The sequence below is a fragment of the Rhodanobacter sp. KK11 genome, assembly GCF_033345435.1.
Lineage (GTDB): Bacteria > Pseudomonadota > Gammaproteobacteria > Xanthomonadales > Rhodanobacteraceae > Rhodanobacter.
In genome coordinates, this window is sequence record NZ_JAWPMI010000003.1 from 450,909 (window position 1) to 508,038 (window position 57,130).

Annotated in this window: 49 protein-coding genes and 1 riboswitch (2 of these 50 only partly in view); of the genes, 13 read left to right on the forward strand and 36 right to left on the reverse strand. The window is 67.6% G+C overall.

The window, feature by feature from the left end; all coding sequences use genetic code 11:
* The 4 genes in view from R5H19_RS10020 to lexA are tightly spaced (at most 9 nt apart) and all read right to left on the reverse strand, a layout consistent with a single transcriptional unit that may run on beyond the window.
* Positions 1-1,106 carry the beginning of an error-prone DNA polymerase gene (locus R5H19_RS10020; protein WP_318158845.1) on the reverse strand. 2,146 nt of this gene lie to the left of the window's left edge, so 1,106 of the gene's 3,252 nt are visible here — the first part of the coding sequence; it begins with the start codon at positions 1,104-1,106; its stop codon lies off the left edge, out of view.
* The gene (locus R5H19_RS10025) at positions 1,103-2,521 is read right to left on the reverse strand and encodes a DNA polymerase Y family protein (protein WP_318158846.1); all 1,419 of its coding nucleotides are present in this window, start codon (positions 2,519-2,521) and stop codon (positions 1,103-1,105) included. Before R5H19_RS10025 ends, R5H19_RS10020 begins: the two co-directional genes overlap by 4 nt.
* A gap of 9 nt (positions 2,522-2,530) precedes the next feature.
* Positions 2,531-3,157 carry a translesion DNA synthesis-associated protein ImuA gene (gene imuA / locus R5H19_RS10030; RefSeq protein WP_318158847.1) on the reverse strand — a complete coding sequence of 209 codons (627 nt, stop codon included), beginning with the start codon at positions 3,155-3,157 and terminating at the stop codon, positions 2,531-2,533.
* Between the two features lie 2 nt (positions 3,158-3,159).
* Entirely contained in the window at positions 3,160-3,762 is a 603-nt protein-coding gene (gene lexA / locus R5H19_RS10035) for a transcriptional repressor LexA (protein WP_318158954.1), read from the reverse strand.
* 142 nt (positions 3,763-3,904) lie between these two features.
* Between lexA and R5H19_RS10040 the strand changes: the two genes are divergently transcribed.
* Complete coding sequence (locus tag R5H19_RS10040) at positions 3,905-4,108, forward strand: hypothetical protein (RefSeq protein WP_318158849.1); 204 nt, start codon at positions 3,905-3,907, stop codon at positions 4,106-4,108.
* Positions 4,109-4,283: 175 nt separating this feature from the next.
* On the opposite strand, the gene R5H19_RS10045 is transcribed toward R5H19_RS10040, so the two are convergent.
* Positions 4,284-4,691, reverse strand: coding sequence for a VOC family protein (locus tag R5H19_RS10045; protein WP_318158850.1), 408 nt, complete (start codon positions 4,689-4,691; stop codon positions 4,284-4,286).
* Positions 4,692-4,909: 218 nt separating this feature from the next.
* A riboswitch (glycine riboswitch) is annotated at positions 4,910-5,010 on the forward strand.
* 39 nt (positions 5,011-5,049) lie between these two features.
* Here R5H19_RS10045 and gcvP point away from each other — a divergent pair.
* On the forward strand, positions 5,050-7,917 hold the full coding sequence (gcvP, locus tag R5H19_RS10050) for an aminomethyl-transferring glycine dehydrogenase (protein ID WP_318158851.1): 2,868 nt from the start codon (positions 5,050-5,052) through the stop codon (positions 7,915-7,917).
* A 73-nt stretch (positions 7,918-7,990) separates the two neighbouring features.
* Here gcvP and R5H19_RS10055 read toward each other — a convergent pair whose 3' ends face one another.
* The 3 genes from R5H19_RS10055 to R5H19_RS10065 form a co-directional block, all read right to left on the reverse strand.
* Complete coding sequence (locus R5H19_RS10055; protein WP_318158852.1) at positions 7,991-8,380, reverse strand: hypothetical protein; 390 nt, start codon at positions 8,378-8,380, stop codon at positions 7,991-7,993.
* A gap of 48 nt (positions 8,381-8,428) precedes the next feature.
* Complete coding sequence (locus R5H19_RS10060; RefSeq protein WP_318158853.1) at positions 8,429-9,367, reverse strand: sensor domain-containing diguanylate cyclase; 939 nt, start codon at positions 9,365-9,367, stop codon at positions 8,429-8,431.
* A 176-nt stretch (positions 9,368-9,543) separates the two neighbouring features.
* Complete coding sequence (locus R5H19_RS10065) at positions 9,544-12,201, reverse strand: M1 family metallopeptidase (RefSeq protein ID WP_318158854.1); 2,658 nt, start codon at positions 12,199-12,201, stop codon at positions 9,544-9,546.
* A gap of 257 nt (positions 12,202-12,458) precedes the next feature.
* Between R5H19_RS10065 and R5H19_RS10070 the strand changes: the two genes are divergently transcribed.
* Positions 12,459-14,543, forward strand: a complete 2,085-nt coding sequence (locus tag R5H19_RS10070) for a catalase (protein ID WP_318158855.1) — start codon at positions 12,459-12,461, stop codon at positions 14,541-14,543.
* Positions 14,544-14,724: 181 nt separating this feature from the next.
* Here R5H19_RS10070 and R5H19_RS10075 read toward each other — a convergent pair whose 3' ends face one another.
* Complete coding sequence (locus tag R5H19_RS10075) at positions 14,725-15,057, reverse strand: hypothetical protein (protein WP_318158856.1); 333 nt, start codon at positions 15,055-15,057, stop codon at positions 14,725-14,727.
* 333 nt (positions 15,058-15,390) lie between these two features.
* Between R5H19_RS10075 and R5H19_RS10080 the strand changes: the two genes are divergently transcribed.
* Complete coding sequence (locus tag R5H19_RS10080) at positions 15,391-15,714, forward strand: hypothetical protein (protein WP_318158857.1); 324 nt, start codon at positions 15,391-15,393, stop codon at positions 15,712-15,714.
* Between the two features lie 107 nt (positions 15,715-15,821).
* Here R5H19_RS10080 and R5H19_RS10085 read toward each other — a convergent pair whose 3' ends face one another.
* On the reverse strand, positions 15,822-16,301 hold the full coding sequence (locus R5H19_RS10085) for an Lrp/AsnC family transcriptional regulator (RefSeq protein WP_318158858.1): 480 nt from the start codon (positions 16,299-16,301) through the stop codon (positions 15,822-15,824).
* A 121-nt stretch (positions 16,302-16,422) separates the two neighbouring features.
* On the opposite strand from R5H19_RS10085, the gene R5H19_RS10090 reads away from it, so the two are divergent.
* Genes R5H19_RS10090 through R5H19_RS10100 form a run of 3 tightly spaced genes read left to right on the forward strand, consistent with a single transcriptional unit; the run spans position 16,423 to position 18,282 of the window.
* A complete protein-coding gene (locus tag R5H19_RS10090) occupies positions 16,423-17,376 on the forward strand; it encodes a pyridoxal-phosphate dependent enzyme (RefSeq protein ID WP_318158859.1) in 954 nt (317 codons plus the stop codon).
* A 40-nt stretch (positions 17,377-17,416) separates the two neighbouring features.
* Entirely contained in the window at positions 17,417-18,046 is a 630-nt protein-coding gene (locus R5H19_RS10095; RefSeq protein WP_318158860.1) for a glutathione S-transferase family protein, read from the forward strand.
* A gap of 35 nt (positions 18,047-18,081) precedes the next feature.
* The gene (locus R5H19_RS10100; protein ID WP_318158861.1) at positions 18,082-18,282 is read left to right on the forward strand and encodes a hypothetical protein; all 201 of its coding nucleotides are present in this window, start codon (positions 18,082-18,084) and stop codon (positions 18,280-18,282) included.
* An 88-nt stretch (positions 18,283-18,370) separates the two neighbouring features.
* On the opposite strand, the gene R5H19_RS10105 is transcribed toward R5H19_RS10100, so the two are convergent.
* From R5H19_RS10105 to R5H19_RS10115, 3 genes are all read right to left on the reverse strand, one after another.
* Positions 18,371-18,643, reverse strand: a complete 273-nt coding sequence (locus R5H19_RS10105) for a hypothetical protein (protein WP_318158862.1) — start codon at positions 18,641-18,643, stop codon at positions 18,371-18,373.
* A 145-nt stretch (positions 18,644-18,788) separates the two neighbouring features.
* A complete protein-coding gene (locus tag R5H19_RS10110) occupies positions 18,789-19,544 on the reverse strand; it encodes a zf-HC2 domain-containing protein (protein WP_318158863.1) in 756 nt (251 codons plus the stop codon).
* Positions 19,541-20,032, reverse strand: a complete 492-nt coding sequence (locus R5H19_RS10115) for an RNA polymerase sigma factor (protein WP_318158864.1) — start codon at positions 20,030-20,032, stop codon at positions 19,541-19,543. The genes R5H19_RS10110 and R5H19_RS10115 overlap by 4 nt, the downstream gene beginning before the upstream one ends.
* Positions 20,033-20,153: 121 nt before the next feature.
* Between R5H19_RS10115 and R5H19_RS10120 the strand changes: the two genes are divergently transcribed.
* Both R5H19_RS10120 and R5H19_RS10125 read left to right on the forward strand, forming a co-directional pair.
* On the forward strand, positions 20,154-21,401 hold the full coding sequence (locus R5H19_RS10120) for a S8 family serine peptidase (protein WP_318158865.1): 1,248 nt from the start codon (positions 20,154-20,156) through the stop codon (positions 21,399-21,401).
* 106 nt (positions 21,402-21,507) lie between these two features.
* Positions 21,508-22,554, forward strand: a complete 1,047-nt coding sequence (locus tag R5H19_RS10125; protein WP_318158866.1) for a hypothetical protein — start codon at positions 21,508-21,510, stop codon at positions 22,552-22,554.
* Between the two features lie 71 nt (positions 22,555-22,625).
* On the opposite strand, the gene R5H19_RS10130 is transcribed toward R5H19_RS10125, so the two are convergent.
* From R5H19_RS10130 to R5H19_RS10180, 11 genes are all read right to left on the reverse strand, one after another.
* Positions 22,626-25,736, reverse strand: a complete 3,111-nt coding sequence (locus tag R5H19_RS10130) for a DEAD/DEAH box helicase family protein (RefSeq protein ID WP_318158867.1) — start codon at positions 25,734-25,736, stop codon at positions 22,626-22,628.
* Positions 25,733-26,119, reverse strand: coding sequence for a DNA-binding protein (locus R5H19_RS10135; protein WP_318158868.1), 387 nt, complete (start codon positions 26,117-26,119; stop codon positions 25,733-25,735). Before R5H19_RS10135 ends, R5H19_RS10130 begins: the two co-directional genes overlap by 4 nt.
* Complete coding sequence (locus R5H19_RS10140) at positions 26,088-26,738, reverse strand: nucleotidyltransferase domain-containing protein (protein WP_318158869.1); 651 nt, start codon at positions 26,736-26,738, stop codon at positions 26,088-26,090. The genes R5H19_RS10135 and R5H19_RS10140 overlap by 32 nt, the downstream gene beginning before the upstream one ends.
* Before the next feature lie 106 nt (positions 26,739-26,844).
* Positions 26,845-27,774, reverse strand: coding sequence for an endonuclease NucS domain-containing protein (locus R5H19_RS10145; RefSeq protein WP_318158870.1), 930 nt, complete (start codon positions 27,772-27,774; stop codon positions 26,845-26,847).
* A gap of 21 nt (positions 27,775-27,795) precedes the next feature.
* Positions 27,796-29,139 carry a restriction endonuclease subunit S gene (locus R5H19_RS10150; RefSeq protein ID WP_318158871.1) on the reverse strand — a complete coding sequence of 448 codons (1,344 nt, stop codon included), beginning with the start codon at positions 29,137-29,139 and terminating at the stop codon, positions 27,796-27,798.
* Entirely contained in the window at positions 29,136-30,974 is a 1,839-nt protein-coding gene (locus tag R5H19_RS10155) for a class I SAM-dependent DNA methyltransferase (RefSeq protein WP_318158872.1), read from the reverse strand. The genes R5H19_RS10150 and R5H19_RS10155 overlap by 4 nt, the downstream gene beginning before the upstream one ends.
* Positions 30,975-31,044: 70 nt before the next feature.
* On the reverse strand, positions 31,045-32,319 hold the full coding sequence (locus R5H19_RS10160) for a type II toxin-antitoxin system HipA family toxin (RefSeq protein ID WP_318158873.1): 1,275 nt from the start codon (positions 32,317-32,319) through the stop codon (positions 31,045-31,047).
* Positions 32,316-32,564, reverse strand: coding sequence for a helix-turn-helix transcriptional regulator (locus tag R5H19_RS10165; RefSeq protein ID WP_318158874.1), 249 nt, complete (start codon positions 32,562-32,564; stop codon positions 32,316-32,318). The genes R5H19_RS10160 and R5H19_RS10165 overlap by 4 nt, the downstream gene beginning before the upstream one ends.
* 221 nt (positions 32,565-32,785) lie before the next feature.
* Positions 32,786-33,412: an HD domain-containing protein gene (locus R5H19_RS10170; RefSeq protein WP_318158875.1), complete on the reverse strand. Its 627-nt coding sequence runs from the start codon at positions 33,410-33,412 to the stop codon at positions 32,786-32,788.
* Between the two features lie 128 nt (positions 33,413-33,540).
* Positions 33,541-34,614 (reverse strand): alanine racemase, encoded by a 1,074-nt coding sequence (gene alr, locus R5H19_RS10175; protein ID WP_318158876.1) that lies wholly within the window; start codon positions 34,612-34,614, stop codon positions 33,541-33,543.
* On the reverse strand, positions 34,614-35,894 hold the full coding sequence (locus R5H19_RS10180) for a D-amino acid dehydrogenase (RefSeq protein ID WP_318158877.1): 1,281 nt from the start codon (positions 35,892-35,894) through the stop codon (positions 34,614-34,616). The genes alr and R5H19_RS10180 overlap by 1 nt, the downstream gene beginning before the upstream one ends.
* A 146-nt stretch (positions 35,895-36,040) precedes the next feature.
* On the opposite strand from R5H19_RS10180, the gene R5H19_RS10185 reads away from it, so the two are divergent.
* Positions 36,041-36,538 carry a winged helix-turn-helix transcriptional regulator gene (locus tag R5H19_RS10185; RefSeq protein WP_318158878.1) on the forward strand — a complete coding sequence of 166 codons (498 nt, stop codon included), beginning with the start codon at positions 36,041-36,043 and terminating at the stop codon, positions 36,536-36,538.
* 115 nt (positions 36,539-36,653) lie between these two features.
* Here the strand turns inward: R5H19_RS10185 and R5H19_RS10190 are convergent, their stop codons facing one another.
* The 9 genes from R5H19_RS10190 to R5H19_RS10230 all read right to left on the reverse strand — a co-directional run bounded on the left by R5H19_RS10190 (position 36,654) and on the right by R5H19_RS10230 (position 47,698).
* Entirely contained in the window at positions 36,654-37,946 is a 1,293-nt protein-coding gene (locus R5H19_RS10190) for an adenylosuccinate synthase (protein ID WP_318158879.1), read from the reverse strand.
* A 63-nt stretch (positions 37,947-38,009) separates the two neighbouring features.
* Entirely contained in the window at positions 38,010-38,192 is a 183-nt protein-coding gene (locus R5H19_RS10195) for a DUF2065 domain-containing protein (RefSeq protein WP_318158880.1), read from the reverse strand.
* A 10-nt stretch (positions 38,193-38,202) separates the two neighbouring features.
* Complete coding sequence (gene hflC, locus R5H19_RS10200) at positions 38,203-39,072, reverse strand: protease modulator HflC (protein WP_318158881.1); 870 nt, start codon at positions 39,070-39,072, stop codon at positions 38,203-38,205.
* Positions 39,069-40,139 carry an FtsH protease activity modulator HflK gene (hflK, locus tag R5H19_RS10205; RefSeq protein WP_318158882.1) on the reverse strand — a complete coding sequence of 357 codons (1,071 nt, stop codon included), beginning with the start codon at positions 40,137-40,139 and terminating at the stop codon, positions 39,069-39,071. Before hflK ends, hflC begins: the two co-directional genes overlap by 4 nt.
* Positions 40,140-40,319: 180 nt before the next feature.
* A complete protein-coding gene (gene hflX, locus R5H19_RS10210; protein ID WP_318158883.1) occupies positions 40,320-41,621 on the reverse strand; it encodes a ribosome rescue GTPase HflX in 1,302 nt (433 codons plus the stop codon).
* 57 nt (positions 41,622-41,678) lie between these two features.
* Positions 41,679-41,966, reverse strand: coding sequence for an RNA chaperone Hfq (hfq, locus tag R5H19_RS10215; RefSeq protein ID WP_318158884.1), 288 nt, complete (start codon positions 41,964-41,966; stop codon positions 41,679-41,681).
* 159 nt (positions 41,967-42,125) lie between these two features.
* Complete coding sequence (miaA, locus tag R5H19_RS10220; RefSeq protein WP_318158885.1) at positions 42,126-43,067, reverse strand: tRNA (adenosine(37)-N6)-dimethylallyltransferase MiaA; 942 nt, start codon at positions 43,065-43,067, stop codon at positions 42,126-42,128.
* A 199-nt stretch (positions 43,068-43,266) separates the two neighbouring features.
* Positions 43,267-45,429, reverse strand: a complete 2,163-nt coding sequence (locus R5H19_RS10225; protein ID WP_318158886.1) for a S46 family peptidase — start codon at positions 45,427-45,429, stop codon at positions 43,267-43,269.
* A gap of 115 nt (positions 45,430-45,544) precedes the next feature.
* Complete coding sequence (locus tag R5H19_RS10230; RefSeq protein WP_318158887.1) at positions 45,545-47,698, reverse strand: S46 family peptidase; 2,154 nt, start codon at positions 47,696-47,698, stop codon at positions 45,545-45,547.
* Positions 47,699-47,891: 193 nt separating this feature from the next.
* Between R5H19_RS10230 and tdh the strand changes: the two genes are divergently transcribed.
* The 3 genes from tdh to kbl all read left to right on the forward strand — a co-directional run bounded on the left by tdh (position 47,892) and on the right by kbl (position 54,000).
* Positions 47,892-48,914 carry an L-threonine 3-dehydrogenase gene (tdh, locus tag R5H19_RS10235; protein ID WP_318158955.1) on the forward strand — a complete coding sequence of 341 codons (1,023 nt, stop codon included), beginning with the start codon at positions 47,892-47,894 and terminating at the stop codon, positions 48,912-48,914.
* 137 nt (positions 48,915-49,051) lie between these two features.
* A complete protein-coding gene (locus tag R5H19_RS10240; RefSeq protein ID WP_318158888.1) occupies positions 49,052-52,714 on the forward strand; it encodes a DUF748 domain-containing protein in 3,663 nt (1,220 codons plus the stop codon).
* An 86-nt stretch (positions 52,715-52,800) separates the two neighbouring features.
* Positions 52,801-54,000 (forward strand): glycine C-acetyltransferase, encoded by a 1,200-nt coding sequence (kbl, locus tag R5H19_RS10245; RefSeq protein WP_318158889.1) that lies wholly within the window; start codon positions 52,801-52,803, stop codon positions 53,998-54,000.
* A 6-nt stretch (positions 54,001-54,006) separates the two neighbouring features.
* On the opposite strand, the gene R5H19_RS10250 is transcribed toward kbl, so the two are convergent.
* The 3 genes from R5H19_RS10250 to R5H19_RS10260 form a co-directional block, all read right to left on the reverse strand.
* Entirely contained in the window at positions 54,007-54,780 is a 774-nt protein-coding gene (locus R5H19_RS10250; RefSeq protein WP_318158890.1) for a pseudouridine synthase, read from the reverse strand.
* Between the two features lie 127 nt (positions 54,781-54,907).
* Positions 54,908-56,020, reverse strand: coding sequence for an OmpA family protein (locus R5H19_RS10255; RefSeq protein WP_318158891.1), 1,113 nt, complete (start codon positions 56,018-56,020; stop codon positions 54,908-54,910).
* 357 nt (positions 56,021-56,377) lie between these two features.
* Positions 56,378-57,130: the 3' portion of a bifunctional 2-methylcitrate dehydratase/aconitate hydratase gene (locus R5H19_RS10260; protein WP_318158892.1), read on the reverse strand. It continues 699 nt past the right edge of the window; the window shows 753 of its 1,452 coding nt (coding positions 700-1,452); its start codon lies beyond the right edge, outside the window — the gene reads right to left on this strand; it ends in the stop codon at positions 56,378-56,380.

Below are 57,130 nucleotides of genomic sequence, written 5' to 3' on the forward strand. Positions count from 1 at the left end.
AAGCGCACGATGTCCTCCACGGTCAGGAAGAACGCCTCGTACTTGAGTTCCGCGATCAGGGCCAGTTCGCTCTCGATCTGCGCCGCGACCGGAGGCGGCACGCCATTCGGCCAGCGCTCGCACAGGCCCTTCCCGGTCAGCGCGCGCAACCAGCTCGCCGGAGTGTGGCCTGCGGGCACCAGCTCGGCCGGATACGCGTAGCGCACCTCGTCCATGCGGAAGGTACAGCGCCGCGCCAGCCGGACAGCCGCGTCGAGCAGGTCGTGCGGATAGATGTTGCCCAGCGCCCGCCGCGTGCGCAGGTGGTGCTCCCCGTTGCGGAACACGTGCTCGCCGCAGTCCGCCAACGGCGTGTTGTGGCGGATCGCGGTCATCGTGTCCTGCAGCACGCGCCGCCGGCGCACGTCCATGTGCACGTCGCCGGAGGCGACCGGGGCCATGCCCAGCCGCGACGCCAGCGCGAGCAACTGCGCCAGACGCGCGGCATCGTCCTGTTCGCGGTGCAGTTCCACCGCCAGGTAGGCGCGCTCGCCCAGCAGTGTGCGCAACCATTGCCCCTGCGACTCGTCGGGCTCGAGCGCCGGCAGCCACAGCGCAAACAGGCCGCACTCCGCGCTTTCGTCGGGACATGCGGCGATGACGCGCGCGACGTCCTCGCGCGCCAGCCGGTACTCGCCCTTGCGCGCGGCGCGACGCGCCACGGTGATCAGCTCGCACAGCCGCGTGTAGCCGGCCTGCGTCTCGACCAGCAGCACGAACCGGATACCGCAGGTCAGCGCGAACTCGCTGCCGACGATCAGCGGAAGGTCGGTGGCGCGCGAGGCCTCCAGGCCGCGCACGATGCCGGCCAGCGAGCATTCGTCGGTGATCGCCAGCGCCTCGTAGCCGCACTGCACCGCGCGCAGGAACAGTTCCTCCGCGCTCGCCGCGCCACGCAGAAACGAGAAGTCCGACAGGCAGTGCAGTTCCGCGTAGGCCGGCAGATCGTCGTGCACGTCGTCGTTGGCAGCGCGCCGGCCGAGTCGCTGCGCCACCTCCCACGCGCGTGGCGGACGACCGCCCGGTGTATCGGGCGCGACGCCGTGGACCAGCTCGTCGCCACTCATGCGAACCACCCGTGCAGCATCCAGCCGCCCTGCTCGCCCGGCGGCGCGAACGCCCAGGCGCGCTGCCCCCGCGAGGTCTCCAGGATGTAGTAATCGCGCCGCGCCTCGTCGCCGTCCCACCATCCGCTCTCCAGTCGTTCCGGGCCGGAGACGATGCGGAAATGGAAATCGCGCAGCGGGACGGGCCTGGGCAGCAGCCACAGCGGCCGCGGCGGCCGCACCGGCGCCTGGCCGATGCGCACCGCGTCGCCGTCCACGCGCCGCCAGGCCCGCTCCGGCCGCGGGTCGCCGGTCGGCGCGATCCGGTGCACCGCGGTGTCGCCGAGGCGCGCGCGCAGGCGTTCGCGCAACTGCGGCCACGGCAGCGTCTGCTGCGCGCGCACGTCGAACAGGTCGCGCGTCGCCGGCACGAATGGTGGTAGCTCCCGCGCCAGCAAGCGCATCGCCACCACAGGCTGCGGAAGCTGCACGCGCTCCAGCCGGCCGCGGGTCAGCTCGAACAGCATCGCCGGCTCGCGCTCGGCCGCCAGCAAGCCGACCTCGACATCGGTGTACGCGTCCTTGTGCTCCAGCCGCAACACGAAGCGCTGCACGCCGCCGTCGCGGATCGACAGGCAGGTGCACAGGTCGCCGATCATCCGGCGCAGCGGGAACAGCAACGCGGTATGGCCTTCGACTTCACATTCCAGCTCGATGCAGGAATCGAAACGGTCGGGCGGTGCGTAGTACGCCAGCGGATCGTCCATGCAGCCGTACAGCCGGTCGAGGTGCTCGAGCAAGGCCACGCCGAAGCGCCGGCGCAGGCCGTCGACCGGCAAGGCGCGTACGGCGCTCAGGTCGCGCAGCCCCATGCGGTACAACCGCTCGCCGGCGTCGTCGGGCAAGAGCGCGCGACGCACCGGCACGCGGCCCAGCAGGCTCTGCATGGCGCCGGCATCGGCGACCGCCAATCCGTCGCGCAGCCCGGCCAGCACGCGCGCCGCACGCGGCGTCGGCGCCATCGCGATGCGATGCGCGAAGCCCAGGGCGGCGAGCTCCTCGCGCAGCCGTGCCTCGATCCGCGGCCACGGCCCGAGCAGGCCAAAGCTCGCGCGCACCTCCAGCACGAGGCAACCCGGCCACTGCGCGCTGACCAGCGAACTGTGGCGGTACGCCCAGGCGGCTAGGAACCGCTGCCAGCGCGCCTCGGCCGACGGGTCGTAGTCGACCATCACCACCTCGGGCAGGAGCGCATGCGCGGCGGTCAGGCGCATGCCGGCGCGCAGGCCGGCCGCGGCGGCGGCCGGATTGACCGCATGCAGGGTGCGCAACTGCGTCGAGCCGCCGACCAGGGCCAGCGGCGCGGCAGGATCAGGCAAACGGCGGAGGACGGCGTCCAGCGCCAGCTGCGGCAGCAGTATGCAAGCCCACAACATGCGCGCGCCTCACCAGGCACCCGCGGCGAAGACCCGCGCTGGTACCGGACCGCCACGGCATTTGCGCACGCGCCAGGCACCGGCGCCCTGCCCGTCGCGGCCGTACTCCAGGCGCAGTGCCGCCGGCGACGGGTTGTCCGCGTGCGCGCGATCGCGCAACGCGAAGCCGAGGCACGCGCCGCTGTCGGCCGCGACCTGCAGGCGGCGCAGCGCCGAGGCATCGGCCTGCAACGGCCAACCGAGCACGGCCGCGCACGCGCCACTGCGCAGGCATTGTTCGAACGTCCACAGCGCGTCGCGCGGTGCCGCGTCGATCACTTCCAGGTGCATCAGGTCCACGCCGGCGACCTGCCAGGCCGGCGCATATGGCAGGTACGGCGGCGCGACCAGCACGACCGTGGCGCCCGCCTGGGTGAAGCGCGCCAAGGTAGGCAGGAGCAGCGACAACTCACCGATGCCGTCGGCCGGCAGCAGCAGTTCGGTGAGTGCGCGCCGCGGCCAGCCGCGCTGCGGCAGCAGCGCGTCGAGGTCCGCATAGCCGGTGGGTTCGCCGTCCGCGGCGATGGCCGCCGCGCGGCCGGCGTGCCACAGGGTCTGCGTGGCGAGCAGGGATTCGAGCGCGACGACGGCGGCCATGGTCAGTCCCGACGCACGAGGCCGCAGTAGAGCCCTTCGATCGCGAAATCCTGGCCAGGCGAGACCACGATCGGCGCATACGCCGGATTGCGCGGCAGCAGCCGGATGCGGTCGCGCTCGCGCTGCAGCCGCTTGATCGTCATCTCGCCGTCGACCCTGGCGACGACGGTCTGGCCGTTGCGCGCCTCCGGCGTGCGGTGCACGCCGACGAGGTCGCCGTCGAAGATGCCGTCGTCGATCATCGAATCGCCCTGGACCCGGAGCAGGTAGTCCGGGCGCCGCGCAAACAGGCGCCCGTCCAGCCACAGTTCCTGGTCCTGGCCGAGGTCCGGCCCGATCGGGGCGCCGGCCGCGACGCGGCCCAGCACCGGCAACGCCATCAGATCCGGCCGTCCGCCTCCAGGCAGGCGGATGCCGCGCTTCTGGTTCGGTACCAGCTCGATCGCCCCGGCCTCGGCCAACGCCAGCACGTGCTTCTGCGCGGCATTGCGCGAGGCGAACCCGAACGCGTCGGCGATCTCCGCCAAGCTGGGTGGCTGGCCGGCTGCGATCCGCTCCCGGATGAAGGCGAGGATCTGGAGGCGCTTGGCGGGTTCGGGAGGCATGGTGGACATTTGTACACCTACCCGAGGCAAAATACGAGTCCCTCCTGACGATTCGCTCGCCGATCGCGCGACGGCTGAACGGCACGGGGCTCGCGCCGCCGCGCTTCATCACGTGTCCACGCCGGATGGCTACGGTGACCGCATGACGCCCCGCCGCTCCCGTAAACCGCCGCCGCTCGCCAAGCCCGTGGACGCGGTGCCGCAGGGCGGCCTGGCGACGCTGCGGCACGAGGCGGCGCGGACGCAACTTGTGGCCGACCTGGCGCGCGCCGCAACGGGTCTCACGCCGCATCCTGAAGGCACTCATCGTCGAGGACGACGATTCCAGGATGAGCGAGTGGAATGATGCCATCACCGCACACCATGCCGATGCAGGGAACAAGGGGTTCCAGATCGACCACGTCGTCTGCAAACCCGTACCCGATGCAAAGCGGAAGCTTGATCCTGGCATCAATCGTAAACGAAGGCCGTCTTCATGACGGCCTTCGTCTTTTCCGGATGGGCGCCACCCACCGGCTTCTTCAGACAGCCGCCGGCCCTTTCAGCTCGACCATATTGCCCTGCGGGTCATACAGGTAGATCGACGGCCCCTCGCCTTTTGCGCCGTAGCGCGAACCCAGTTCGCCGATGCGCACGCCATGCGCCTTCAGATGCGCCAGGATCGCCGCCTCGTCGTAGTCCTCCACGCGCAGGCACAGGTGATCCATGTTGTGACCTTCCCGGCCCGGCGCGGCACCACCGTGGCGGCCGAGTTTGCCGTCGACGGATACGAGGTCGATCAGCGAGGCGCCGGCACGCAGCTGCACCAGGCCGATGTCGTCCTGCCGGCGTTCCTCATGGCAACCCAGTACGTTGCAGTAGAAACGTTGCATGGCCGCGACGTCGCGGACGCGCAGCACCACGTGGTCGATGTCGCCGATGCGGATCATGGGAGGTCTACGGATCGGGGCGTGGGGGAATCCGAGCATAGCGCAGGCGGGTAACCGGGCTTCCTGAACCAGGTTCCGCCGGCTGCAACACGGCCAGCATCCCCCTGTATAATCGCCGTGGTAAACGCATGGTGGGAGAAGCGGGCGTCCCCGGACCGGGTACGTGCCGCTGCCGAAGACGCAACGCCCGTAATCGCTCAGGCTCCCATACCACCATGTGCGAACACTCTGGAGAGAGCGGTTGAATCCGCCGCCGAAGGGGCACGAAGCGCAATCGCCGCGCTTCCAAACTCTCAGGCAAAAGGACAGAGGGGCGCCCCGCGTGCGGCACGGCACGCGAGTCTTCGGATGCCCACCCATGAGCCACAATCCCACTTCCCTGCGCGACCTCGAACACCACGGCGCGTTCATCGAACGCCACATCGGTCCGGACGACGCCGAGATCGCGCAGATGCTGCACGTGGTCGGCCACGATTCGCTGGAATCGATGACCGACGCCATCGTTCCCGCTTCGATCAAGTCCGCCGCCCCGCTGGCGTTGCCGCAGGCAATCACCGAAGAGGAAGCGCTGGCCAGGATCCGCGCAATCGCCGACAAGAACCAGGTATTCCGCAGCTTCATCGGCCAGGGCTACTACGGCACCTCCACGCCCAACGTCATCCTGCGCAACATCCTGGAAAACCCGGCCTGGTACACCGCGTACACGCCGTACCAGGCGGAGATCTCGCAGGGCCGCATGGAGGCGCTGATCAACTTCCAGACGATGTGCGCCGACCTCACCGGCATGGAGATCGCCAACGCCTCGTTGCTGGACGAAGCCACCGCCGCGGCTGAAGCAATGACCCTGGCCAAGCGTTCGTGCAAGTCGAAGTCGAACGTGTTCTTCGTGTCGAACGGCGTGCACCCGCAAACGCTGGAAGTGGTGCGCACGCGCGCCGAACCGCTGGGCATCGAGCTGGTGGTCGGCGCTGACGGCGACGCGGCCGGCACCGAGGCGTTCGGCGTGCTGCTGCAGTACCCGGACACCTTCGGCAGCATCAACGATTACCAGGCGATTGCCGACGCCGTGCACGCGCGCGGCGGTCTGGTCGCGGTAGCCACCGACCTGCTCGCGCTGACCCTGATCGCCGCGCCCGGCGAATGGGGTGCCGACATCGTGGTGGGCAACTCGCAGCGCTTCGGCGTGCCGTTCGGCTTCGGCGGCCCGCATGCCGCGTTCATGGCCTGCCGCGACGCGTACAAGCGCTCGATGCCGGGCCGCCTGATCGGCGTCTCGGTCGACGCCGAGGGCAAGCCCGCCTATCGCCTGACCCTGCAGACCCGCGAGCAGCACATCCGCCGCGAGAAGGCCACCTCCAACATCTGTACCGCGCAGGTGCTGCTGGCGGTGATGGCTTCGATGTACGCGGTCTACCACGGCCCCAGGGGCCTCGTCCGCATCGCCCGCCGCACGCATCGCCTGGCCGCGATCCTCGCCGCCGTGTTGCGCCAGGCCGGCGTCGCCGTGGGCAAGGAGTTCTTCGACACCCTGCACGTCACCGGCGTCGACGCCGCGGCGCTGCACGCGAAGGCCGAGGCCGCGCACATCAACCTGCGCCGCATCGACGACCACAGCGTCGGCATCAGCCTCGACGAAACCACCACGCGCACTGACGTGATCGCGCTGGCCGGCCTGTTCGGCGCCACCATCGCCGACATCGACGCGCTCGACGCCACCACCGCCGACGCCCTGCCCGCCGCGCTGCTGCGCCAGAGCGCATTCCTCACCCATCCGGTGTTCAACACCCACCACAGCGAACACGAGCTGCTGCGCTACATGCGCGCGCTGGCCGACAAGGACCTGGCGATGGATCGCACGATGATCCCGCTGGGCTCGTGCACCATGAAGCTCAACGCCACCGCCGAGATGATCCCGATCACCTGGCCGGAGTTCGCCAACATCCACCCGCTGGCGCCGGCTGCACAGGCGCAGGGCTACAAGGAACTGATCGACGGCCTGGAAGCGATGCTGGTCGAATGCACCGGCTACGACGCGGTCAGCCTGCAGCCGAACTCCGGTGCGCAGGGTGAATACGCCGGGCTGCTGGCGATCCGCGCATACCACCGCTCGCGCGGCGAAGCGCATCGTGACATCTGCCTGATCCCCGAATCCGCGCACGGCACCAACCCGGCCTCCGCCCACCTGTGCGGCATGACCGTGGTGGTGACCAAGTGCGATGCCAACGGCAACGTCGACGTCGAGGACATCCGCCGCGCCGCCGAGAAATACAGCGACCGTCTCGCCGCGCTGATGATCACCTACCCGTCCACGCACGGCGTGTTCGAGGAAGACATCGTGGCGATCTGCGACATCGTCCACCAGCACGGCGGCCAGGTGTATACCGACGGCGCCAACATGAACGCGCTGGTCGGCGTGGCCAAGCCCGGCAAGTGGGGCTCGGACGTGTCGCACCTGAACCTGCACAAGACCTTCTGCATCCCGCACGGCGGTGGCGGCCCGGGCGTCGGCCCGTGCGCGGTGAAGTCGCATCTGGCTCCGTTCCTGCCGAAGAAGCTCGGTGAGGACAGCGCCACGGGCATGGTCAGCGCAGCCAGCTTCGGCAGCGCCTCGATCCTGCCGATCAGCTGGATGTACATCACCCTGATGGGCCAGCAGGGCCTGCGCAGGGCAACGCAAGTGGCCCTGCTCAACGCCAACTACATCGCCAAGCGGCTGGCGCCGCACTACCCCACCCTATATACCGGCCGCAACGGGCTGGTCGCGCACGAATGCATTCTCGACCTGCGCCCGCTCAAGGACGCCACCGGCATCGGCGCCGAGGACGTGGCCAAGCGGCTGATCGATTTCGGCTTCCACGCGCCCACGCTGAGCTTCCCGGTCGCCGGCACCTTGATGGTGGAGCCCACCGAGAGCGAATCGCAGATCGAGCTGGACCGCTTCATCGACGCGATGATCCAGATCCGCGACGAGATCCGCGCGATCGAGGAAGGCAAGCTGGACCGCGAGGACAACCCGCTGAAGAACGCCCCGCACACCGCCACCATGGTCAGCGGCAGCGAGTGGACCCACGCCTACCCGCGCGAGCTGGCCGCGTTCCCGCTGGCCAGCCTGAAGCTGCAGAAGTACTGGCCACCGGTCGCCCGCGTCGACAACGTCTACGGCGACAAGCACATCATGTGCGCCTGCATCCCGGTGGACGCGTACAGGGAAGAAGCCGAGGCATAGCCCTCCGCGCTTCGGCGCCGGCGCGAAAAGGCCCCGCATGCGGGGCCTTTTCGTTTTCCGCGGCGCGCAGGCATCAGTCGCCCGGCGCCATGCTCATCTCGAACGAGGTGTAGAACGGCGCCCGCGGCGGGACGAACAGCGAGAGCGTGCCCAGCTGCTTTTCGAAACAGACGGCGAAATCGGAGTTGCCCTCGCGCCAGGTCGCGACGATCTTGCCGCCCGCGTCCAGCTCCACGACAACGACAAACGGAGGCATGCCCGCCGGCCCCATGGCCCGCGCGCACAACGAGACGATCCGGTCGATGACCGCCCCTTGCGATGCCAGCAGCGCACCCGACTGGGTCTTCGACACGGAAGCCTCGTCGCGGTCGGCAAGCGCCTTGGCATCGGCGTAGGACCGGCTTGCCGCAAAAACCGGGAGCGTCGCGGCGGCGAGCGCCGCGAAAAAAATGACCTTGTACATGCCGATCTCCATGAGTGCGCCTGCGCAGGATGCCGCGACGTCCCGAAGCTAACCCGCCACGACGCAATTGCGGCCCTGCTGCTTGGCCTGGTACAGCCGCTTGTCCACCACGTCGATGAACGACCGCAAATCGTCGTCGTGGCCCGGGATCACGGTGCCCGCACCGACGCTGATGGTCAGTGTGGGGCCGATCGGGGATGACTCGTGCGGGATCTGCTCGGCCAGGATCAGCTGGCGGCAGCGCTCGGCCAGCTTGCCGGCGGCGGCCCCGTCGGTCTCCGGCAGCACCAGCACGAATTCCTCGCCGCCGAAGCGGGCCAGCAGGTCGCGTGCGCGCGTCGCGGCCGAATTCAGGATACGCGCCACGTGCTTCAGGCAGGCGTCGCCTTCCAGGTGGCCGTAGCGGTCGTTGTACTGCTTGAAATAGTCGATATCCATCATGAGCAGCGACAGCGGCTGCCGGTTGCGCCGCGCGTTGCTCCACTCGAGCTCGATGATCGCGTCGAAGCGCCGCCGGTTGGCCACGCCGGTCAGGCCGTCGCGGAAGGAAAGCTCCTCCATCTCCTTCTGCAGGCTGATCAGCTGCTGCTCGGTGCGCTTGCGCTCGCTGATGTCGAACATGAAACCGATCAGCGAATCGACCGTGCCGTCGGGCCGGCGTACCACGTGAACCACGTCGCGGATCCACACGTAGTGGCCATCGCGGGTCAACGCGCGGTAGTCGGCCTCGTGATCCACGCCGGCCAGCGACTGCGCCACGCAGAAATCCACCACCCAGCCGCGGTCCTCCGGATGCATGCGGCTGGCCCAGTCATCCACGCTCTCCCAACTCGACGGTGCCCAGCCCAGCAGCGCCTCGATCTGCGGTCCGATGTAGGCGAACTGCTTGCTGTCCCAGTCGATCTTCCACGGGATCGCCCGGGTCGACTCCAGCAGTGTCTTGTAGACGGCGCTGCCGAGCGCCATCCGATTATCGATGTCCACCATTTCGCCGATTCCCGGGATTGTGCCTGTCCATGCAACGCAAACCATGGCCCGCACGAAATATATATCAAGCCATCGGCGTGCCAGGCTTCCCCGCGCAACGGCTCGACGGCGCCGATCCCCGGACGGCAGAAGGCCCCGTCATCCGGGGCCTTCGCCGGTGCAACCGTGCAGTTGGCTCAGCCGCCGTTCTGCGCCAGCCAGGTGTCGACCGCCGGCAGCCGTTCGTTGCGGATCATCATGCGGTACTTGATGTTCGCGACCGTGGCGTCGGCGGCGCGGCGCGACGTGGCCGCGACGTGGGCATCGGCGTAGGCCTCGATCTTGCCGATCATCGCCGGGTCGAACGAGGAGCCACCCAGGCTCGGGTAGTAGCGGCTGCTGGACGTGGAGTCGACCAGGGTATCCACCTTTTCGCGGTGGGCCAGCGCAAAGTCGAACGCCATCTCGGGGTGCTGGTAGGCAACGATGCCGATCATGCCGGCGCTGTTGGTCGCCCCCGGCTCGTCGGTGAGGGCCAGCTCCAGCGCGCGCCGGGCCAGGACGTCATCGTCGGCATAGGACAGCAGCGAGTACAGCTGGTCCTTGATCAGCGGGGTCTTTTCCGCCTTCGCCATCGCATGCAGCTGGTCCCAGCTGGCGGCGTCGGCGTGCCGGGCCACGATCGCCAAGATGGTCTTGCGCAACGCCGCGGGCACGGCCTGCGGGTCATGCTCCTGTGCCGCGAAGCGGCGGCGCGCCTCGTTGATCACGCCGGGGTCGCCCAGATTGCCCAGCGCGCCGATCAACTGCGTGCGCAGGATCGCCACCGGATCGCTCTCGCCCGGCTTGGCCTCCCAGCCGATGCGTGCGAACACCGGCGCCAGCCGCTTCACCGCGAACGCGCGGAAGCGCGCCTGGCGCGCGGTATCGCCGCGGTAGTAGTTGTCCAGGCCGTCGAGGGTGCCGGCGATCTCGCCCCAGATCTGCGGGTCGGCATCGGCCGGGGTGGCCTGGACCAGGTCCAGGTAGGTCGATGCAGGCTGCAGACCGGCCATGCCCAGTGCCCAGGTGTCGTTCATCAGACCGAGCTGGTCGATCGGCGCCACTTTGCCGAACGCGCCCTTGATCGCGGCGAACTGGGCCGGCGTGTACAACGTGCGGTAGTAGCCGCCCTGCCCTGCATTCACGATCACCGGCGCGCAGCCGGGCACCGTCAGGGTGGCCTTGCCGTCGGTCACCAGGGTGCTCGCCGGCGCGCCGCCGATGCCCTGGGCGATCACCGGCACGTGCCAGCGCAGCGGTTTCTTGTCCGGGCGGTCCTTGGTGAATTCGCCCTGGCTCAGTTGCAGCGTGGTCCGGCCGCCGCTGCACGCGGCGGCGTCCACGCGGATCAGCGGGATGCCCGGCTGCAGGGTGAAGTCATGCGCGATCGCGGTGATCGGCTTGCCCGCCACCGCCTGCACTTCGCGCCACAAGTCGTCGGATCGGGTGTTGCCGTAGGCGTGCGCCTTGATGTAATTGCGCACGCCGGCACGCCAGGTATCGGCACCCACGTAGCCTTCCAGCATGCGGATCACCGCCTCGCCCTTGGAATAGGTGATCGAGTCGAACGCCTGGCTGGCCTGTTCCACCGTCTCCACGTGCTGCACCACCGGGTGCGTGGTCACCGCCGCGTCCAGCGACATCGCCGACTCGCGCGTGCCGACCGCCTCCAGCGCGGTGTTCCATTCCGGGTGCAGCTTCTCGGTGGTACGCGCGGCCATCCACGAGGCGAAGCCCTCGTTCAGCCACAGGTCGTCCCACCAATGCATCGTCACCAGATCGCCGAACCACTGGTGCGCCATCTCGTGCGCGGCAGTGTTGAAGATCGCCTGCTTGTCGGCCTGGGTCGAGATGGCGGGGTTCAGCAGCAGCGCGTATTCGAAGGTGTAGATCGCGCCCCAGTTCTCCATCGCCGAAAAGAACTGGCTACTGCCTGGCGAAGCGATGTTGTCCAGTTTGGGCAGCGGGTACGGCACGCCGAAGTAGTCGTTGTACTCGCGCAGCACGGCCGAGGACGACGCCAGCGCGAAATCGGCCTGCGATGCCAGCCCCTTCTGCGTGATCACGCCGATCTCGGTGCCGTCGGTCATGGTGGTGGCGCGGTCGAACTCGCCCAGGCCGAAGAACAGCAGGTAGGTGGACATCTTCGGCGACGGCTGGAAGCGCACGCGGACCAGGCCGTTGCCGAGATCGGTGGTCGACGCCGCCGGCATGTTGCTCACCGCCATCTCACCCTTGGGCACGGTCACCTCGAGATCGAAGGTGGCCTTGTACGCCGGCTCGTCCCACGACGGGATGAAGCGGCGTGCGTCGGAATTCTCGAACTGGGTATACAGCGCGCGCCGCTTGCCCGCCTGGGTGTCGTAGTCGATCGCGAACAGGCCGGTGGCCTGGGTGCCAATCCTGCCGGTGTAGCTCATCGCCAGCTTGTAGCTGCCCGGCGGCAGCGGGCGATCGAAGGTGAAGGTGGCCGTCTGCGCCTGCGCGTCCACCGACACCTTGGGGTCGGCGACCGCCATCCGCAGCCGTGTCGGCGTCAGCTGCACCGAGGAGAACGCCATGTCGACCGCGTTCAGCGTGATGCTGGTGGTCGGCTGCAGCACGTCGACCGTCACCGTGACCTTGCCGTCGAAGCTCAGCTTGTCCGCATGCGGCGTCACCGCCACGTCGTAGTGGCTGGGCCGCACGGTGCGCGGCAGCTGGGTGGTGGCGAGATCCGTCGCGGGCGCGACGACAGGCGCCGTCGCCAAGGCCGTCATCGAAACGCCGGCGAGCGCCAGGGCAATCGCGGAAACCAGCAACGTATCACGCATGACATTTCCTTCCATGCAAGTAGGGATCGGGGAACGGCGAACCACGGGTTCATCGACCGGCATCTTCGGCACCGGCCGGGGGCCGAACGATACTGACGCGCACCCATGCCATCGTGCACAGGCCGGAAGTCATGGCACACGGGATGCCTTGCGCGGAGCCGCTTACATCTGAACGACGGGACATTGACGGCGTCCACCGCAGGATGACCCATTCCCCCCGCGACGCCGCGCGTCGCACCCGTTCCGGAGCATTTGCCATGGCCACGAAGAAACAGTCCGCCAATTCCGCCCAGCCCTCCGCGTCCCGCGGCCACGGCGACGAACTCCAGGAAATGGCGGGCGGGAGCCACCCGCCGCTGACCACCAACCAGGGTGCGCCGGTCTCGGACAATCAGAACTCGCTGCGCAGCACCCCGCGCGGGCCGATCTTGCTGGAAGACTTCGTACTGCGCGAGAAGGTCATGCATTTCGACCACGAGCGCATCCCCGAGCGTATCGTGCACGCGCGCGGCTCGGCCGCACACGGCTACTTCGAGCTGACCAAGTCGCTGAAGGAATACACCACCGCGAAAATCCTCACCGAAGTCGGCGAGAAGACCCCGCTGTTCACGCGCATCTCCACCGTGGCCGGCGGCGCCGGCTCGATCGACACGCCACGCGACGTGCGCGGCTTCGCGGTGAAGTTCTACACCAAGGAAGGCAACTGGGACCTGGTCGGCAACAACATCCCGGTGTTCTTCATCCAGGACGCGATGAAATTTCCCGATCTTATCCATGCGGTGAAGATGGAGCCCGACCGCGGCTTTCCTCAGGCGGCCAGTGCGCACGACACGTTCTGGGATTTCATCTCGCTGACGCCCGAGGCGATCCACATGATCATGTGGGCGATGAGCGACCGTACGATCCCGCGTTCGCTGCGCATGATCGAGGCCTTCGGCATCCACAGCTTCCGGCTGGTCAACGAGCGCGGCGACAGCACCTTCGTGAAGTTCCACTGGCGCCCGAAGCTCGGTCTGCAGTCGCACGTATGGGACGAGGCGGTGAAGGTGGCCGGCGCCGATCCGGACTTCCACCGCCGCGACCTGTTCGAGGCGATCCAGGCCGGCAATTTCCCGGAGTGGGAGCTGGCCGTGCAGTTGTTCACCCAGGCCCAGGCCGACGGCTTCCCGTTCGACCACCTCGACGCCACCAAGATCATTCCCGAGGAGCTGGTGCCGTTGACCGTGATCGGCCGCATGGTGCTGGACCGCTGGCCGGACAACTTCTTCGCCGAGACCGAACAGGTGGCCTACTGCCCCGCCAACATCGTGCCCGGCATCGACTTCTCCAACGATCCGCTGCTGCAGGGCCGGCTGTTCTCCTACCTCGACACCCAGCTGTCGCGGTTGGGCTCGCCGAACTTCCACCAGCTGCCGATCAACGCGCCGAAGTGCCCGTTCGCCAACCAGCAGCGCGACGGCCACATGCAGATGGAGCAGCCGAAGGGTCGCGTCAGCTACGAGCCCAGCTCGCTCGACCCGGCCTCCGCACGCGCCAGCAGCAGCGGCTTCCGCAGCTTCGCCGAGCCGGCCGACGAGGGCAGCAAGGGCCGCATCCGCGCCGAGAGCTTTGCCGACCACTACAGCCAGGCGCGCCAGTTCTACCGCAGCCAGACCACCTTCGAGCAGGCGCACATTGCCTCGGCGCTCGTGTTCGAGCTGTCCAAGGTGCAGACGCTGCACGTGCGCGAGGCGATGGTCGGCCATCTGCGCAACGTCGACGAGGACCTCGCCCGCCGCGTCGCCGATGGACTGGCCCTGCCCGGCTTCCCGCCCGCGCAGCCCAAGGCGGTGCCCGCGAAGGACCAGCCACCGTCGCCGCCGCTGCAGATCATCGGCAAGATGAAGGACACGCTGAAAGGCCGCGCCGTCGGCATCCTGATCCACGACGGTTCCGACGCCGCCGCGGTCAAGGCACTGCGCAAGGCTGCCGAATCCGCCGGCGCCAGCGTCAAGCTGGTCTGCCTCAAGGTCGGTGGCGCAAAACTCGACGACGGGAAACACCAGCCCGCCGACGGCCAGCTCGCCGGCACGCCGTCGGTGGTGTTCGACGCCGTGGCGCTGGTGTTGACTGAGGAGGCCGGCAAGCTGCTGGCGAAGGAAGCGGCCGCCGTCGATTTCGTGCGCGACGCCTTCGGCCACCTCAAGGCCATCGCCGCCGACGCCGGCGCGCAAGCGGTGCTGAAAGCCGGCGGCATCAGGAAGGACGCCGGCGTGGTCGACGCCAGCGACAGCGCCGGCTTCATCAAGGCAGCGAAGACCCGGCAGTGGGAACGCGAGGCGAAGCTGCGCACGCTGGCCTGAATGCCCCTGCTCTCTCCCCCTGCTCGCGGAGGAGGGTTGGGTGGGGTCGCTCTTCGACAGGCTCAGTCAAAAGCCGCAGCCTCTCCCCAGACCCTGGACCAGAGAAAAGCCCCAGGGCCAGGCAGGGGAAGGAGCAGGCCCCTCCCGCTCCCCTGCAAACAGGGGAGAAGCAGCAGGTGCCTCACCTCGCCCGCGCCAGTGCCGTGCGCAGATGCAGGCTGCGGTTGCGGCAGACGTCGAAGCCCTTCACCGTCATCTGCCGCCCATCGGCGAAGTCGACCAGAAAGTCGCGCCGGCAGCCGCCCTCGTGCTGCAAGGCCAGTGTCGTCGCACCGTTCGCCTGCAGCGATCTCCCGCCGACCACCAGCCGCTCCCAGCGCAAACCGTCCGCCGCGACCGTGGAAAGCGCGGTCACGCCGGTGTTCGCGTCGTTCACCACATCCACGTAATAAACCGGCGCGGCCGCAACCATCGACACCACGCCAAACAGAACCAGACCCAGTAGTGCGCGCATGAGAGTACCCCGCGAGTATTCCGGCAAGAGAAACCACCTGGCGCCGCCGCGGCGGCGTCATCCGATCGTCCAGCACATCGATTCGCGATCCGCGCGGTGGAAACACCCGCAACGCTTGCGCGGCTCACGGAGTCATTGATGCAGGCAGCCGGCACCGGGTTGCGCATGACTCATGGCATGGCCTGCGTCGCAGGCCCGGCAGGCTGCCCGGTCAACGCGGCGCCATGAGCAGCGTTTCCCTGCCCTGCATGCCGCCGTTCGACCGGCACGGCATGGCGCCACAGCAAATGCCGGCACCCCATCCTGAAGGACACCGTCATGAAAAATGCTTCGATGATTCGTCTCGGCCTGCTCGCCTGCACCGCGTTCGCCAGCGCCGGCGCGATGGCCTCCGGCACGACCGTCCCGGGCCACCCGCGCGTCAATGAGGTCAACCAGCGCATCGACAACCAGCAGGCTCGCACCGCCAAAGGCCTTGCGGACGGCACCATCACCGCCCGGCAGGCGGCCAACGATGAACGGCGCGACGCCAACATCGTCCAGCGCGCAAGCACCGACGAAGCGAAGCACCACGGCCACCTGACCAGGGCCGAAACCCGCCGCCTCAACCGCGCGGAAAACCGCAACAGCCGCGCTATCCACCGTCAGCGTCACTGATCGGTTGCGCAGACAAAGGGCCCCGTTTGGCGGGGCCCTTTGTCGGGGCCGCGACGGCATCTCGTCGCTGCCTGATGCCTCTGCGCCCGCCGCAGCCTGGCGCGGCCTCAGCCGGGCGTCGCGTCCACCGGCACGGCCAGGCTGCGCTTGAGCGTGTCCAGCGCCACGCGCGTGCGGAAGCGTTTCACGTTGGCGTTGGCCGTCACCAGCCGTTGCATCAGCGCGTCGTAGTCGCCGACGTCGCGCGCCGTCACCACCAGCACGTAGTCGCTGTCGCCGGTCACGTACCACGCCTGCTGGATCGCCGGCTCGGCGGCGATCCACTGCCGCAGGCTGGCCAGCAACTCGGGCCGCTCGCGCTCGACCTCGAGGTCGGCGATCACGGTGAGCCGCTGGTCCACGCTGCGCGGATCGATCAGCGCCACTTCCGCCACGATCACGCCGTCCTCGCGCAACCGCGCCATGCGCCGCTGCACCGCCGATGCCGACAAGCCGATGTCCGTGCCGATCATCTCGGCGGAGCGCCGCGCGTCGCGTTGCACGATCGCGAGGATGCGGCGATCGAATTTGTCGAGTTCGGCAGGCATCGGGCGCAAGGACCTCGGGGGACGGGGAGAAAACCTGTTTTGCGGGCCGACAACGCCACTTCGCCGCGCCGCGGAAACCTAGCATAGGTCGTCGCCTTCCACGCATTGCGAGACCTCGTCCATGCCCACGCTGACCCGCCTCGACCGGATCCTTGCCGCATCGCGCCACATCGATCCGGTGTTCCTGGATTCGCCGACGCTCACCAACAACACCCTTAACGCGGCGCTGCAATGCCAGCTGATCGCCAAGGACGAAACCGCCAACCCGATCGGCTCGTTCAAGGGCCGCGGCACCGAGTTGTTCGCCGCGCTGGCGCTGCAGCCGGGGGAATCCGTGGTCTGCGCGTCCGCCGGCAATTTCGGCCAGGGCCTGGCCCGCGCGGCGATCCGGCGCGGGCATGCCTGCACCGTGTTCGCCGCGGAAACCGCCAACCCGGCAAAGGTCGCCGCGATGCGAAAACTGAGCGCTGACGTGCGGCTGGCCGGCAGCGATTTCGACGCCGCCAAGGACGCCGCGCGCTGCCATGCCGCAGCCGCCGGCCTGCGTTTCGTCGAAGACGGCCTCGAAGCCGAGCTCGCCGAAGGCGCCGGCACCCTCGCCCTGGAACTCGCCGGCTCGACCGAGATCGACGTCATCGTGGTGCAGGTGGGCAACGGAGCGCTGCTGGCCGGCGTGGGCACCGCGATCCGGCACGTCGCACCGCGCGCGGAAATCATCGCGGTGGTGGCCGCCGGCGCACCGGCGATGAAGCTGTCGATCGACGCCGGCCGGCCCATCGGGACCGACCACGCCGACACCATCGCCGACGGCATCGCCGTGCGCGTGCCGATCGCCGCCACGCTGGCGCATCTGCGCGCGTGTTGCGACGACGCCGTCGCCGTATCCGACGCGCGGATCTTCGAGGCGATGCGCCTCATCCATCACCACCTCGGCGTCGCGGTGGAACCCTCCGGCGCGGTCGGGGTGGCGGCCATCCTCGACGACCCGGACCGTTTTGCCGGCCGCCGCGTGGCGACGATCCTCTGCGGCGGCAACCTGTCGCCGGCCATGCGCGAACGGCTGACGGCGGCATGAGCGCCAGTCCACCTTCCCTCTCCCAGGAACTCGCATCACGATGAAACTTCTGTACCAGACGCACTCGCCCTACGCGCGCAAGGTGCTCGTCGCCGCCCACGAGCTCGGCATGCAGCACCGCATCGAGGTGATCCACCACGAGACCAGCCCCACCCGCCGCAACGACGAGGTGTTCGCGCTCAACCCGCTCGGCAAGGTGCCGGTGCTGATCGTCGACGACGGCCCGGCGCTGTTCGACTCCAACGTGATCTGCGAATACCTCGACAGCCTGCATGCGGGCGCAAAGCTGATCCCGCACGAGCCCGCCGCGCACTTCCATGCCCTGCGCAGGCAGGCGCTGGCGCAGGGCATGGCCGATGCCGGCATTGCCGCGCGCTGGGAAGCCGAGCGGCGGCCCGTGGCATCGCGCTGGCCACCGATGCTGCAAGGTCAGCTGGACAAGATCGCCGCCGCCTGCGACTTCCTCGAGCGGGAGATCGGCGACGCACCGTCCACGGCGACCCTGCCCGACGTTGGCGACATCGCCCTGGCCACCGCGCTCAGCTGGATCGCCTTCCGCGACGTCTATCCGTTCGCCGACGGCCGCCCGCGCCTGTCCGCCTGGTACGCGCGCTTCAGCCAGCGCCCGTCGATGCGGGCCACCACGCTGGCCGGCAACACCCGCGACTGAACGCACTTCTCCACTTCCCCCGACCGGATGCGCCCATGAGTTCCCTCTGGACCGACCTGCTGTTCCTGCACGGCCACATCGCCGATCCCCAACTCGCCCGCCGCATGCTTTCCCCCGCACCGACCGAGCCGGAGCCGCCCGTCGCCCCTCCCGCCGCGACGCCGATGCCCCTGCTGCAACGACTCGCCCGCCGCCTCTGTTTCGACATCGGCGATGGCGTATCGCGCACGCAGTGAAGGGATCGGTCGACCGTGCACAAAAAAGGCCCCGATGGCGGAGCCTCTGTCGTCGCGCTTGCGGGGACCGTCGGAATCCAGTTTCCGCTCAGGCTCCCGCCTCCGGTTCGGGCTTGATCTTCTCCAGTACCTCTTCCAGATCGGCGATCGCATTCTCCAGCGCCTCGTGCAGCTGGCCCTGGCGATCCATCAGATCGGCGAGCTTGTCCGCCTGCTTGAGCTTGGACAATTCGCCGTCGAACAGCAGCCACGCCGCGGTCAGCGCTTCCACGTTGTTCTTCGAGTAATGCCGCATTTCCTTGAGCTGCGCCACCGTATCGACGATGTGGTCGGCTGGCGTCTTCGCGTTTTCATCGGACATGGAAGGGTTCCTCCTGGCAGCCCGACGTATCGGGCCGTTCGTCCTGACGGTAGCGACGCCGATGCGAAGTGCGAGTCAACGTCCTGCTTAGGACTCGTTGTCCGTCACGACAGCCGGGGCGACGCACGACCCACCTGCCATGCGCCTAGCGCCAGCCGGCGTCGCGCGCCGCGCGTTCCTGCCGTGCATCGAACACATTGCCGCGCAGGCGGGCATCGACTGCCGCCTGAACGGCGGGCGGCATGTCACTCGCTGCCTGGCGCAGTTCGCTGCCTTCCGGCGTGGCCGCCGCACTGAGCACGGGCAGCTCCCAGCCCGCATCGCTGTGACAGGCCAGGCCGGCTCGCGCCGGCGGGGCGTGCAGCACGAAGGTGCGGCAGATGCGCCCGTCGCTGCTGCGGAAACTCAGGCCGATGGCAACCGGGGCATGCACATCCGGTTCGCTCGCCAATGCCTCGTCGAGCGCGTGGGTCAAGGCACCCGCGGCGAACGACTGGCCGCCCTGCACGCGCACCAGCTCGCCGCCAGGCTGCCACCACCACAACGCCACGGCGAGCAGCGCCACCGATGCGGCCAGCGCGGCGCCTGGCACAAACCAGCGGCGGTGAGCCGTGCGGCGGCGAGTCGCGCCGTGCCCGCCAGCCGGCACGACGGGCGACGTGGCCGGTGTCGCCGACTGCGCGGATGGCGGCTGCAACAAGGCGGACAGGCGTGCCGGCACCGGCTCGTCGAGCACCGGATCGAACGCGGCGCGCAGCTGCGCCCGCACGGCGCGCGCCCGCTCCACGCGACGGGCGAGCACGTCGTCGTGCGCCAGCGCCGCCTCGATGCGCGCGGCGTCGGACGCGTCGAGTTCGCCGTCCACGTAAGCCTGCAAGGTGTCGTCGTCGATCGGGTTCATGCGTCTTTCCCAAGATGGGCCTGCAAGGTGGCGCGGGCGCGGGCCAGACGGCTGGTGACGGTGCCCACCGGCACGTCCAGCAGCTCGGCGGCCTCGCCGTACGACATGCCCTCGACCAGCACCAGGGCCACCACTTCACGATGATCCGGCGGCAACGCCGCCAGCGCCATCGCCAGTTCCAGCTGCTGCGCGGGCTGTGCGCTGGCGCGATCGGCGGCCATCTCGCCGGCTTCCTCCGGCGCGAACAGATGTTGCGAGCGGCCGCGTGCGCGCAGCTCGTCGCGCCAGGCGTTGCGCGCGATGGCGAACACCCACTTGTCCAGCGCGGCATCCGGCCGCCACTGCGCAGCGCGGGCCAGCGCGCGCTCCAGCACGATCTGCACCAGGTCGTCGGCGTCGGCAACCTGCCCGACCAGCGCCCGCGCCAGGCGACGCAGGCGCGGCAGCAGCGGGATCAGTCCTTCGCGCACGGCGTCGCTCGAATTCACGCATCACCTTCCATTACGTCCGAAGGGGAGGATTCCTTCCCTCGTGCGCAGCGGCGCGGTTCGAGGGCGTAAAGCGGGCCCATGCTAGCATCCGGCCCCGTTGCTCCCGAGGCCGTTGGCCATGCCCTTGCGCCGCTCGTCCACCATGCTCGTCACGTTGCTGGCCATCGCACTTGCCACGATGAGCGCGGCGCCTGCACAGGCGCAGGTGCTCGGCCCGGTGCAGGGTCTGCCGAACGTGCAGGTCCCCGGCGTGGGCCTGCCCGGCGTGGTTCCCGCCTCGCCCTTGCGCAGCGTGGACGACCTGTTGCGCGGACCGCTGGCCCTCACGCGAAAATTGCAGATCGACGCGCTGCGACGCAGCGAGCCGCGGCGCGTCGACCTCGATCCCCACGGTGCGCCGATCCTGCGCGGCGAATTTCTCGCCATCGGCCTGTCGGATGCGCAACTCGACGCGGTGCGGGCGCTGGGCGTCAACGTGGATCGCGCGACGCCGGCGGACGCGACGCTGGGGCTGGACTTCGTGGTGCTGCACGACACCCGCCGTCGCAGTACGGCCAGAGCCATGCGCGCCTTGCAGCGTGCCGCGCCGGATGCGACGTTTACCTACCAGCACCTCTACCTGCCCGCGGGCCATGCTGACGTGGCCAACGCAACCAGCGCGGCGACCCCGTCGTCCGGCGCGCCGGCGCGACGCGTGGGCCTGGTCGATGGCGGCGTCGACCCGGCCGATCCTGCGCTCGCACGTGCGCGCATCGAACGGCATGGTTGCCGGACGGCGACCGTATCGCGGCACGGGACTGCCGTTGCCGCCCGCCTCGTCGAAGGCGACCCGGACACGCTGTACGCCGCCGACCTGTGGTGCGGCGATGCGGTCGGCGGCGCCACCTCGAACCTCGTCGACGCGCTCGCGTGGATGGCGCGCGAGCACGTGGCGGTGATCAACATCAGCCTGGTCGGCCCCGACAACCCGGTGCTCGCGCGTGCGGTGCAGGCGATGATCGCGCGCGGCCACGTGCTGGTCAGCGCGGTCGGCAACGACGGACCCGCGGCACCGCCGCTGTTTCCCGCGGCGTACCCGGGCGTGATCGGGGTCAGCGGCGTCGACGCACGCGACCGCGTGCTGCCCGAATCCGGCAGTGGCGAGCAGGTGGATTTCTGCGCGTCCGGCGTGGTCGGCAGCGGCCGCAACGCGCTGCGCGGCACCTCGTTCGCGGCGCCGATCGTGGCGCGAAAAGCGGCCCAGCTGCTGGACGCTCCTCGCGAGGGCGCCGCGGCACAGGTACAGCAGCAACTGATCGATGCAGCCCGCCCCCTCGGCGCCCCGGGCCACGACCCGCGCTACGGCTACGGCCTGCTGTCGCCCTGAAGCTGAACAAAAGCCGACCGCAACCCGCCGCGATGGAAGGATCGTTCCGGCAGCGGCGTACAGGACCCCGGAAGCCGCGGATCGGCCGCAGGCAGGAGGTCCCACCATGCGCAACACGACCCTCAACCACAAAACCCTCAACACCGCCCTGTTCGCCGGCGCGCTGGCTCTGGCCGCGATGGTCCCGGCGCATGCCCAGGTGCTGGGTGGCGGCTCGCTCACCGGCGGCATCACCGGCGGGATGAACGGCCCGATCCATTCCACGATGGGCCAGGTGGGCGGCCAGATCGGCGGCTCCGCGCGCGGCATGGGCAACCTGCATGCGCCCGACATCAACACGCGAGCTGCCGAACGGCGCGCCGAACGTCTGCGCCAGCGCGCCGCGGCGACCGCCGCTTCGGCGACGAACACCGCCGGCCAGACTGCCCGCCAGGTGAACGGCCAGGCGGCCGCCGACACCGCCGCCGGCCTCACCGGTGCAGCCGGCGCCAACGCCGGCACCGCCGGCAACCAGGCTGCGCTGGGTGGCGCGGGAGAACTGGGTTCGACCGCGACCGGCGCCGTCGACGCTTCGGGCATGCGCGACGCCGCGACCGGTGCTGCAGGCCAGGCCGCCAGCCAATCGCGTTCGGCCGTCTCGACGGCCAAACGCGGCACCCGGGGTGCGCTGGGCCGTGTACAGAACACGGCCGGCAACGCCTCCGCGAGCGCCGAGGGTGCGGCCGAAGGTTCGGCCAACGCCGGACTGAGCGCCGCCCGCCAAGCTACCGCCACCGGCACCCAATCGGCGCATACCGCCGGCTCGCTCGGTACCGACGCGGCGGGCAGCGCGTCGCAGGCCAGCTCGGCCGGCGCGAACGCCGCACGCCAGCCGTCGGGTAACGCCGCGACCCCGCAACCGCGCCTGCTGTCGCCGATGTCCAACGCCGTGCGCGGCGCTGGTGACAAGACGATCGACGTGTCGGGCTCCGGTGCAGCCAACGGCAACACGAACGCCAACGCCGGCTCGACCTCCGGCACCCGCGGCGCGGCCAACGCCAGCGGCCGCGCCGGCGGCCAGGCCAGTGCCCACGGTTCGGCCCGCGACGGCATCTCTACCTCGGCGCAAGCCGACGGCGATGCCGGAGCCAGCGCGAATGCGCAGCAGCACTAAGCCAGCAGCACCGTAGAAAGCAGGAGCCCCCGCTTGCGGGGGCTCTTTCGTTGGCTCGGCAAATCCATCAGTTATGGCGCCATCGTCCCGCCTTGCGACTTGGCCCGCAGCGCCTCATACAACTGTGCCGGCCCCAGCAGGATGTCTTTCAGTCCATCACGTACGCGCTCGGAGCCGAGCGCCTGGGTGCTCATGCTGGAGTGAGCCTCCAGCGCATCCATGATGGCGTGCATCAGCGCGTGCTTGAGGTCGGGCGAGTTGGCGAATTGCTCCTTGCTGTTGCTGCCGGCCTGCTGCACGAGGGTGTCGTTTTCCAGCAGCTTGCCCTTGAGCACGCCGTTGACGTAGACCAGTTGGTCGTCGTCGGTAAGCTGGCCCTCGAACAGGCCGTTGACCTTCTGGATGATCTCGGCCAGATACGCCCGTTGCTTCTCCTGCACCGAACCGCTGCCCACCGCATCCATCGGCGGCAGCTTGTAGCTGCCGTCGCCATTGAGGTTGAGCGGCTGGCGTCCGGCGCTGCGCAGCGTGTGGTGCGTCAACACCACCTTGGACAGGTCCACCGTGTCGCGCTCGCGACCGAATTCCAGCAACGGGATCAGCCGCTTGTAGAAGATGAAGCGTTTCTCGATATCGGTGTTGCCGTAGTCGAACACCTGCGACAGGAAGGCATACAGGCGCACGTACGCGCCCATGTCGTTCTTGAACAGCACCAGCGCATCGAGCACGTCCTTGTTCGACTCCGCCGTCTTGTCGTCGCCGGCGACCAGTGCGGCGGCCCTCGCCTGCTGCGCGGCCTTGTAGCGCTTGAGCAAGCGGTCGGCTACGGGCGCGATGGCGCTGCTGAGCTGAGCCTGCGTGCCGTGCGGATCGGTCTCCACTTTCGCGACACGCTCCACTTCGAAGTCGTCGTAGTGACCGCTGGCATCGAGCTTGGCGCGCAGGTCGAAGACCAGGTGCGGATCGGTGGTCGCTTCCAGTTCAGCGGTGTCGTAGTAGGTCTTGAACGCCTTGAGGATCTCAGTCGCCTCGTTGACGAAGTCGAGAATGTAGGTGGTGTCCTTGCCCGGGTGCGCGCGGTTCAGCCGTGACAACGTCTGTACTGCCTGGATGCCGCCCAACATCTTGTCCACGTACATGCCGCACAGCAGCGGTTGGTCGAAGCCGGTCTGGAACTTGTTGGCGACCAGCAGCAGGTGATAACCGGGATCGGCAAACGCGTCGCGGATGTCGCGGCCCTTGAGGCCGGGATTGAGGTCGATGCTGGTCTCGGTCACCGCCTGCGGATAGCTCTCGGGGTCATTCACCTCGCCGGAGAACGCCACCAGCACGCCCAGCGCGTAGTGCTGCCGCTCGATGTAGCCGCGGATCGCCTTCTGCCAGCGCACCGCCTCCTTGCGGCTGCCGACCACCACCATCGCCTTGGCCTGGCCTGCCAGCAACGGCTGCACGTTCTCGCGGTAATGCTCCACCACGATCTGCACCTTCTGCGCGATGTTGTAGGGATGCAGGCGAACCCACTGCATGATCCCCTTCATCGCCGCGCTGCGTTCCACCTGGGTCTGGTCGTACTCCTTGCCATCGTGGGCCAGCTTGAAGGCGAGCTTGTACGGCGTGTAGTTCTTCAGCACGTCGAGGATGAAGCCTTCCTCGATCGCCTGGCGCATCGAATACACGTGGAACGGCTGCGGCAGCCCGTCATTGCCAAGCCGCCCGAACAGCTCCAGCGTCTTCTGCTTGGGCGTGGCGGTGAATGCCACGTAGGTCAGGCCCCGGTTGCCGCCCGCCCGCGCCGACATGCCGGCAGCCAGCAGGGTCTCGGTGTCGATCTCGCCGCCGTCCTGCAGTTCGGCAAGCTCCTCCGCACTCAACAGCTGCTTGAGCTTGGCCGCTGCTTCACCGGTCTGCGAGCTGTGGGCTTCATCGGCGATCACCGCGAAGCACTTGCCCTCGGTGGCTGCCATCTCCTGCACCGCCTGCAGCGCAAACGGAAACGTCTGAATGGTGCAGACGATGATCTTCTTGCCGTCCTTCAGCGCCTGGCCGAGCTGCGCGCTCTTGCTGCCGTGCTCGCTGGTGATGGTTTCCACCACGCCGGTGGTGCGCTCGAAGTCGAAGATCGCCTCCTGCAACTGCGCGTCCAGCACGTTGCGGTCGGACACCACCAGCACGCTGTCGAACATTTTCCTGTTCGTGGCATCGTGCAGGTCGGCCAGAAAGTGCGCGCTCCACGCGATCGAGTTGGTCTTGCCCGAGCCGGCCGAATGCTGGATCAGGTAGCGCTGCCCCGGCCCTTGCGTCAGCAAGTCGGCCACCAGCTTCCGCGTGGCGTCGAGCTGGTGGTAGCGCGGGAAGATCACGCCCGTGAGCTGCTTCTTGTCGTCGCGCTTGCCGATCAGGTAGCGGCCCAGGATCTCCAGCCAGCTGTCGCGCGCCCATACCTCTTCCCACAGGTACGCCGTGGCAAAGCCGTCCGGGTTCGGCGCATTGCCGGCCGCGCCGTGATTGCCGCGGTTGAACGGCAGGAAACGCGTGGCCGGCCCGGCCAGCCGCGTGGTCATCATCACCTCGGTCTGGCTCACCGCGAAATGCACCAGCGCGCCGCCGGGGAAACCCAGCAGCGGTTCGAGCTGCCCGCCCCTGGGCTGCGGATGCCGGTCGAAGCGGTACTGATCCACCGCATCGTTGACGCTCTGGGTGAAATCGGATTTCAGCTCGGCCGTGGCCACCGCGATGCCGTTGACGAACAGCACCAGGTCCAGCGCGTCCTGCGCGTTGTTCGGCGAATGCCGCACCTGGCGCACCACGCGCAGCCGGTTCGCCGCGTAGTGCTGCTGGATCACCGGGTTGATCGCCAGCGCCGGCTTGAACTGCACCAGCGACAGCGGCTCCTTCAGCCCGAGCATCTCCACGCCCCGACGCAGCACCTCCAGCGTGCCGCGCTCGTTGAGGTTCTTGCGCACGCGTTCGGCGATGCGCTCGGCGGCTGCGGCACCGTGGGTCCTGGCGAGGCGCTGCCAGCTGTCCGGCTGGGTCGCTTCGATCCAGGCCAGCAGGTCGGGCAGGTACAGGCCATGCGTGCGGTCGTAGTGTTCGGCATCGCCTTCGCCGTAGAGCCAGCCGTGCGCGGCGAGGTGCGCGCAGATTTCCGCTTCGAAGTGGTGTTCCTGATGCAGGTTCATGCGGCACCCAGCAGCTCGGGATGGTGGTCGCACAACCATTGCCTGGTATGCGCCAACAGTTTCCCCGCCTCGTCCAGACAGGAGGCCAACGTCGCCTCGGAAATCGGATCACCCTCGTAATCACTGAGATTGCGCTGCTTGCGCAAGGCATCCAGCACGATCACGGTAGGCGCCGGCACGCCCATAGTCAAAGTCAGGCACTGGATCGCGGTCTGGTGATCGCTTGGTTGGCTGGTCGCCGTGCGATAGCCGCTGGCCCACAGGCCAAGCATCGCGCACTGCATCAGGCACTTGTAGGCCGCGTCGAAGCGGTTGTCGGTACTGATGGTCGCGACGTTCGCATCCGCCAGATTACGTTGTGCCGCCTCCAGCAGTTTGCGCACCGCTGCGCCGTCTGGCGCGTGCGCCAGCAGGCGCTTGATCGCCAGCAAGTTCTGCAAGGTCATCCTTATCCCCCATCAGGAACACATTGGGCTGGTCCAGAAACCGGCGGACAAACGCATCGCCACTGGCTGCCCGTCGACGAAATTCCGCCGGCGCATACAGCACCGGGTTGATTTCGCGCTGCAACGACTGCTGCGCCGGATACAACGCCTGCACCAGTTCGGCAAAACCGGCCTTGCCCACCACCAGCAGGTCGATGTCGCTGCCGGCCGACTGCGTGCCGCGAGCCATCGAGCCAAACACCAGCGCCACGTCGATACTACCCGCCAGTGGCACCAAGGCCTCCCGCAGCACCGGCACCATCCCGAGGGTCTTGCGGAACATGACCGCCAGTTCGACGAACAACGGACACCGTGCATCCGCCTGGTAGCGCACCTGGTTGCCCTGCTCGCTGCACAGCACCAGGCCAGCCCCCACCAACTTGTCCAGTTCGCGCCCGAGCGTGCCCGCGTGGCTGCCGGTCAGTCGCGCCAGCTCGCGCTGATGGAAACTTTCCTGCGGGTTCAACAGCAACTGCGCCAACACCCGTTGCCGGGTGGCGGGAAACAGCAGATCCATCAGGGCGGAAGTGTTGCTCATATGGCAACGAATGTTGCTAAATCAGCAACACATGCGCAAGGGCGTGAAATGCTCCCCCGATTGCCCGGATTGCCGTCCCTCGCCATCAAGCCGCAACCAACCGAAAGCTCACCTGATACCGGTAGAACCGGATATTCGGCACGGCTGCCAATGCCCAACGAAGCTTGCGGTCATCTTCCAGCGCAATGATGGCCCCTTCTACCGTTTGCCCCGGCTCGGCGATCTGCTCCTTGACGTAGCCCATGTAGCGCAGGGTCTGGCCAACCACCACATCGCTGGCGCGGCCACGCTTGAGCTCCACTACCAGCAGACGCATGCGGTCACGGCTCACCGCCAGGATGTCGATCGGGCCGGCATCCGTGGCGTACTGCTGACCGACGGCCTCGCCGTCCTCCTCGTAGATGGCGAACTCTCGGCTCAGCTCGGTCTGGCCCCAGTTGCCAACCAGGAAATCCTCCAGGTGTTTTTCCATCGCGAAGGCCAGCGGATCCTCGATCACCGGATCGGTCGCCACCACCGTGACCGGCACCGGCGCTTCGCCGAGAAAGCGCTCAATCTCCGTTGCATACGACGTGATGGTGGACACCGTGCCGATGGAGCCGGTGGAATTCTGCAGCGCCTCGCTCATGGCCGAGCGGGCGATGGCCACATCCAGCCAGCGCACCGCACGGCGGTGCGGCAAGACATTCCCGGGCGCGTACTGGTAGTCGCCCACTACTTCGCCGGCACGATAGCTGCCCGAACCATCCGGACATAACACGATGTCGCCTTTGGCGATGCCCTTGGCAATCGTCCAAAGCGCACCGCAGGCAAGCCCCGCACCGATCCGGGTCTTGTCTGGATGGCCGGCGAGATAGATCGGGATGAAGGCCTTGTTGAACTCACGCCACTCGTCCGGCAGACGGCCGCCGAGATCCTGCTCGATACCGAAGTCAGCGCCGATGAATCCGCCGCGTAAGCACTCGTCTGCGTGGACGCTGCGCCTGCCCAGCATGACGCGGTAGTAGTTCCTCATTGGCAAACCCCCTTGGATGGTTCATGCAACTTGCCTCACGTCGATCTTGCCCGTGACGGCGGCAGAGATCAGGGCGCTGCGGCGCTCTTTGAGCAAGGCGATAGATCGCTGTGCTTGGGATTCCAGCGAGTCGAAATAATCAAGCGCCTGCTCGATGTGGCGCGCTATTTCGTGCTGCTCGGCCTCGGGTGGTACGGCGAACCAGAAATCCTTGATGCGTGCCTGCGGAAGATTGTTTGCCAAACCCTCGGCGCCGCCAATCGCCTGTTCGATCTGCACGCGCAATGGCGCTGATCGCATCGCATACGCGAAGAATCGCGGAGCGATGTCCTGTGCAAGGCGCAAGCGGAAAATCTTGTCGGAAAGCATCAAGCGCGCTGGTGGGTGATCTACACAGGCAACGGAGCCGATCAACTGCGGCGATCCGCTGGCGCGGGACATGAGCACATCTCCATGTTGCACTTCCAGGTCTGGACGCGGCTCCAGAGACACGGGAAGCGCCTTGTGCTCGTCCGGATGGAATTGTCCGCCGTTGACGCAACCAGCCTTGAGCACTCCCCATTCCTGTTCGTCAGCGAGACGGGCCTCGCACTCGGGGCTCCAGCCTTGTTCAAACGCGATCACTACGCGACGCAACATCAGCACGTTCCAATGCGCCGGCACTTCGCCCAGCCACGGCACGCCGGAGTCTTTCATCGGGGCGTTGGGGTTGAGGCCGCGGGTGACGGCATGGGAGATGGTGGCCTGGCGCTTTTCGGCCAGCAGCATCAGCAGCTTTTCCTGCTCGGCAATCAGCGCATCGATCTTGCCAGTCTCGCGATCGAGGAAGGCGGTGATGGCGGATTGTTCTTCGCCAGAAGGCATTGCGACCCAGAAGTTAATCGCATGACCGATGTTGAATTGCTCCTGCGCGGCACCGTACTGCACGACCTCAACTTGGTATCTCACTACCCGGGAGTTCATAACGTAGCAGAGCCAACCGGATTCAAAGTCTCCTCGCCTGATTAACATGACCGAGGCGCAGTTGCCGCCTTCGCACTCATCCGTGACGACGGCGGTGACGCCAGGGGCACCGACCCGCACCGTCAGCAAATCGCCTGCATTCAAGCGTGTCTTAGGCTGTTTGGCGCTATCGACGGGAGTGATGCGCCGGCACGATTTCGTCGATATATGGCCCTCTGATATGTCCCCACCGTAGATAAAGGGCAGCCCAGCATTGGAGATGTATTCACTTGGGTTGACCACTATGCCCACTGTGATCGCAGGCGACAGCGTCTTTAGTCGTCGAGCCTGCCAATGCGCTGGCACCTCACCCAACCAAGGCACCCCGCTGTCCTTGTACTCCGCATACCTCGGCAAGCTCATTCCGCCAACTCCCCCAGCATCGCCATGATCCGCGCCGACACGCCCTTCAGCTCCTCGTCGATCTCGCGCAAATCACGCGGTGGCTCGAACACGTAGAAGTGGCGGTTGAACGGGATCTCGTAGCCGACCTTGCTCTTGGTTTCGTCGATCCACGCGTCGGGCGCGTGCGGCAGCACTTCGCGCTTGAAGTAGGCCTTGATGTTCTCGCCCAGCGGCACGTTCTCGGTGTCGCGCAGTGAACTGTCGGGCTGTGGCTTGCCCTTGAGCTTTCCTTTCTGGCCCAGCACCAGCTTGCCCTGCTCGTCGCGCAGCGGGCGCTCGACGGTGATGGTGGTGTAGCCGAAGTCCTCGTTCCTGAAGATGCGTGCGATCGGCGCGATCTTGACCTTGCCGCCGGCGGGCGGCTCGGGGGCGAATTCGGCGGCGGCGATCACCTGGCGGCCGGTTTCCTTGCCGTCGGCGTCGAACACGGTGGCCAGCTCGGCTTCGGCGAAGTCGCCGAACAAGCGGGTGACGGTGGCGATGTGTTCGTCGCTCATTTCCTTGCGCTTGCTGCCGAGGCTCTTGCGCATCTTCTGCCAGAAGCTGCCGGCGTCGATCAGCTGCACGTGGCCCTTGCGGTCGGCGGGTTTCTTGTTGGAGATGATCCACACGTAGGTGGCGATGCCGGTGTTGTAGAACATGTCGGTGGGCAGGCCGATGATGGCTTCCACCAGGTCGTTCTCCAGCACGTAGCGGCGGATCTCGCTTTCGCCGCTGCCCGCCCCGCCGGTAAACAGCGGCGAGCCGTTGAGCACGATGCCGAAGCGGCTGCCGCCGTCCTTCGCCGGGCGCATCTTGGCCAGCAGGTGCAGCAGGAACAGCATGGAGCCGTCGGACACGCGCGGCAGGCCAGGGCCGAAGCGGCCATCGAAGCCCTTCTCCTCGTGCTCCTTGCGCACCGCCTTCTCGACCTTCTTCCACTCCACGCCGAAGGGTGGATTGGACAGCATGTAGTCGAACTTCTGGCCGCCGTGGCCGTCTTCGCTGAGTGTGTTGCCGGCGACGATGTTGGCCACGTCCTGGCCGCGGATCAGCATGTCGGCCTTGCAGATGGCGTAGGACTCGTCGTTCAACTCCTGCCCGTAGAGAACGAGCTTGGCATCGGGGTTGTGCTGCAGCAGATGCTCGGCGGCTACCGAGAGCATGCCGCCTGTTCCTGCCGTCGGGTCATAGATCGTGCGCACCACGGCGTTACCGGGTTCGAGCACGTCGTCGTCCTCGATGAAGATGAGGTTGACCATCAACCGGATGACTTCGCGCGGGGTGAAGTGCTCGCCGGCGGTTTCGTTGGAGATCTCCGCGAACTTGCGGATCAGCTCCTCGAACACCAGGCCCATCTGCGCGTTGTCCACTTCGTGCGGGTGCAGGTTGATGTGGGCGAACTTCTCGGTGACCAGGTACAGCAGGTTGGCCTTGCCCAGGCGCTCGACCTGGGTGAAGAAATCGAAGCGCTCGAAGATGTCGCGCACCGCGGGCGAGAAGTTCTGCACATAGGTGTAGAGGTTCTGGCGGATGTGGTCCTGGTCGCCCAGCAGCGTGGGCAGGTCGAGTTTCGAGGTGTTGTAGAACGACTGCTTCGCCTTGCGCAGCAGGAACGGATCGGGGTTGAGGCCGGCCTTGCTCTTGGCCTCGAACTCGGCCAGCACCGCCGGCTTGGTCGGCGCCAGCACGCAATCCAGACGGCGCAGCACGGTGAACGGCAGGATCACCCGGCCGTATTCGGACTGTTTGTAATCACCGCGCAGCAGGTCGGCAACGGACCAGATCAGGGCGGAAAGCGAGGTTTGGTTCATGGCTTGCGGAACATTCCTTGATCAACGGCGTGGCGGCAGCGATGTGTCGTCCGCTTCGATTGCATGGAGATCATGCCTGCAGGGAGGCGAGCAGACGTAGCGCGTTATGGTTGATGGCTGCCCGGGCTTTTTCGATCCGCGCCTGGCCAGCGCCCTGCTCCATCAGCGCGCTCGCTGTGCCGGCCATGGCATGCAGCACCAGACCGGCAAGCTCGATCACCCGGCGTTGCACGAAACGCGGTGCATAGCCGGTCGCTTCGGCGAACCGTTGCCAGTCGGCGGCACTCACTTCGTCGATGCGCGCCGCGTTGCCGATGCCCAGCGCGGGTTTTCGTTCGATCAGCTGCTCTGATATCGCGATGGTCGGCACCAGATCGTAGAACGGCGCCAGGCGACGCAGGCCATCCGGGCCGCAAAGCAGGGCGAGGTTCTTGGCGTGTGCGTCGGCGTTGCCGATGATCACGTTGAAGATCACCCAGTCCAGCAGCGCCTGCACGGCGACGGGACCCAGCCGCAGTTGCTGGCGAATCAGGTGGGCGCACAGGGCCAGCGTCGGACCACCACCGGCTTCGTACTTGAGCTCGCCCGGATAGCCCAGCGCCTGGCAAAAGTCTTCCTGATGCAGGCGGGCGAGATCGCCGTTCTTCGCGACGTGACGATCGTAGCGTTCGACCAGCAATGCCTTGTGCCCGGCCACGGCGACGATCGCGGATGCCGCCACCTGCAGGCCTGCCGCACGCGCGAGCGCGAGGCCGAACGCCTCGAAATCGCGCAGGCCGCGGATGCGCAAGCTGTCCGGCTTGAGGATGTGCGTGGTGATCTCGCCGATCACGGGGAGCCGGATGGAACCGTCGGCGCCGAGCACGACGGCGATCTTGTCCTGCGCACCGGCGAGCGACAGCCTGCGCGGTGTGCCCATCAGCGCCAGGGAAGCCTCGCCGGTTTCGCCACCCTGTGCGGCGAGCAGGGTTTCCAGGTCCAGCGAGACGTCCGCTGGACCCGCCACGGGGGCATCGGGCGACACGATGCTGACCGCACCGGCGCACTCGCCGCCGATCGCGGCCAGCAACTCGAAGTCGTCCCACACCGGAATGCGCAGTCGTGCCGCAACGGCCTCGCGCACCGGGCCTTCGGGCAACAGGTTGCCGAACCAGTTGCGGGCCATGGCTCCGACAAACGGCTCCGCGCGCAGTGGCAGGCTCACCGACAAGGCGACCGGCTGCACCGACGCCAGGTACTCGGCGGCGTAGGTGAAACGCCAATCCTCCGGCGCGCGGACTTCGCCGGCGATGCCCAACTCGCCTATATGCCGGTCGAACAGCCGGACCTGGAGCCTGTCGGTCACGACCCGCCTCCGACCTGTATGCGCAGACCCAGTACGGCAAGCACCCCAAGCACCTTGTTCAAGGCCACGTTGGGCTTGCCTCGTTCCAGTTCGCTGATGAAGCGCAACCCCGTACCCGACAGGCCGGCCAACTGGGTTTGCGTCAGGCCGTGCCGTCGACGTGCTTCGCGAATGGCCTGCGCAATCATCTCGACGTCGGGAGAGACCGCAAGGTCTTTTCCCGATCGGGGTAATGGCGTGTTCATGGTCGTCCGCCTTGGCTAATTATCCCGACCGGGATAATTGCTCGCGCAACCAAGCGAGTCAAGAGAAATTATCCCGATCGGGAACAATGATCGAGGTGACGGGCGCAGCCTGGCCGTGGAGCGAAAAACCGTGCAATGGACGAGGAGGATCGAACAATCGCCTTTTTGCACGCCATTCCCGCGAAGGCGGGAATGGCGTCATCGGCCTCTTTCGGGATTCCCTACGGAGACAGAGACGTGCGCGCCTCTGCCCCTGCCAGCTCGTGCATCCAGCCCACCGTGGCATCAAGCACCTTGGCGACGCGCACCTCGCGCGCCACGAAGATTTCCGCCAGCGCCTGGTAATAGCCGAGCGTACAGGCGCGGCCGCCGGTGAAGCGGTCGAACACGCGGGTGCCGACCTCGGGGTCTTCGAGGTCCTGCACGATGGCGCGGGCGTTGTGCAGTTTGTCGCAGGCGCTGACCAGCAGGGTCTGATCCGATGCGGTCTTCAGATGCGCGAGGTAGGCGAGCTTGCGTTCGATCCAGTTGCGGCGTTTGGCCTCGGCGTCGGTGTGGCTGGCCTTGCCTTCGGCGGTGCCGTCGGTGCAGTCCTTGACGATGTCGGCAACGGCGTCGCCGAACTGCGCGCGGATGGTTGCTTCATGCGCGGCGCCGCCATCCTCGATGGTGTCGTGCAGCAGGCCGGCGATGGCCTGGTCCTCGTTGCCGCCGAACTCGATCACCAGGCTGGCCACGCCGAGCAGGTGGTAGAGATACGGGATGTTCGAGCCCTTGCGGCATTGCGCGGCGTGGGCGATGCGGGCGTAGTCGACGGCGCGGCTGAAGCGCTCGGTGAATGCAGTCATGGCGTTCCCCCTGATTGGTCCTATCGCGCGATGGTGGCCGCGGCGGGTCGCAGGAGCCGAGATCGGGGCTGGACGTCCCGGAGGTCAGGAGCTTTGCCTGCCGCCCTCCTGCAGGCAGCAGGCAGCATTCACTCGCCGATGTAGCTGCGCGGCACGCGCTTCAATCCGCACAGCAGCTGGTAGGCACTGCTCTCGCTGTGCAGCGCCAGTTCGCTGACTGGCACTTGCCTGCCCCACAGTTCGACCTCGCTGCCGAGGCCGGCGGCGGGGTGGTCGGTGAGGTCGACGGTAAGCATGTCCATCGACACGCGGCCGACCAGTTCGCCGGGCCGGCCGTCGATGCTGACCGGAGTGCCGTTGGGGGCGAACTGCGGGTAGCCGTCGGCGTAGCCCATGGCGACGACGCCGATGCGGCTGGGGCGCCGTGTGATGAAGCGGGCGCCGTAGCCGATCGGCTCGCCAGGCGGCAGCTCGCGCACGCCGATCACCTTCGAGGTTACCGTCATCACCGGCTGCAGGCGGTCGGCGACCGGATGCGGGCCGGCGAACGGCGTGGCGCCGTACAGCATCAGGCCCGGTCGCGCCCATTCGCCCTGCGCGGTGGGCCAGCCAAGCAGCGCGGGGGAATTGCTGAGGCTGGCGGGCAAGTGCAGCTCGTCGCACACCTGGTGGAACAGCGCGCGCTGCTCATCGGTGCGCGCGCAGTCGAGTTCGTCGGCACGGGCGAAGTGGGTCATCGCCACCACCTCGCGCACCTGCGGCATGGCCTGCAGGCGTTGCAGGCTGGCGCGGTAATCCGACGCGGCCAGGCCGAGCCGGTGCATGCCCGAATCGAGCTTCAGCCAGAGCGTGAATGGTTTGGCCGGGCGCGCGCGCGCGATCGCGTCGATCTGCCATTCGGCCTGCACCACGCACCACAGGTCGTGGGCGTCGATCAGCGCGAGTTCGTCGGCTTCGAAGAAACCTTCCAGCAGCAGGATCGGGGCGCGGATGCCGGCCTCGCGCAGTTCCAGCGCTTCCTCGATGCAGGCCACCGCGAAACCATCGGCTTCGCCTTCCAGTGCCTGTGCGCAGCGCACGGCACCGTGACCGTAGGCGTCGGCCTTGACCACGGCCAGCGCCTTGCGTCCGCCCAGCTCGCGCGCCAGACGGTAGTTGTGGCGCAGCGCGGCCAGGTCGATCAGGGCACGTGCCGGGCGCATCAGGCAGGAACTCCCGCGGCGGGGCGTGAACTGTAGCGCGAGATGTCCAGGCCCTCGCTGCTGATCTGCGGCTTGCGCCCTGCGATCAGGTCGGCCAGGTAGCGGCCGGAACCGCAGGCCATGGTCCAGCCCAGGGTGCCGTGGCCGGTGTTGAGGTAGAGATTGTCCAGCCGGGTGGCGCCGACCACCGGCGTGCCGTCCGGGGTGGCCGGGCGCAGGCCGGTCCAGAAGGTGGAGTGGCTCAGGTCACCGCCGTGCGGGTACAGGTCGCCGACCACTTTTTCCAGGGTGGCGCGGCGGCGCGGCGACAGCGACAGGTCGAAGCCGGACACCTCGGCCATGCCGCCGACGCGGATGCGCTGGTCGAAACGGGTCACCGCCACCTTGTAGGTTTCGTCGAGGATGGTCGAGGTGGGCGCCATCGCCGGGTCGGTGATCGGCAGGGTCAGCGAGTAACCCTTCAGCGGGTACACCGGCAGGCGGATGCCCAGCGGGGCCAGCAACTGCGGCGTGTAGCTGCCCAGTGCCAGCACGTAGCGATCGGCGCGTTCGAGCTTGCCGTCGATGCGCACGCCGGTAAGGCGGCTGCCGTCGTGCTCGAGCTTTTCCACGGTGGCGCCGAAGCGGAACTCGACGCCGGCCTCCTCTGCCCGCGCGGCGAGCCGGCGGGTGAACAGCTCGCAGTCGCCGGTCTGGTCGTTCGGCAGGCGCAGCGCGCCGCTGAGCTGGTCGACCACCCCGGCCAGCGCCGGCTCCACCCGCACGATGCCGGCGCGGTCGAGCAATTCGTACGGCACGCCGTACTGCTTGAGCACGGCGATGTCCTTGGCCGCGTCGTCCAGCTGCGCCTGGGTGCGGAACAGTTGCACGGTGCCGAGCTGGCGGCCTTCGTAATCCAGCCCGGTCTCGGCGCGCAATTCGTCCATGCAGTCGCGGCTGTATTCGGACAGGCGCACCATGCGCGCCTTGTTGATCGCGTAGCGGCTGGCGGTGCAGTTGCGCAGCATCTGCAGCAGCCACAGGTATTGCTGCGGATCGAGGCCGGGGCGGATCGCCAACGGCGCGTGGCGCATGAACAACCACTTCAGCGCCTTCAGCGGCACGCCGGGGGCGGCCCACGGCGAAGCGTAGCCGGGCGAGATCTGGCCGGCGTTGGCGAAGCTGGTTTCGCGTGCCGGCGCGCTTTCGCGATCCACCACGGTCACCTCGAAACCGGCGCGCGCCAGGTACCACGCGCTGCACGTGCCGATCACGCCACTGCCCAATATCAGTACCCGCATCGCGTTCCCCCCTTCCGCCGGTTGGCCTGCGGCCAGCCGCAGGAATGATCCCGACAAGTATAGGAACGGTCGACCAATCTTGTTTCCTGTCTTTTGCCATGTTGACGGGTAAAATCACTGCAAGATTGGCGATCCTTGGTGAACCCATGGCGGCAAAGCGGCGGGAATTCGACAAAATCGACCGGAAAATCCTCCGCGTGTTGCAGGACGAGGGGAGGATCTCGTTCACCGAGCTGGGCGAGCGAGTGGGCCTGTCCACCACGCCGTGCACCGAGCGCGTGCGCCGGCTGGAACGCGACGGCGTGATCACCGGCTACCACGCGCGGCTCGACCCGCACATGGTCGGCGCCGGCCTGCTGGTATTCGTGGAGATCAGCCTGGCCTACAAGTCGGGCGACATCTTCGAGGAATTCCGCAACGCCGCGCTGCGCCTGCCCAACGTGCTGGAGTGCCACCTCGTCTCCGGCGCGTTCGATTACCTGATCAAGGCGCGCATCTCCGGCATGGCCTCGTACCGCAAGCTGCTTGGCAACACCTTGCTGACCCTGCCGAACGTGCGCGATTCGAAAAGCTACATCGTGATGGAAGAGGTCAAGGAAACGCTCAGCCTGCCGGTGGGCGAGCGTGCGCAACCCACGAGATAGAAGGCGAAACCACCCACGTAGGTTGGGGTGAGCGCCAGCGAACCCCAACACTCGACCAGACGAAACAGGCCCCGACATGCGGGGCCTGTTTCACGAGACGACGATGCGGCAACGTTTACGCGAACGGATCGTCCAGCACGATGGTGTCGTCGCGGTCCGCGCCGGTGGCGACCAGGGCCAGGCGGCAGCCGGAGAGTTCCTCGACCGCGCGCAGGTAGGCGCGCGCGGCGGGCGGCAGCTGGTTCCAGTCGCGGATGCCGGCGGTGGATTCCTGCCAGCCGGGGAATTCCAGGTAGACCGGTTTGCACTCGTCCCAGCCGTCCGCGTCGAGCGGGGCCAGCTCGCGGCGCTTGCCGCGGTATTCGTAGGCGATGCACACCTTCACGGTGTCCAGCCCATCGAGCACGTCGAGCTTGGTGATGGCCAGGCCGTTGATGCCGTTGATCTGGGTGGCGCGCTTCAGCGCCACCAGGTCGATCCAGCCGCAGCGGCGCGGACGGCCGGTGCTGGCGCCGAATTCGTTGCCCTTCTTGCGCAGCAGCTCGCCCATCTCGTCGTGCAGCTCGGTCGGGAACGGGCCGCTGCCGACGCGGGTGGCGTAGGCTTTGCAGATGCCCAGCACGTAGTCGATGTCGCCCACGCCCACGCCGGTACCGGCGAGCGCGCCGCCGATAGTGGTGTTGGACGAGGTGACGTACGGATAGGTGCCGTGGTCGATGTCGAGCAGCGCGCCCTGCGCGCCTTCGTACAGGATGTTGCCGCCGTCCCTGCGCACGTCGTGCAGGATGGTGGCGACGTCGTCGACCAGCGGACGGATGTACTCGCCCCAGGCCAGCGCGTCCTTGAGCACGGCGTCATAGTCGACCGGCTCGGCCTTCAGCCACTGGGTGAGGATGAAGTTGTGGTAGTCGACGGCGGTCTTCAGCAGCGCCGGCAGCTCGTGCGGGTACATCAGGTCGGCCACGCGCACGCTGCGGCGGGCGACCTTGTCCTCGTAGGCCGGGCCGATGCCGCGGCCGGTGGTGCCGATCGCGCTCTTGCCGGCGGCGGCCTCACGCGCTTTGTCCACCGCGATGTGGTACGGCATGATCAGGGGCGTGGCCGGGCTGATCTTGACGCGCGAGCGCACCTCGACACCGTTTGCTTCGAGCTCGGCGATCTCGGTCATCAGCGCGGCCGGCGACAGCACCACGCCGTTGCCGATCAGGCACAGCGCGTCCTCGCGCAGGATGCCCGAGGGGATCAGGTGCAGCACGGTCTTCTTGCCCTTGATCACCAGCGTGTGGCCGGCGTTGTGGCCGCCCTGGAAACGCGCCACCGCGCTGACACGCTCGGTCAGCAAGTCGACGATCTTGCCCTTGCCCTCGTCGCCCCATTGCGCACCCAGAATGACTACTGACTTGCCCATGCTGCTGTACTCCGCGATGTTCTCGCTCAGGTAGGTGGCGCCCCGTCGGCGGGGCCACGCGTATCAATGAAAAAACTGCAACAGCACCAGGCCGACCGCCATCGCGCCGGCACCGAACAGCCGCAGGGTGCGCGGCGGCAACTTCAGCGCCTCGCGTACCGCCGCCTGCCAGCCGCGCGGCGCTGCGAACAGCAGCAGGCCCTCGATCACCAGCATCAGGCAGACCGCGGCGGCGAGCTGGTTCATCCGGGCCGGCTCAGCGTTTCGGCGCGGGCTGTTCGAAGTAGCGCAGCAACTCGTCGTCGGGCTTCAGGACCAGCACGCCCCTGCCGTCCTCGAACGAAGTGCGGTACGCCGCGAGGCTGCGGTAGAAGGCGAAGAATTCCGGATCCTGGCTGTACGCCCGCGCGTAGATGGCCGCCGCTTCCGCGTCGCCCTCGCCCTTCACCTTGGCCGCGTCGCGCTGGGCGTCGGCGCGCAGCACCTGGCCCTGGCGGTCGGCGTCGGCCTGGATCTTCTCGGCCGCTTCCTGGCCGGTGAAGCGCAGTTCGTTGGCCAGTTGCAGGCGCTCGGCGCGCATGCGCTTGTACACCGATTCGCTGACCTCGTTCGGCAGGTCGATACGCTTGATGCGCACGTCGACCACGGCGATGCCGAGGTTCTTGCGCGCCGAGGCGTCGGTCTGCGCACGCACCCGTTCGGTGATGTCCTTGCGCCCGCCGGAGATCAGGTCGGGCAAGGTGCGCGCGTTGAACTCGAAGCGCAGCGCGTCCTTCACGATCGGGGTCAACCGCTGCGCCGCCTGCAATTGGTCGCCACCGGTGGCGCGGTAGTACGCGGCGTTGTCGGCCACGCGCCACTTCACGTAGAAGTCGACGTTGACGCTCTTCTTCTCGGAGGTGAAGTAGCGCTCCGGCGGCGCGTCCAGGGACAGGATGCGCTTGTCGAAGTGCATCACCTGCTGGATCACCGGCAGCTTGAAGTGCAGCCCCGGCTGGTAGTCGGTGTGCACGATGCGGCCGAACTGCAGCAGCAGTGCGCTGTGTCCCTCGCTGACCACGAACATGCTGTTCAGGCCGAGCAGGACCACCAGCAAGGCAACGATGGCGGAACCGGCCTTGATCATGGCTGCGCTCCCTTGCCGGCCGCATTGCCGGCCGGCGGCGATACCACGGCGCCGGTCGTGCCCGCGTCGGGCTGCGTCGCAGCCGGCGAGCCCTGCAGCGCCGGCAGGTTGATGATGTTGCGGCCGTCGGAGCCGTCGATCACCTTGGGGTTCTTCGCCATCACCTGTTCCATCGTTTCCAGCCACAACCGCTTGCGGGTGACTTCCGGGGCGGCCTTGTACTGCTTCAGCAGCAACTCGAAACGGTCGGCGTCACCGGTAGCCCGGGCGACGCGCTCGGCCTTGTAGCCGGCCGCCTCGGCGGCAATGCGCGCGGCATCGCCGCGTGCCACCGGCACCACCTTGCTGGCGTAGGCCAGGGCGGCGTTCTCGATGCTCTGCTTGTCCTCGCGGGCGTTGTTGACGTCGTCGAACGCGTCCTTCACCTCGTTCGGCGGCGCCACGTTCTGGAAGCTGACCTCGGTGACGCGCAGGCCGGAATCATAGGTGTCCAGGGTCTTCTGCAGAGTCTCCTGCGCCTGGGCGACCAGGCTGGCGCCGGCGGCGGAGAGGATCTGGTCCATGTCGCTGCTGCCGATCACCGAGCGCACGGCGGCCTCGGCGGCGGCGCCGATGGTGCCGTCGGGATCGTTCAGCGAGAACAGGTACTTGCGCGAATCGTCCACCTGGTACTGCACGGTGAAGTCGATCGTGATGATGTTCTCGTCCTTGGTCAGCATCGCCACCTTGTCGGTGACCGAGCGGATCCGCGTGGCCTCGACCTTGGTGACCGATTCGATCGGCTGCGGCAACTTCAGATGGAAGCCTGGCGGCAAGGTGCGCGAATACTCGCCGAAACGCAGCACCACGCCGGCCTGGCGCGCACCGATGATGGTGTAGCTGCTGAACAGCAGGCCGACGACGAGCAGCACCACCACGCCGGTGAGAAGGCTGCCGGGACCCTGCCCCAGCTTGCCCAGGCGTTTCCTGGCGTTGTTGAGCAGGTCGTCCAGCGGCGACTTGCCGCCCTGGCGGTTCCTGTTCCACGGATCACGTTGCCCGTTATTGCCGGGTTCATTCCATGCCACGAGTCAGTCTCCTGGGGGCCGTCGGGAGGCCGGCAACCACGGCCGGAACACGCGTTGCACCGGGTTGTACACGATATTCAGCCAAGGCTGTCGGGATGCTGCGCCAGCCGTCTTCCGGAGCCGCGCAAACGCCGTCCATTCTAGCAGAGCGCGGCTGGCGTCGCGCGTCGCGCGCTGGCGTCATTCCGCCACAGCCAGCAGTTGCCGGAGCAGGCGGGTTTCGGTGGGGTCGCCGCCGCTGAGCGGGGCGATCACGCTGCGCGGCGCGTCGATGCGCAACTGCCAGCCGTGCTCGTCCACCGTCTCGCCGCTGATCGCGCCAGCGGCCTTCAGCCGGGCATGCAGGCGGCCGGCCGACAGCGGCAACTGCAGCGCCGACTGCACCCGTTCGCCGCCGAGCAGCTCACCCAGCGCCTGGCGCAGCAGACCCAACCCGGCCCCGGTGGCCGCAGACAGCCACACCCGCACCGGTTTGCCGGTGCCGTCGCGCTCGATCCGCGGTTCGGCACCGGCCAGGTCGATCTTGTTCATCACCTGCAGCTGCGGCACCTCGCCGGCGTCGATCTCCTCCAGCACCTTGTCGACCACGCGATGCAGGCGCTCACGCTCTTCGTCGGCGGCGTCGCTGACGTGCAGCAGCAGGTCGGCGTCGCGCGCCTCGGCCAGGGTGGCGCGGAACGCGGCGACCAGGTCGTGCGGCAGCTCGCGGATGAAGCCGACGGTGTCGGCCAGCACGGCCGGGCCGCAGCTGAGATCCTCCAGCTTGCGCACGGTGGGGTCGAGCGTGGCGAACAACTGGTCGGCGGCATACACGCCGCCGCTGGTCAGCGCATTGAACAAGGTCGACTTGCCGGCGTTGGTATAGCCGACCAGGGCGACCCGCGGCACCGTGTTGCGCAGCCGTGAGCGCCGTTGCTGTCCGCGCTGAACCTGCACCTTTTCCAGCCGTTTGGTAAGCATCTTGACCCGCTCGCCGAGCAGCCGGCGGTCGGTTTCCAGCTGGGTCTCGCCGGGACCGCGGTTGCCGATGGCGCCGCCGCGCTGGGCGTCCAGATGGGTCCAGCCGCGCACCAGCCGGGTGGCTAGATGCTTCAACTGGGCCAGCTCCACTTCCAGCTTGCCTTCGTGCGAACGGGCGCGCTGGGCGAAGATGTCCAGGATCAGCCCGGCACGATCGACCACGCGGATGCCCAGGTGCTTTTCCAGGTTGCGCTCCTGCACCGGGGTCAGCACGTGGTCGACCAGCACCAGGTCGGCCTCCAGCGCGCGCGCGGCCTCGGCCACCTCGTCCGCCTTGCCGGTACCGATGTAGTAGCGCGGGTTGGGATCCTCGACGCGGGCGCTGATCACGCCCAGCACCTCGGCCCCGGCGGATTTCGCCAGCTCGGTGAACTCCCCGGCGCGACGCGCCGCGTCGCCTTCGCCGCGGGCATGCGGCAGCACCAGCACGGCACGGTCGCCTTTCTTCTGTCGATCAAACACGAGTGGGCATGGTCCTCCAGGAGCAGACCCACTTCATGCGGGCGGATGCCCCTGCTATCAAGCGCCCGCGCCGGTGGAGGCTGCCGGGGCGTCGGCCTGGTGGTCGTGGCCTTCATGGCCGTCGTGGCCATTGCCGATACGTACGTTGCGGCTCGGCACCACGGTGGAGATGGCGTGCTTGTAGACCATCTGGCTCACCTGGTTGCGCAGCAGCACCACAAACTGGTCGAACGATTCGACCGTGCCCTGCAACTTGATGCCATTGACCAGGTAGATGGCCACCGGCACGCGTTCGCGCCGCAACGCGTTAAGAAACGGATCCTGCAACGACTGCCCCTTGGACATTTCTTGTTCTCCCCTTGCCACGGACAGACCGGAGAAAAAACGCCAATGGCGCCCGGCCCAACATGACCGGGATGTTAGCTGCTTTCAAATACTTGATGAAAGAAGATTTTCGCGCCGTGCGAGTGCGCCCGGTCACGTTGCCGGGAGCGACCGCCCCGGTCAGCCCAGAAACAGCCGCACGGCGGCGGCAGCGCGAGCGACCAGACCGGGCCGGTCCGGGTCGAACAGGCGGGTGCCGTAGTCGCTGCGCAGCCAGGTGATCTGGCGCTTGGCCAGCTGGCGGGTGGCGAAGATGGCGCGGTCGCGGAACGTGGCTGCGTCGGTGTGGCCGCCCAGATGCTCCCACGCCTGCCGGTAGCCCACCGCACGGATCGCCGGCAGGTCGGCGTGCAGGTCGCCGCGTGCGTGCAATGCGCGCACTTCGTCCAGGAAGCCTTCTGCCAGCATCGCGTCAAAGCGCCAGGCGATGCGCTCGTGCAGCACGTGCCGATCGGCCGGCAGCAATGCCAGCTTCAGCACGCGCCACGGGAAGCGCGCCGCCGCGCCGCCGCGCTGCAGTTCGGACAGCGGACGACCGGTCAGTTCGATCACTTCCAGCGCGCGCTGCAGGCGCTGCACGTCGTTGCAGCCGATGCGGCTGGCGGCGGCCGGGTCGAGCGCCGCCAGCCGCGCATGCATGGCCGGCCAGCCGAGCTGTCGCGCCTCGGCAGCCAGTCGTACACGGGTCGCCGGGTCGGCCTCCGGCAGATCGGACAAGCCTTGCTGCAACGCGCGGAAGTACAGCCCGGTGCCGCCGACCAGCAGCGGCACCCTGCCCTGCGCGCCGACGCGCTGCATCGCCGCCAGCGCGTCAACGCGGAACTCGGCCGCCGAATACGGCTGGGCAGGATCGCGGATGTCGATCAGTTCGTGCGGGTAACGCGCCAGCGTGGCTGCGTCGGGCTTCGCCGCACCGATGTCGAGGCCGCGGTAGACCAGCGCCGAGTCCACGCTCACCAAGTCCAGCGGGAAACGATCGGCCAGTTCGCAGGCGAGCGCGGTCTTGCCCGAAGCCGTGGGGCCCATCAGGAAGATGGCGAGGGGACGGGTATCCAGACTCATGCAGGCAGGCAGCGGGAAGCCATGCGCAAGGGTAACCCAGCACGGCTGGACAAAACTTCGGCAATCCAAGGCAAGTGCTTGTTGCGGCGGCGCGGATCGAAGTTGTCCACACGCTTGTTCAACACGTATCCACATCCGCTGTGGATAGAAAAACGAAGGGCCGCCCGAAGGCGGCCCCTGGCGTGGCAGACGACCCGGCCTACTTCGCCGGCACGCCCATTTCCTTCAGCAGGTTGTCGGCGTGGTCGAGGTGGTGCATCACCCACAGCATGTAGCGCACGTCCACCTGGATCGAACGATTGAGCTGCGGGTTGAACAGCCAGTCGCCGCTGACCGACTCCCAGTTGCCGTCGAACGCCAGGCCGACCAGCTGGCCATTCGCGTCCATCGCCGGCGAGCCGGAGTTGCCGCCGGTGATGTCCAGGTCGGCCAGGAAGTTGACCGGCAGCGTGCCCAGCTTCGGCGAGGCATAGCTGTCGAATGCCTTCGCCTTGATCGCGGCCAGCTCGGCCTTCGGCGAGTTGAACGGCTCGACGCCGGTGTCCTTCTCGACGATGCCCTGTGCGGTGGTGAACGGCGCGTAGCTGACGCCGTCGCGCGGCGCCACGCCCTGCACGTTGCCGAAGGTGACGCGCAGCGAGCTGTTCGCGTCCGGGTAGACCGGCAGTTTCTGCGAGTCCTTCCACGCGATCATCGCCTGCATGTAACGCGGGCGCAGCTTGCTCAGCTCGCCGTCGCGGGCATCGGATGCGTCTTCCAGCGCCTTCAGCTGCGGCTGCACCGCGCGGGCGAGCTTGAGCATGCTGTCGGCGCTGGCGTCGATCGCCTTGCTGTCGGCAGCGAACCACTTCATGCGCTCGTCGACGTTGCCGAGCTTGCTGCCGGCGTACAACGCGGCGACCTTCTGCTTCAGCTGGGCCTCGGTCTTCGCGCCATCGAGCCACGCGTCCAGTGCGGGCAGGCGCTGCGCCTGCGGCAAGGCCACGTAGCGTTGCAGGCCGTAGACCATGAACTGCTGGTCGACGCCCGGGTCGTAGCGGCGATCCATCTGCTTCAGGCCGCCTTCGATGCGCACCCAGTCGCGCTGCTGGTAGCCGGCGTCGCGGTCGAGGTCGGCCTTGGGCCGCTCCTTCGCCAGGTGCACCAGACGCACCGCGCTGCCGAACAGCTGGGCCCGGTTGACCAGGCCGATGGCGAGGTCGCGTTCGCGGTTGGCCTGGTCGGCGGCGATCTGCTGGCGCAGCTTGCCGATGTCGGCCGCCAGTGCGGCGTTCTCCGCACCACCCTGCTGCTGCAGCCACGCCTCCAGCTGCGCTTCCTGCGCGCGCTTCACCGCGACCGCGTCGGCACGGCGCAGGCCCTCGAGCTGGCCGCCGAAATTCTTCAAGTAGTTGTTGAGGCCGGCGACCATGCTGGCGTACTTGACCGCCACCTTCGGATCGGCCTTGCCGGCGCTGTTGATGATGTCGAGCGTGTCCTCGTACACCTTGATCTGGGTCGGGTAGACCCAGTCGATCGAGTTCTGCACTTCGTCGGCAAGGCGATAGCGGTTGGTGCGACCCGGGTAGCCGACCACCATCACGTAGTCGCCTGCTTCCACGCCCTGCGGATTCACCTTGAGCACGTGCTTGGGCCGGTACGGCACGTTGTCCTTGGAGAAGGCGGCCGACTTGCCGTCCTTCGAGACGTAGGCGCGCAGGTAGCCGAAGTCGCCGGTATGGCGCGGCCACATCCAGTTGTCGACGTCGCCGCCGAACTTGCCGATGGATTCCGGCGGTGCGTAGACCAGGCGCACGTCCTTGATCTCCAGCTGCTTGATCAGCTGATAGCTGTAGCCGCCGTGGAAGGTGTAGACGTCGCAGCGGTAGCCGTCGCTCTCGCACGCCTTGACCTGCTGTTTGATCGCCTGCTCGATCGCCTTGTAGCGCTCGGCGCCGCTCATGGCGTCAGTGAGCCCGGCGGTGATGTCCTTGGTGACGTCGCGGATTTCCTCGGTGACGAAGATGCGCGAGGACGGGCCGGCGGAGAGTTCGTCTGCCTTGGTCTTCGCCAGGAAGCCCTTCTCGATCAGGTTGTTCTCCGCCGTGGAGTTCAGCTGCAGCGCGCCGTAGACGCAGTGATGGTTGCTCACCACCAGGCCTTCGGGCGAGACGAACGAGGCGGTGCAGCCGCCCAGGCTGACGATCGCGCCCATCGGGTAGGCGGTGAGGTCGGTCAGCGTCTTCGGATCGAGCTTCAGGCCGTGCTGCTGCAGCGTGGCGGCGATGCCGGGCAACTGGGCAGGCTGCCACATGCCTTCGACGGCATGGGCGGACGAGATGAGGCCGATGGATACGGCGGCAGCGAGCAATAGACGACGCAAGGGAATCTCCTGATGAAAGCCGGCCCCGGGAAGTCGGCAAAAGTGACGCAACAACTTTCAACTTATGCCCGAGCCGGGCGCTTGCGGCATATGCCGCAAGTCATGCCTGCGACGTTCAGCGCGCCGGCACGCCCAATTCCTGCAACAGCCAATGCGCCGGATAGACCTTGTCCATCAGCCAGCGCATGTAGCGCAGGTCGACGTGGATCGCGCGCTTGTAGCGCGGGTCGAACATCCAGCTGGCGCTGACCGCTTCCCAGTTGCTGTCGAAGTTGAGACCGACCAGCTCGCCCTTTGCGTTCAGCACCGGCGAGCCGGAATTGCCGCCGGTGGTGTCGAGGTTGCTGAGGAAATTCACTGGCATGGTGCCCGACTTCGGGTCCAGGTAACCGGCGTAGTCGCCCTTGGCGATCGCATCGAGCAGCGGCTTGGGCGCGTCGAACGGCGCCACCCCGGTGTTCTTCTCGACGATGCCGGCGGTGCTGGTCAGCGGCGCGTAACTCACCGCGTCGCGCGCTTTCAGCGAGGTGACCTTGCCGTAGCTCACGCGCAGGGTGGAATTCGCATCCGGATACACGGCGCGTCCCTGGTGCTTGCGGTAGGCGATCAGCGCCTGCATGTAGGCCGGGCGCAGCCGCAGCAGCTCGCCGTCGCGCGCCTTGCGCTCGTCGTCGAGGCGCAGCAGCGCCGGCTGCAGCTGCGCGGCCAGCTTCAGCAGTGCATCGTCGCTGGCGGCGAGTTCGGCCGGCGCAGCCTGGAATGCATGCAGGCGCTGCGCCTCGTCGCCCAGTCGGGTGGCGGCGTAGACGCGGTCCAGCGTGGCTGCCAGTTCGGCCGGGCTGCGGCCGAAGGCGGCATCGAACTCGGGCAGATGCTGCGCCGCCGGCAATTGTTGGTAGCGGGTCAGCAGCGTGGTCAGCAGGCGCTTTTCCACCGCAGGGTCGTAACGGCGTTGTACCTGGCGCAACTGGCCGGCAATCAGCTCCTCGTCGCGCTGCTGGTAGCCGTTCTCGCGCTCGGCGTCCGGCTTGCCGCGCTCGTGCGCCAGCCGTTGCAGACGCAACGCCGAGCGCAGCATTTGGGTCTGCGACTGCGCGAGGCCCAACAGCAGGTCGCGCTCGCGGCCGGCGCTGCCGGCGGCGATCTCGGCCACCGCGGCGTCGATCAGCGGACGCAGAGTGCGCGCGTCGGGCTGTCCGTCCAGCCAGGCCAGCATTACCGCCTCGTCCTGCCGGCGCACCGCCACCGCGTCGCTGCGCTGCAGGCCTTCGAGCTCGCCGCTGAAGCGCTTGATGCCGTTCTTCAGCGACTGCAGCTGCGAGGCGTAGCGGATCTTCGCCTGCGCATCGGCCTTGCCGGCGTCCTCGATCACGTCCTGCAGTGCCCTCATCGTCGCCACCGCCGTAGGCAGACGCCACTCGACCTGGTCGGCGAACTCGGCGGCAGTGCGGTGGCGGTAGGTGATGCCGGGGTAGCCGGCCAGCATCACGAAATCGCCTTCGTTGACGCCGTCGCGGGAGATCCTGAGGTGGGCCGGCGGCGTGTACGGCCGGTTGTCCTTCGAGTAATCCGCCGGCTTGCCGTCCGGGCCGACGTAGGCGCGCAGCACGGTGAAGTCGCCGCTGTGGCGCGGCCACATGAAGTTGTCCACCTCGTCGCCGTAGTTGCCGATCGCGCGCGGCGGTGCGTAGACCAGGCGCACATCGCGCAGCTCCAACTGCTTCACGAGATAGAAGTCACGGCCGTAGAACATGTCGGCCACACTGCAGCGCATGCCTTCCTCGCGCTCGCAGGCGGCGACCAGCGCCTTGCCTGCCGCGTCAACCGCGTCGTAGTAGGCGCGGCCGGTCTTGCCGCGGGCCGCGGCCAGCAGTTGCCCGGTGATCGGCTCGAAGCCGACGGTGACGCGCAGGCGGAAATCGGGATTGGCCGGCAGCTCCTCGGCCGGGCTCGCGGCCACGAAGCCGTCGTCGATCAGGTTGCGCTGCGCGTTGCTGTTGTACTGGATCACCCCGAAGGCCACATGGTGGTTGGTCAGCACCAGGCCCCGGTCGCTGACGAAGGCGCCGGTGGCGCCGCCAACCTTCACCACCGCGTTCAACGGCGCCCTGGTGAGATCGGCCAGGTCGGCAGGCTTGCCCTGGTAGCCGGCGGCGCGCAGCGGCTTGGCGATGTCCGGCAACTGGGACGGCATCCACATGCCTTCGTCGGCCTGGGCGGCCGGAGCCAGCAGCATGGAGACCACCATGCCCATCATCTTCAAGCGCATGCTTCGTTTCCCGTCGGCGTTTCGTAGAAACCTGCGACCATAGGGCGAAGCCGCCCGGGCAGCAAGCCCACCTCACGCAGCCGGCGTGGCCGGGCACCGAGGCGACAACGTTGCACTGCACGAAACCGGTACCCCGCCTGCCGCCTATAATATCGGGCTGTCATCCCCCCACGGAAATACCATGCCTCAGTTGATGAAAGCTCTGGTCAAGCGCAAGCCCGAGCAGGGCATCTGGATGGAAGAAGTACCGATTCCCGAAGTCGGCCCGAACGAAGTGCTGATCAAGCTGGAGAAGACCGCGATCTGCGGCACCGACCTGCACATCTACAAGTGGGACGAGTGGAGCCAACGCACGATCAAGCCGGGCCTCACCATCGGCCACGAGTTCGTCGGCCGCATCGTGGAGATCGGCCCGGGCGTGACCGGTTACAAGGTCGGCGACCGCGTCTCGGCCGAAGGCCACATCGTCTGCGGCCACTGCCGCAACTGCCGTGCCGGCCGCCAGCACCTGTGCCCGAACACCATCGGCATCGGCGTGAACCGCAACGGCGCGTTCGCCGAGTACATGACCATGCCGGCCTCGAACCTGTGGCCGATCCCGGACCAGATCCCGTCCGAGCTGGCCGCCTTCTTCGACCCCTACGGCAACGCCGCGCACTGCGCGCTGGAGTTCGACCTGATCGGCGAGGATGTGCTGATCACCGGCGCCGGCCCGATCGGCATCATCGCCGCCGGCATCGCCAAGCACGTGGGCGCGCGCAACGTGGTGGTCACCGACGTCAACGACTACCGCCTGAAGCTGGCCGCCGACATGGGCGCCACCCGCGTGGTCAACGTGGCCAACCAGTCGCTGAAGGACGTGATGGCCGACCTGCACATGGAAGGCTTCGACGTGGGCCTGGAGATGAGCGGCAACCCGCGCGCGTTCAACGACATGCTCGACTGCATGTACCACGGCGGCAAGATCGCCCTGCTCGGCATCCAGCCCAAGGGCGCCGGCATCGACTGGGACAAGGTGATCTTCAAGGGCCTCACCCTGCAGGGCATCTACGGCCGGCGCATGTACGAGACCTGGTACAAGATGACCCAGATGGTGCTCACCGGCTTCCCGTTGCAGAAGGTGCTCACCCATCAGATCCACATCGATGATTTCCAGAAGGGCTTCGACCTGATGGATGCGGGCAAGTGCGGCAAGGTGGTCTGCTCCTGGGGCTGAACGCGCACGGACGATTGCCGCCGCTTGCCGTCGCCGGTTTCAAGGTATCTGCGTAAACTTCCTGCGGCCGGTCGCTGCCGGCAGCAGGAAGTGCCCGGCGGGGTACCGCCGGCCCATGACGCCACCGGAAAGTCCGCATGAACGCCCTTCGCTCCATGGCAGGTGCCCGCCTGGCGGCGGCCCGCGACCAGGCCCGGCAGTTGTACCGCTCGCAGCGTGCACGCAAGGGCGCGCTGATCGCCGCCGTGGTGCTGGTGGCGTTCGGGTTGCTCGGCTTCTTCGCCGCCCCGCCGATCATCCGCGCCCAGATCGAGAAGCGCGCCGGCGCGGCCCTGTCGCGACCGGTGACGCTGGGCGAGGTACGCTTCAACCCCTACACCCTGCGCCTGCAGCTGGATCGGTTGCACATCGCCGACCGCGACGGCCGCTCGCCGTTCGTGGACATCGACCAGGCGGTGATCAACGCCTCGTGGATCTCGCTGCTGCGCCGCGCACCGGTGCTGGACGAACTGCGCTTGCAGCATCCGCAGATCCGCATCGTGCGCACCGCGGACGGACGCTTCAACTTCACTGATCTGGTGGAACGCTATACCTCGAAGCCCACCGCGCCCCAGGCGCCGCCGGCACGCTTCTCGCTGTCCAACATCGGCGTGCATGCGGGCGACATCCAGTTCGACGACCAGTTGGGCAAAGCCAGTCATCACGTCGAACAGCTGGAACTGGGCATCCCCTTCCTCGCCAACCTGCCCAGCGACACCGACGTGTTCGTGCAGCCGCTGCTGTCGCTGCGGGTGGACGGCAGCCCGCTGCGCATCGACGGCCAGACCCGGCCTTTCGCGGATACCCGCGAAGCAGTCATGCATTTCCGCTTCGACCAGTTGGACCTGCCGCGCTACCTCGCCTACGCCCCCGCACCGCTGCCGATAACCATTCCCAAGGGACGGCTCAGCGGCAGCCTCGACCTGCATTTCGTGCAGACCCGGCCCACGCCGCAGCTGCAACTGACTGGCCGCCTGCAACTGGACGACTTCGCACTGGCCGGCAGGCATGGCGAACCGATCCTCGAACTCGACCGCGGCAGCGCCGAACTGGCCGACGTGCAACCGCTGCTCTCGCGCTACCGGCTCGGTGCATTGCAGTTGAACCAGGCCCGGTTGCACTACATCCAGGGTGCGGACGGCCACACCAATATCGACAGCCTGGCCGCCGGCTCCCAGCCGCCCGCCTCCACCGCTTCGGCGACGCCGACCGACCTGCGCATCGCCTCGCTGGTGCTGGCCGACAGCGCCATCCGCTACACCGACGCCGCACAGCACCAGCTGAACCTCGGCAACCTGCATGGCACGCTGCAGGGCCTGAGCCTGCAGCCCGCACCGGCCGGCCATATCGACCTGGCCGCCCGGCTCAGCGGCGGCGAGTTATCGGCCAGGGGCACGCTGGATCTGGCCGCCAGCAAGCTGGCCGTCCAACTTGGCCTCGACCAGGTGGACGTGGCGCCGCTGCAGGCAGTCGCCTCGCCGATGGCCGCACGGGTGGGCAAGGGCAAGCTCGACGCCAGCGGTCAACTGCAACTGGACTGGGGCAACGCCGTCAACGCGCGCCTGGCCGATGCGCACGCCACGGTGAGTGACTTCGCGCTCGAAGCTCCGTTGAAGGAACACGGCACGCCGCTGGCCTGGAGCAAGCTGCAGGCGGAGATCCGCCTGTTCGACCTGGCCAGCCGTCAGGTGCGGCTGGGCACGGCCACCGTCAGCAAGCTCAGCCTGAAAATACAGCGCCAGCGCAACGGCGCCATCAGCCTGCTGGAACTGCTGGCACCGCCGGCTGGCCACCCGCTGACCGACAGGCGCATGGCCGCCGCGGAACCGCAAACTCCGCCCTGGCACTGGAGCATCGCCCACCTCGGCCTCGACGACGGCGCGCTCGACTTCACCGACCTCGCCGCCGGCGCCGAACCGGTCACCGTGCCGCTGAAATCGCTCAAGGGCAGCATCGACAACCTCGGCGACAAGCTGGGCGAAGAGCGCCCGTTCAAGCTGGAAGGCGCCATCGAGCGCGGCACGTTTGCCGCCTCCGGCAAGCTGCGGCCCTCACCGCTCGGCGCCGACCTGAAGTTGGACACTCGTCGGCTGGACGTCGCCCGCTTCGAGCCGTACATCAGCGTGCCGCTGAACGTCACCGTGGCCGACGCCAGGCTGACCAGCAGCGGCAAACTGCACTACGACGGCCGCGGCGACACACCGAAGCTGCGCTACCGCGGCGACGCCACGCTGGAGCGCGTGCGTGTGCAGGACAAGCTCACCGGCGACGATTTCCTGCGCTGGCGCACGCTGAGCGCCTCGAATCTCGATGCCGGGATCGGCCAGGGCGCGCCGCGCATGCACGCGGACGCACTCGCGCTCACCTCGTTCTACGCCCGCATGATCATCAACGCGGACGGCAAGCTGAACCTGGCCGACGTGGTCGCCTCGCCCGAGGCCGCGCCGGTGTCGGTGACCCGCGCCACCAGCACTGCGACAGCACCGCAGCCGCAGGCCCCCGCTCCGGCATCGACCGCGACGGTCGCGTACGCAGCGGCGCCGGCCGCGCCCGCGGCCGACATCCACCTCGGCGGCATCACCCTGGTCAACGGCCAGCTCAACTACACCGACAACTTCATCAAGCCCAACTACACCGCCAACCTCACCAGGCTCACCGGCCGGATCGGCGCGTTCGGCACCGCGCCGGGCGATCCGCCGGCAGCACTGTCGGTGCAGGCGGCGCTCGACGACGACTCGCCGGTGGACATCGACGGCAGCATCAACCCGTTGCAGCCGGTGGCCTTCCTGGACATCAAGGGCAAGGCCAACCAGGTGGAGCTCACCCGCCTCACTGCCTACTCCACCCGCTACACCGGCTATCCGATCACCGCCGGCAAGCTCGACGTGGACGTCCACTACATGCTGGACCAGCGCAAGCTCAATGCGGACAACCACATCTTCATCACCCAGCTCACCTTCGGCGCGCGCAACGAGAGCCCCGGCATCAAGCACCTGCCGGTGAAGCTGGCGGTGGCGCTGCTCAAGGACACCCAGGGCAACATCGACGTGAACCTGCCGGTATCCGGCTCGCTGGACGATCCGCAGTTCAGCCTGGGCGGGCTGATCTGGCGCGCCTTCGGCAACCTGATCGCCAAGGCGGCCACCGCACCGTTCCGCCTGCTGGCCGGCGCCTTCGGCGGCAGCCACGAGGATCTCGGCTACGTCGAATTCGCACCGGGTTCGGCGGTGCTCGACGCCAAGGCGCAGGAGCGCCTGGGCAGGATCGTGGCCCTGCTGCGGCAGAAACCCTCACTGAAACTCGGCATCGCCGGCCGGGCCGACCCGGGCAAGGACCAGGACGGCCTGCGCAAGGTCACGGTGGACAACCTGGTGCGCCGCGAGAAAGTGCTGAGCAGCGCGGGCATGGACGCCGACACCTCCGACGCGGCGCTGGCCGCAGTCAGCGTCACCCCGGACGAATACGGCAAGTACCTCAGGCGCGCCTACCGCCACTACGACCTGCCGGACAAGCCGCGCAATTTCCTCGGATTGAAGAAATCGCTCGAACCCGACGAGATGCGCAGCCTGATGGAGACCAACGTGTCCGTGGATGCCAAGGCCATGCGCGCGCTGGCCGAGCGCCGCGCTGCAGCAGTGCAGGCCTGGCTGAAGGGCAAGCTGGACGACACGCGCATGTCGCTGCAGGAGCCGAAGCTCGGCGCGCAGGGCATCGACGACAAGGGCAAGACCACACGCGCGGATTTCAGCCTGGCGCAGTAGCGCACGCGCCCGTCGACGCGCGCACTTCCTTCCCAGCATCGCGCCAAGCGGTCAAAATAGAGCTTTGTCCACGGGCCGGAATCTCCATGAGCTACTCAGCCAAGGCGCGCTACGCCAGCGAACTCCAAGCCATCCGCGACCAGGGCCTGTTCAAGGCCGAGCGCATCATCGTCTCGCCGCAATCCGCCGAGATCGAGCTGGAAGGCGGCCGCAAGGTGCTGAACTTCTGCGCCAACAACTACCTCGGCCTGGCCGACCACCCGGCGGTGATCCAGGCCGCCAAGGACGCGCTGGACAGCCACGGCTTCGGCATGGCCAGCGTGCGCTTCATCTGCGGCACGCAGGACCTGCACAAGCAGCTGGAGGCGAAGATCGCCGAGTTCTTCGGTACCGAGGACACCATCCTCTACGCCGCCTGCTTCGACGCCAACGGCGGCCTGTTCGAACCGTTGCTGGGCGAGCAGGACGCGGTGATTTCCGACGCGCTCAACCACGCCTCGATCATCGACGGCATCCGCCTGTGCAAGGCCAAGCGCTACCGCTACGCCAACAGCGACATGGCCGACCTGGAAAAACAGCTGCAGGCAGCCGATGCCGCCGGCGCCCGCACCAAGCTGATCTCGACCGATGGCGCGTTCTCGATGGACGGCTTCATCGCCAAGCTCGATCAGATCACCGCGCTGGCGGAAAAGTACGGCGCCATGGTGCACATCGACGAGTGCCACTGCACCGGTTTCCTCGGCGACACCGGCCGCGGCTCGGCCGAGGTCAATGGCGTGATGGACAAGATCGACATCTTCACCGGCACGCTGGGCAAGGCGCTGGGCGGCGCGCTGGGCGGCTTCACCACCGGCCGCGCCGAGATCATCGAGATGTTGCGCCAGCGCTCACGCCCCTACCTGTTCTCCAACTCGCTGCCGCCGCACGTGGTGGCCGCGGCGATCAAGGTGTTCGACATGCTGGCCAGCGCCGGCGACCTGCGCGCGAAGGTACAGGAAAACACCCGCTACTTCCGCGAGCAGATGACGAAGGCCGGTTTCGACATCAAGCCCGGCGTGCACCCGATCGTGCCGGTGATGATCTACGACGCGCCGAAGGCGCAGGCGATGGCCGCGGCCCTGCTCGACGAGGGCATCTACGTCACCGGCTTCTTCTACCCGGTGGTGCCGCAGGGCCAGGCGCGCATCCGCACGCAAATGAGTGCGGCGCATACTCGCGAACACCTGGACCATGCCATCACCGCGTTCACCAGGGTGGGCCGGAAGCTGGGCGTGATCGGCAGCTGACGGCGCTCAAGCCTTGCGGGCGTCGAGCGCCTTCACTTCATCGGCGCTCAGCCGGCGCCATTGCCCTTTCGCCAGTTCGCCCAGTGCCAGCGGCCCGATCGCCACCCGGATCAGCCGCAGCACGTCGAAACCCAGGGCGGCCAGCAAGCGGCGGATCTGCCGGTTGCGGCCTTCGTCAAGCACCACTTCCAGCCAGGCGTTCTTCTCGCCCGCGCGCAGCAAACTGGCCCGACGCGCCTTCAGCCACTCGCCGCCATCCTCGACACCACTCAGCATTGCGGCCAATGCCGCAGCGTCCGGCTGGCCGGCCACCTGCACGTGGTAGGTCTTGTCCAGGTGCGTGGCCGGATCGGTGATGCCAGCCGCCCAGACGGTGTCGTTACTGAGCAGCAGCAGGCCCTCGCTCGCCTTGTCCAGTCGCCCGACCGGCCCCAGCCATGGCAGGCCGGCGGCCGCCAGCGCGGTGTAGACCGTGGCACGGCCATGCTCGTCGGCTGCACTGACCACCAGCCCGCGCGGCTTGTTGAAGGCCAGGTAGACGCATCCGGCCGGCTTTACCGGTCGGCCATCGACGACAACCTGCTGTCGAGTGATCACGGTCGGGTGATGTGGATCGCGGACCACTCGCCCATCCAGGCTGACGCGGCCGGCGCGAATCCACTGCTCGGCCTGACTGCGCGAGCATGCGCCCAGCTTGGACAGCACCCTGGCCAGCCCGTGCCTCGGCGACGCCACGGGCACCGTCGGACGTGCGGGGCGTGAAGAAGGTGGACGGGGCATCGCACTAGCGTATAGGGCGCAGCTGCGTCACGACAAGAATGCGCATTGCAAACCAGCCTGTACCACAGACAAGAAAAAACCCGGCCAAGGCCGGGTTTTTTCTTGTCTCGGTGTTATTGCTGCCCGATTACTGCTGGACCTGCAGTTCCGTGCGACGGTTCTGCGCGCGGCCGGCGTCGGTGGCGTTGTCGCCGATCGGGTTGTTTTCGCCGTGGCCGATCGGGCCTTCCAGACGGCTGGCGTCAATGCCGTGGCTGGTCAGGTAGTTGTAGACGATCGAGGCGCGACGCTCGGACAGGGCCTGGTTGTACTCGTCGGTGCCCTTCGAGTCGGTGTAGCCGGCAACCGTCACCTTCACCTGCGGGTAGCGCTGCAGGGTGTCGATGGCCTGGTTCAGCACGGCGATCGAATCGGCGCTCGGCTCGGCCAGCGACTTCGAGATGTCGGTCTCGCCCTTCTTCGGGCGGTCGAACTTGAAGTTCACGCCGCGCAGGTCGATCACGACCTTCTGCGGGCAGCCGTCCGGACCAACGATCGTGCCGGCAGCCGTGCCCGGGCACTTGTCTTCGCAGTCGTTGACGCCGTCGCCATCGCTGTCCATCGTCGAGCAATCGGCCGGCGGCGGGGTTGCGGCGACCGGAGCCGCCGGAGCGGCCGCCGGAGCACCGAAGCGCGACACGATGCTGAAGCCCAGGAACCAGTCGCCGTAGCCGTCCTGCGCGGGCTGGGTCTTGTTGTCCCAGTCGTAGCGATAGCCGGCTTCGACGCGGACATCAGAGCTGTCGGTAATCGTCTTGGACAGGCCGCCGCCCAGCTCGGCCGCCGGGGACCAGCCGCTCTGGCCCAGGCCATGGTGGTTGCTGCCCATCACGCCGGCCAGCAGGTACGGACGCCAGGCGTTCCAGTCACCCGCATAGAAACGCACCGCAGCGCCCACGGCATTATTCGCCCATTTGCCGCCGGCGTCCGCGTCGCGCGAGGTACGATCAATAAACAGGTCGATCGACGCGTTCGGCGAAATGAAGCGACCCACGCCCAGGCCGTAATAGAGCTGGCGGCTGTTGGTATTGCGATCGGTATCGTTGTAATAACCGCCCACGGTCGGAGCGATATACCAGCGCCCGTCATAGGATGAGGTGGCCGACTCGGCGGCGGCAGGAGCAGCCGTGTCCTGCGCATGAACGGCACCTACGCCGCCCAGGGCCAGCGCGATCAGAAAATACAAGCCCTTACGTTTCATCAGGTGTCTCCTCATTTATTAGGTTTCGCGTCCGTTCAACCCTAACCGGAAGTCGCGCGTCAGAACTGAACTACGTCACTCAGAGCTTTCGATAGCCCCTGCTTGGCGTGTATGCGGCAAGCGGCGGGGATTGTAGCAAAATCGTTAAGCCAAGGAATGCTGCAACCACTAATGCAGCCATTTGTCAGTGAAGCTTCGTTCAGGAAAGTTTATTAGCCGGCACACGCTCAATCATTTGAAACCAGTGCCGGCTTGGCACATGCAGCATTCACGCCGGTGCATCGGTTGACTGGCGAGTGGACGGCGGGTCGCAGCCCCAAGCAAACCTCGCCCTTTAATCATCCACTCACATCGTCTTTACAACGTGAAGAGCCCCAGGAACTGATGCAGCGGCATCGCGTCCAGTCGCGCCGGGTCCTCCACCGCGGCCATGATCGCCTTGACCTGATGCGCCGGCAGATGGTCGCGCATGGCCGCCTCGAATTTCCGCAGCAACACCGGAATGCCTTCGGCGCGGCGCTTGCGATGGCCGATCGGATAATCGATCGAGACCTTTTCCGTGCTGCTGCCGTCCTTGAAGAACACCTGCACCGAATTGCCGATGTAGCGCTTGGCGGGATCGAAATAATCGCGCGTGAACTGCGGGTTCTCGACCACGGTCATCTTGTCGCGCAATGCGTCGATGCGCGGATCGGCGGCCACGTCGTCGTTGTAGTCACTGGCCACCAGTCGGCCGAAGATCAGCGGCACCGCCACCATGTACTGGATGCAGTGGTCACGGTCGGCGTAGTTCGCCAGCGGGCCGGTCTTGTCGATGATGCGGCAGCCGGCTTCCTGCGTCTCGATGGCGATCCGCTCGATCTGGTCGAGCCTGTCCGCCACCTCGGCGTGCAGCTTCATCGCGCATTCCACCGCGGTCTGTGCGTGGAACTCGGCCGGGTAGCTGATCTTGAACAGCACGTTCTCCATCACGTAGCTGCCGAACGGACGCTCGAACTCGAACGGCTTGCCCTTGAACGCCACGTCGTAAAAGCCCCAGGTCTTCGCACTGAGTGCCGACGGATAGCCGACCACGCCGCGATACACCGCGTTGATCGCATGGGTGACTGC

Excerpts from the sequence above, each read along its gene's own strand:
- gcvP (WP_318158851.1), top strand. The coding sequence starts at position 5,050 with ATGAGCCACAATCCCACTTCCCTGCGCGACCTCGAACACCACGGCGCG.
- R5H19_RS10240 (WP_318158888.1), top strand. The coding sequence starts at position 49,052 with ATGAACGCCCTTCGCTCCATGGCAGGTGCCCGCCTGGCGGCGGCCCGC.
- R5H19_RS10110 (WP_318158863.1), bottom strand. The coding sequence starts at position 19,544 with ATGAACCCGATCGACGACGACACCTTGCAGGCTTACGTGGACGGCGAA.
- hfq (WP_318158884.1), bottom strand. The coding sequence starts at position 41,966 with ATGTCCAAGGGGCAGTCGTTGCAGGATCCGTTTCTTAACGCGTTGCGG.
- imuA (WP_318158847.1), bottom strand. The coding sequence starts at position 3,157 with ATGGCCGCCGTCGTCGCGCTCGAATCCCTGCTCGCCACGCAGACCCTG.
- R5H19_RS10145 (WP_318158870.1), bottom strand. The coding sequence starts at position 27,774 with ATGAGGAACTACTACCGCGTCATGCTGGGCAGGCGCAGCGTCCACGCA.
- R5H19_RS10255 (WP_318158891.1), bottom strand. The coding sequence starts at position 56,020 with ATGAAACGTAAGGGCTTGTATTTTCTGATCGCGCTGGCCCTGGGCGGC.
- R5H19_RS10080 (WP_318158857.1), top strand. The coding sequence starts at position 15,391 with ATGATTCGTCTCGGCCTGCTCGCCTGCACCGCGTTCGCCAGCGCCGGC.
- R5H19_RS10140 (WP_318158869.1), bottom strand. The coding sequence starts at position 26,738 with ATGGATCTGCTGTTTCCCGCCACCCGGCAACGGGTGTTGGCGCAGTTG.
- R5H19_RS10125 (WP_318158866.1), top strand. The coding sequence starts at position 21,508 with ATGCGCAACACGACCCTCAACCACAAAACCCTCAACACCGCCCTGTTC.
- R5H19_RS10170 (WP_318158875.1), bottom strand. The coding sequence starts at position 33,412 with ATGACTGCATTCACCGAGCGCTTCAGCCGCGCCGTCGACTACGCCCGC.
- R5H19_RS10090 (WP_318158859.1), top strand. The coding sequence starts at position 16,423 with ATGCCCACGCTGACCCGCCTCGACCGGATCCTTGCCGCATCGCGCCAC.
- R5H19_RS10155 (WP_318158872.1), bottom strand. The coding sequence starts at position 30,974 with ATGAACCAAACCTCGCTTTCCGCCCTGATCTGGTCCGTTGCCGACCTG.
- miaA (WP_318158885.1), bottom strand. The coding sequence starts at position 43,067 with ATGAGTCTGGATACCCGTCCCCTCGCCATCTTCCTGATGGGCCCCACG.
- R5H19_RS10150 (WP_318158871.1), bottom strand. The coding sequence starts at position 29,139 with ATGAGCTTGCCGAGGTATGCGGAGTACAAGGACAGCGGGGTGCCTTGG.
- R5H19_RS10045 (WP_318158850.1), bottom strand. The coding sequence starts at position 4,691 with ATGATCCGCATCGGCGACATCGACCACGTGGTGCTGCGCGTCCGCGAC.
- R5H19_RS10095 (WP_318158860.1), top strand. The coding sequence starts at position 17,417 with ATGAAACTTCTGTACCAGACGCACTCGCCCTACGCGCGCAAGGTGCTC.
- R5H19_RS10230 (WP_318158887.1), bottom strand. The coding sequence starts at position 47,698 with ATGCGCTTGAAGATGATGGGCATGGTGGTCTCCATGCTGCTGGCTCCG.
- R5H19_RS10070 (WP_318158855.1), top strand. The coding sequence starts at position 12,459 with ATGGCCACGAAGAAACAGTCCGCCAATTCCGCCCAGCCCTCCGCGTCC.
- kbl (WP_318158889.1), top strand. The coding sequence starts at position 52,801 with ATGAGCTACTCAGCCAAGGCGCGCTACGCCAGCGAACTCCAAGCCATC.
- R5H19_RS10075 (WP_318158856.1), bottom strand. The coding sequence starts at position 15,057 with ATGCGCGCACTACTGGGTCTGGTTCTGTTTGGCGTGGTGTCGATGGTT.
- lexA (WP_318158954.1), bottom strand. The coding sequence starts at position 3,762 with ATGCCTCCCGAACCCGCCAAGCGCCTCCAGATCCTCGCCTTCATCCGG.
- R5H19_RS10065 (WP_318158854.1), bottom strand. The coding sequence starts at position 12,201 with ATGCGTGATACGTTGCTGGTTTCCGCGATTGCCCTGGCGCTCGCCGGC.
- hflC (WP_318158881.1), bottom strand. The coding sequence starts at position 39,072 with ATGATCAAGGCCGGTTCCGCCATCGTTGCCTTGCTGGTGGTCCTGCTC.
- alr (WP_318158876.1), bottom strand. The coding sequence starts at position 34,614 with ATGCGCCCGGCACGTGCCCTGATCGACCTGGCCGCGCTGCGCCACAAC.
- R5H19_RS10130 (WP_318158867.1), bottom strand. The coding sequence starts at position 25,736 with ATGAACCTGCATCAGGAACACCACTTCGAAGCGGAAATCTGCGCGCAC.
- R5H19_RS10250 (WP_318158890.1), bottom strand. The coding sequence starts at position 54,780 with ATGCCCCGTCCACCTTCTTCACGCCCCGCACGTCCGACGGTGCCCGTG.
- R5H19_RS10165 (WP_318158874.1), bottom strand. The coding sequence starts at position 32,564 with ATGAACACGCCATTACCCCGATCGGGAAAAGACCTTGCGGTCTCTCCC.
- R5H19_RS10185 (WP_318158878.1), top strand. The coding sequence starts at position 36,041 with ATGGCGGCAAAGCGGCGGGAATTCGACAAAATCGACCGGAAAATCCTC.
- R5H19_RS10040 (WP_318158849.1), top strand. The coding sequence starts at position 3,905 with ATGACGCCCCGCCGCTCCCGTAAACCGCCGCCGCTCGCCAAGCCCGTG.
- R5H19_RS10120 (WP_318158865.1), top strand. The coding sequence starts at position 20,154 with ATGCCCTTGCGCCGCTCGTCCACCATGCTCGTCACGTTGCTGGCCATC.
- R5H19_RS10060 (WP_318158853.1), bottom strand. The coding sequence starts at position 9,367 with ATGGTGGACATCGATAATCGGATGGCGCTCGGCAGCGCCGTCTACAAG.
- R5H19_RS10085 (WP_318158858.1), bottom strand. The coding sequence starts at position 16,301 with ATGCCTGCCGAACTCGACAAATTCGATCGCCGCATCCTCGCGATCGTG.
- tdh (WP_318158955.1), top strand. The coding sequence starts at position 47,892 with ATGAAAGCTCTGGTCAAGCGCAAGCCCGAGCAGGGCATCTGGATGGAA.
- R5H19_RS10190 (WP_318158879.1), bottom strand. The coding sequence starts at position 37,946 with ATGGGCAAGTCAGTAGTCATTCTGGGTGCGCAATGGGGCGACGAGGGC.
- R5H19_RS10105 (WP_318158862.1), bottom strand. The coding sequence starts at position 18,643 with ATGTCCGATGAAAACGCGAAGACGCCAGCCGACCACATCGTCGATACG.
- R5H19_RS10180 (WP_318158877.1), bottom strand. The coding sequence starts at position 35,894 with ATGCGGGTACTGATATTGGGCAGTGGCGTGATCGGCACGTGCAGCGCG.
- R5H19_RS10195 (WP_318158880.1), bottom strand. The coding sequence starts at position 38,192 with ATGAACCAGCTCGCCGCCGCGGTCTGCCTGATGCTGGTGATCGAGGGC.
- R5H19_RS10025 (WP_318158846.1), bottom strand. The coding sequence starts at position 2,521 with ATGTTGTGGGCTTGCATACTGCTGCCGCAGCTGGCGCTGGACGCCGTC.
- R5H19_RS10055 (WP_318158852.1), bottom strand. The coding sequence starts at position 8,380 with ATGTACAAGGTCATTTTTTTCGCGGCGCTCGCCGCCGCGACGCTCCCG.
- R5H19_RS10100 (WP_318158861.1), top strand. The coding sequence starts at position 18,082 with ATGAGTTCCCTCTGGACCGACCTGCTGTTCCTGCACGGCCACATCGCC.